Genomic DNA, 55,917 nt, shown 5'->3' with positions numbered 1-55,917 from the left:
GCACCAGATCCATGCCGCCCTGCACCATCGGGTGTTCCCAGGTGATGAACTGCATGTCTTCGCGCGACAGCGCCTGGTTGCGGTCGTAAGTGATGGTCACGCCTTCGTCGTCGCCCAGCGGGAAACTGGCGTCGAGCATCTTCTCGCTTGGCTTGAGGATCAGGGCGTTTTCCGAATGGTCTTCGCTGTCGATGCCAAACGCATCGAACAGGGTTTCCATGTAGATCGGCAGGGCGAACTGATCGTCTTGCTCAAGGATGTCCTCGACCAGTTGATCGCCTTCGCCCGAACCGCCGGAGTTGAGCTCGAGCAGGCGGTCGCGACCGGTGTGCAGCTCCTGTTCCAGACGCTCGCGCTCGGTGCGCGCCTCGTCGATCAGCGCTTGCCACTCGCTGTCGTCGGCTTCTTCGAGCAGCGGCAGCAGGCGCGGGCCGAACTGATGCTGCAGGGCGTTGCCGGTCGGGCACGTGTTGAGGAACGCATTCAGCGCTTCGTGATACCACTGGAACAGACGCTCTTGCGGGCTGGTTTCCAGGTACGGCACGTGCAGTTCGATGATGTGCTTCTGACCGATCCGGTCGAGACGACCGATACGCTGTTCCAGCAAGTCCGGGTGTGCCGGCAGATCGAACAGCACCAAATGGTGAGCGAACTGGAAGTTGCGACCTTCACTGCCGATTTCCGAACAGATCAGTACCTGCGCGCCAAACTCTTCGTCGGCGAAGTAGGCGGCGGCGCGGTCGCGCTCAAGGATGTTCATGCCTTCATGAAACACCGTGGCCGGGATGCCGGAACGCACGCGCAGGGCGTCTTCCAGGTCCATCGCGGTTTCGGCGTGGGCGCAGATCACCAGCACTTTGGTGCGCTTGAGCATTTTCAGCTGATCGATCAGCCACTCGACGCGTGGGTCGAATTTCCACCAGCGCTCTTCTTCATTCGCATCCGGCTGCGCCTGGAAGCTGACTTCCGGATACAGCTCGGCGTGCTCGCCCAGCGGCAGTTCGAGGTATTCGTCCGGGCACGGCAGCGGGTACGGGTGCAGATTGCGTTCCGGGAAACCCTGCACGGCGGCGCGGGTGTTACGGAACAGCACGCGGCCGGTGCCATGGCGGTCGAGCAGTTCACGCACGAGGCGGGCGCTGGCTTCGGTGTCGCCATCGTTGACCGCGGTCAGCAGGGCTTCGCCTTCGTTGCCGAGGAAACCGTGGATAGTCTTGTGTGCTTCAGGCGACAGGCGCCCTTTGTCCAGCAGCTCCTGAACGGCTTCGGCCACCGGGCGATAGTTTTCGCTCTCGGCGCGGAAGGCGGCCAGGTCATGGAAACGGTTCGGATCGAGCAGGCGCAGACGGGCGAAGTGGCTGTCCTGACCCAGTTGTTCCGGGGTCGCGGTGAGCAGCAACACGCCAGGAATCACTTCGGCCAGTTGCTCAACCAGCGAATACTCGGGGCTGGCCTTTTCTTCGTGCCAGACCAGGTGGTGCGCTTCGTCGACCACCAGCAAGTCCCAACCGGCGGCGAACAGCGCGTCTTGGGCTTTCTCGTCTTCGACCAGCCACTCCAGCGCAACCAGCGCCAGTTGGGTGTCTTCGAACGGGTTGGCGGCATCGCTTTCGATGAAGCGTTCTTCGTCGAACAGCGCAACTTGCAGGTTGAAGCGGCGGCGCATCTCCACCAGCCACTGGTGCTGAAGGTTTTCCGGCACCAGGATCAGCACGCGATTGGCACGGCCCGAGAGCAGTTGGCGATGGATCACCAGACCGGCTTCGATGGTTTTACCCAGGCCCACTTCATCCGCCAGCAATACGCGTGGCGCGATGCGGTCGGCGACTTCACGGGCAATGTGCAACTGGTGCGCGATCGGTTGCGCGCGCACGCCCCCCAGTCCCCAGAGCGAGGATTGCAACTGGCGGCTGGTGTGTTCGAGGGTGTTGTAACGCAGGGAGAACCACGCCAGCGGGTCGATCTGCCCGGCGAACAGACGGTCGCTGGCCAGACGGAACTGAATGAAGTTCGACAGCTGGGTTTCCGGCAGGGTGACGGCTTCGTTCTGCGCGTTGAGGCCGTGATAGACCATCAAGCCATCGACATCGTCGACTTGCTGGACAGTCATCTTCCAGCCTTCGAAGTGGGTAATGCTGTCACCGGGCGAGAACCGCACGCGGGTGAGGGGCGCATTCCGTAGCGCGTACTGGCGGGTTTCGCCAGTGGCCGGGTAAAGCACGGTCAACAAGCGGCCATCCTGTGCCAGAACGGTGCCTAAACCAAGCTCTGCTTCGCTGTCACTGATCCAGCGTTGCCCCGGTTGATACTGCTGCGCCATGCTGCCTGACTCCCACCTTGAAAAAGCGGGCTATCTTAACGGAATGCAGGCTTCAGGGCCAAAGTATTAGGCGCAGCGGCAAGTTTTTAGCCACAAGCTGTGGCACGAACCGACGCGGTCATCTGTCAGTTTGCGAAGGTTGTTGGGCACCCGTGAGTGCCAACCTTGTCACAAGTTTGCGACCAGTGGCTCAAGGCACCTTCGCCGCAGCCGATAGCCTGCTGACAGGAGACCTCTTATATGTTGCCACCGATGCTCCCCTTGAGCGTTGTGCCAGTTACTTCCCAGCAGGATCCGATTCGTCAGCGACCGGACATTCCTCCTGTAGTGCCGGTGCAGGAAAGCTCGAACGAAAGCACGATCGATCTGCAAAAGCGTGATCCTGAAGAGGACGGTTTGCTGCTGCGCGAAGAACAGCGTCGCCAGCAGGAGCGCGATCGCCGTCGCCGCGAAGCCGATGAAGACCCTGAAGAACACCTCGCCGTGCCCGGCGACGAACTCAATGCCGACAACACCGTGCCCGTCGTGCCGCTGATGGAAGATCAGCCGCGTCAGGGTTTGTGGGTCGATATCGAGATCTGAGATTCGTCGTTTACATGAATGTTTTAGAGCGTTGGTGCTGGTGACTGGTCAGCGCTGGCGTCAGGCTGCATTATTGGCGCAGTCCTGCCGTTGTCGCGGCAGTTGTGATTATTTTTAGCGATGTATGTTGCCATGAGCCAAGACGACAAACTGATCGACCTCAATTCTGAGCGCGCCAAGCGCGTACATGACATCAAAGAGAAGCGCTTGAACGAAGTGCGCAATGCCTTCGAACAGGCAATGCCTTTGGGGAAGGCGAAGAAAAAATCGAAGAACAAGCCGAAAAAGCGTTGATCTCCTCCTGCATCCGTTGATGCATGTCAGTTATTTCCCCTCCTTTGCGTTCTGTGGTGGCCGAACTTGATCCTGGTCAATTATTGCCCCTGCGTGTTTGGTTAACTTAGTTCCATCGCAGCAGAGCAGGTTCAGGAGGCCAGTCATGTTTTTCGATAACGTGGTTTTTGCCGGAGTGCTGACCGTTGGCCTCATGGTTCTGTTTTTTGCAGGGTTTGGATTTTTTATCTGGAAGGACGCGAATAAGCGCAAGAAGTGATTCTTCTGGATTGATGAGCACGCAAGGCATTTTGGGCGACTTCGGTTGCCCTTTTTTTTGCCTTGGCGGCCTGTGGGCCGACCAGGTTGTTGGGGGGGCTGTGTGAATATCCGTTTTTTGGGTGATGGCTGAGTAGGGTTCCGCCCTTACGGCGGGTCACCTTTTCCAAGCGCCGAAAAGGTAACCCAAAAGGCTTTGCCCTGACGTTCGGCCCACTCGCTGGGGCTCGGGGTTCCTTCGCTCCGGGATCCATCCGGGGCATCGATTCCGGTTTGCTTCGCTGCACCTCCTTTCGATGTCCTCCCCGGATGAATCCCTCCACTCAGCCTGCCGACGGGCCTGAAGATCAAAAGCTCAGCCGAGCTAACGCTCATCCTGTTGAGTGGGGGAAGAGCGTGCGGTCGACTCTTGTTTTGTGGTGGGTTTTCCCTCGCGCCAGCCCTCTCCCTAGGGTGAGGGGCTCTTGATTTGCTGCCCCTTCGGCAGGCCGTACGCCGGGGCAAAGCCTTTTAGGTTAAGGGCGAAACCCTAAGCAGCCCTCACCGCAGCCAAGGATATGGCCCCAAATCCCAAACCAAAAAAAGGCGCGATCCTCTCGAATCGCGCCTTTTTCATTTCCAGCTATCTGTCAGCTACCCAACGCCTTGGACGCCAGCCAGAACAACCCGGCGGACAGTGCCACGGTCGCTGGCAGGGTCAGTACCCAGGCCAGCAGGATGGTGCGAACCGTCCCGCCTTGCAGGCCGCTCTTGTTGGCGACCATGGTACCGGCCACACCGGAGGAGAGGACGTGGGTGGTGGACACCGGCAGGCTGAAGATGTTGGCCATACCGATCAGGGTCGCGGTAGTGATCTGCGCCGACATGCCTTGCGAGTAGGTCATGCCTTGCTTGCCGATCTTCTCGCCGATGGTCAGTACTACGCGTTTCCAGCCGACCATGGTGCCCAGGCCCAAGGCCAGAGCGACCGCCAGAATCACCCAGAACGGGGCGTATTCGGTGGTGGTGGTCAGGTCCTTGCGCAGTTTGTCGAGGTCAGCCTTTTCACGTGGTTCCAGGCCAGGCAACTTGCCGACTTTCTTCGCAGTGTCGTCCAGGCACAGCAGGTAGCGACGGACTTCAATACGGCTTTCGGAAGACAGCGAGCGATAGTCCGCCACACCTTTAAGGGTGTGCAGCAGGGCGGAAATGGTTGGTTCGGTCTGCTGCGGGTTGCAGCGGAATTTCTCCGGCAGGTCGCCTTCCACGCTCTTGCCCAAGGCCAGGAATTCACCCAGCGAATCGCTGTTGCGCTGGTAGAACTGGCTCAGGTGAAGCGTCGCGTCGCGGGTGCGTTCGATCTGGTAGGTGGTGCTGTTCAGGTCGAGGACGAACTGGGCCGGTACGATACCGATCAGCACCAGCATGATCAGGCCGATGCCTTTCTGACCATCGTTGGAGCCGTGCACGAAGCTTACGGCCATGGCCGAGATCACCAGAACCAGGCGGTTCCAGAACGGTGGGTGCTTCTTGTCGTCGAGCTTGCGGCGTTGTTCCGGCGTCTTGTGCATCTTCGACAGCGGGCGCCACCATTTCAGACCGATCAGCACCAGCGCCGCGATCAGGAAGCCGGCCATTGGCGAGAACACCAAAGAGGCGCCGATGTCGATCGCCTTCTGCCAGTTCACACCATCGGCCAACGGAATGTCGTTGATCAAAGCGTTGGCCAGGCCGACACCGAGGATCGAACCGATCAGGGTGTGCGAGCTGGAGGCCGGGATACCGAAGTACCAGGTGCCAAGGTTCCAGGCGATTGCCGCGGCGAGCAACGAGAACACCATCGCCAGCCCGTGGCCGGTGTTCACGTTGATCAGCAGCTCAACCGGCAGCAAGTGGACAATGGCATACGCCACGCCAACGCCACCCAGCAGAACGCCGAGGAAGTTGAACACGCCGGAAAAGAACACCGCCAGGTGAGGCGGCATGGCTTTGGTGTAGATAACAGTGGCTACCGCGTTAGCGGTGTCATGAAATCCATTGATGAACTCGAAGGCGAGGACGAATGTCAGGGCGAGCAGGAGGCTCACAAGCACCCAAGCATCCAGTCCGCTGAATAAATCGATCATGAAGGTTTTCTGACCCGGTCGTAAGGGGGCGCGATTATGCCAGAAAAGTCTCGAAATCGATGCCCTACCTGCTAATCAGTAACACTCTTATTCGAATTAATTTGTTGCAGCGCATTAAAACCAAGCGGCGCGCAGGGTTTTTCAACTTGCTGATTTTATTGGGAAAAGCCAGTGATGGCAGGGCTTTTGACCCATAAAAAACGGGCTCATACGCTTGTCTGAAATATAAATGAAACCTGTAAGAAGCTCCCCATCACCCTGTAGGACGGGGCAATGGCTGCTGCCCGCGGATAGCGGGCGCACAGGGCATCGTCGTCACACCGCGCTTGTAAACGGTGCGCACTGACCCTCGAATATCAAAACCGGTTGGCTCATGGCTCTTCGGCTTTGAGTTCCTTTTCGATCTTTTCGATTTCCTGCTTGAAGACCTGATCCTGAACGGTGGGGCGCTTGCGCCACGCCTTGCGTTCGGGTTCTGGCTGAGCGGCGTAGGTGGTGACTTCCCCGCCGTAAACTTCCTTGTAACGTTGTTCCTGGCGCTCAAGTTCCGCGCGCAGTTCGTCTTTCGTCACAGTGCTACCTGTATGAGTTGAGTTAAATGTCTGGTGAAACGCACTGCAACGAATCGATTGAGCAATTTACCGAAGGCCAACACCTGAACAGGCGTTGCTGGGATCGGCAAGACGATCAAGACTTGCGTATAGCAGGCGGCTACGGCACCAGATTAAAACTGACGCAGCATCAGTTTCCAGTTTCAGCGAGCGTTGGCGTTACATTGACAATAAGTGCCAGGCGCTGGCCGGGGCCGACAGCGATGGACATCGCGTCAGCGGGTGGCGACCCCGGTATTTGAGAACGGGGTCCCACTGAGGTGCATTATAGCGGTCGATTCGGGAATGACTATCTTTGCCAAGTTAAAAACGGTTCCGGATGTGTGATCGTTTTGTTACTCGCAACTTTATATCGCTAGTTGAACTGCGCACAGACCGTTATTGGCGAAGTGATCTGTTTTTGACGTCATTTAGTCGGGCAACTCAGATGAAAATTCAACGGGCCGACAAAGTCAGCAAACGTCACATGAGGTCACGCAAACGCTGCCTGATCAATTGCGATAATCGGTCGGCGGTTCGATAATCGCCCAATCTTCGCGTGGCAACCCTTGTGCATCCCGCCGCGAGCCGCTTGTATAGCCATCGATCCGTGCCGGATAAGGACCTGAAATGAACGATCAAATGCGCAATTCCTTCACTTCCGTGGCGCCGCCGATCGTCGCCTCGCCGGCCAAGCGCATTCAGGCGCTGACGGGGGATCCGGATTTCATGACCTCGCTGGCCCGTGGCCTGGCGGTGGTTCAGGCATTTCAGGAGCGCAAACGGCACCTGACCATCGCCCAGATCAGTCATCGCACGGAAATCCCCCGCGCTGCCGTGCGCCGTTGCCTGCACACCTTGATCAAACTCGGCTACGCCACCACGGACGGTCGCACCTACTCGTTGCTGCCCAAAGTGCTGACCCTCGGCCACGCTTATCTGTCATCGACGCCGCTGGCCGTGTCCGCCCAGCCGTACCTCGACCGCATGAGCGAGCAACTGCATGAAGCCTGCAACATGGCCACGCTGGAGGGCGATGACATTCTGTACATCGCCCGTTCGGCGACCACCCAGCGTTTGATCTCGGTGGATCTGTCGGTGGGCGGGCGCCTGCCGGCGTATTGCACGTCGATGGGGCGGATTCTGCTGGCGGCGCTGGACGACACGTCGTTAGGTGAATACCTCGACCACGCCGAACTCGTTGCCAAGACCAGCCGCACGATCCACACCCCGGACGCCTTGCTCGAATGCTTGCAGCAAGTGCGGCAGCAGGGCTGGTGCATTGTCGATCAGGAACTGGAACAAGGCCTGCGCTCGATTGCCGTACCGGTCTACGACGCCTCCGGCCAGGTGGTGGCGGCGCTCAACGTCAGCACCCACGCCGGTCGTGTCAGTCGCACCGAGTTGGAGCAGCGCTTTCTGCCGGGCCTGCTCAGCGCCAGTCGCGACCTCAGTGCGCAGCTGTTTGCCTGATGAAGCTGTTCGATAAACGCACAGTGTTGCGTTTATCGAATTGACGCTAAAACCCCTGGATCATTAATGTCGCGGCAGCGTCATCCGGCGCTGATGTGAATGAGCTCGCCGGACTGCCGACTCCCATAATAATGACAAGAGGCAACTCACCATGCGCATGCTCCCCGACTGTCTCCGCACTGATCGCTGTTGCCGGATTCAACGCAACGCCTGATCCCGACCTTCTATTCTTGTGCCTGTGCCGCTCTCTGGCCGGCCGCCGTTCGACTGCGTTTTTTGCGTGGAATAAAAATAATGAACCAGCCTCAGTCCGCTGTGGGTAACTGCCTCGATGTGCAGACCTTCATCAATGCTCAACCAATCTCGCGCTATCAATGGCGGGTGGTAATCCTGTGTTTCCTGATTGTTTTTCTCGATGGCCTCGACACTGCGGCAATGGGCTTTATTGCCCCGGCGTTGTCGCAGGATTGGGGCATCGACCGCGCCAGCCTCGGCCCCGTGATGAGCGCCGCGTTGATCGGCATGGTCTTCGGCGCACTCGGTTCCGGGCCTCTGGCAGACCGCTTCGGGCGCAAAGTCGTGCTGGTCGGCGCGGTATTTCTGTTCGGCGCGTTTAGCCTGGCGTCGGCCTACGCCACCAACATCGAAGAGCTTCTGGTCCTGCGTTTCCTCACCGGGTTGGGCCTGGGCGCCGGTATGCCCAACGCCACGACGCTGCTCTCGGAATACACCCCGGAGCGCAAGAAGTCGTTGTTGGTGACCAGCATGTTCTGCGGCTTCAACCTCGGCATGGCCGGTGGCGGGTTCATTTCGGCGAAGCTGATCCCGGCGTTCGGCTGGCACAGCCTGTTGCTGATCGGCGGAATTCTGCCGCTGATTCTCACCGTGGTGCTGGTGTTCTGGCTGCCGGAATCGGCGCGCTATCTGGTGGTGCGCAACCGTGGCACTGACAAAGTGCGCAAGACGTTGGCGCCAATCGATCCGGTTACCGTCGCCCAGGCCTCAAGCTTCAGCGTGCCGGAACAGAAAACCGTCAAGGCACGCAATGTGTTCGCGGTGATCTTCTCCGGCACCTACAGCACCGGCACCTTGTTGTTATGGCTGACCTATTTCATGGGCCTGGTGATCGTCTATCTGCTGACCAGTTGGCTGCCGACGCTAATGCGTGACAGCGGCGCGAGCATGGAGCAGGCAGCGTTCATCGGTGCGTTGTTCCAGTTCGGCGGGGTGTTGAGCGCGGTCGGCGTAGGCTGGGCGATGGACCGGTTCAATCCGCACAAGGTCATTGGCACTTTCTACCTGCTGGCCGGGGTGTTTGCCTACGCGGTGGGGCAGAGCCTGGGCAACATCACGCTGCTGGCGACGCTGGTGCTGGTGGCGGGGATGTGCGTCAACGGCGCGCAATCGGCAATGCCGTCGCTGGCAGCGCGGTTCTATCCAACCCAGGGCCGGGCGACCGGTGTGTCGTGGATGCTCGGGATCGGCCGTTTTGGCGCGATTCTCGGGGCGTGGATGGGCGCGACGTTGCTCGGATTGGGCTGGAATTTTGAGCAGGTGTTGACGGCATTGGTGATTCCGGCGGCGTTGGCGACTGCCGCTGTCGTGATCAAGGGCATAGTCAGTCATGCGGATGCCACCTGACAGGTTGGTGTGAAGCGAAAAGATCGCAGCTCCTGCATTGGGAATGCGTACCCCTGTAGGAGCTGCCGAAGGCTGCGATCTTGTGCAGGCAACACAGAACGATAGGCTGGCAACAATCCGTTCGATAAACGAACACTCAGTCGATTATCGGATTGTTTGGTGATTTTCACAGGCTTAATCTTCAGTGACTCCGGCGCTGAACCTCGCGCCTTTTTATCACTGGCGATCCACTACAAAAACGGGAGCCCGCTCCATGGCTGAGATCCTTTCGCTGCACGACGCGGTGAAGCAATTCGTCAACGACGGCGACACCGTTGCGCTCGAAGGCTTCACTCACCTGATCCCTACGGCGGCGGGTCATGAAATCATTCGTCAGGGCAAGAAAGATCTGACGCTGGTGCGGATGACGCCTGACCTGATCTACGACCAACTGATCGGTGCCGGCTGTGCGCGTAAACTGATTTTCTCCTGGGGCGGAAATCCGGGTGTGGGTTCGCTGCACCGTCTGCGCGACGCGGTCGAGAAGCAATGGCCGCAGCCGCTGGAAATCGAAGAACACAGCCACGCCGACCTGGCCAATGCCTACGTCGCTGGCGCTTCCGGCCTACCGTTCGCGGTGCTGCGAGCCTATGCCGGTTCTGACCTGCCGAAGGTCAATCCACTGATCAAGTCCGTCACTTGCCCGTTCACCGGTGAAGTATTGGCGGCGGTGCCATCGGTGCGCCCGGACGTCACGGTGATCCACGCGCAGAAAGCCGACCGCAAAGGCAACGTGCTGCTGTGGGGCATTCTCGGCGTGCAGAAGGAAGCCGCACTGGCCGCCAAGCGCTGCATTGTCACCGTCGAAGAAATAGTCGATGACCTCAATGCGCCAATGAACTCCTGTGTTCTGCCGACCTGGGCCCTGAGTGCGGTGTGCCATGTGCCCGGTGGCGCGCACCCGTCCTACGCCCACGGTTACAACGAGCGCGATAACCGTTTCTATCAGGCGTGGGATCCGATCGCCCGTGACCGTGAGACGTTTACTGCGTGGATCAACGAATACATCCATGGCAGCGCTGATTTCAGCGAATTCCAGGCCAAGTTGGCCGCTGCTTCGGAGGCCAAGTAATGACTTACACCACCAATGAAATGATGACCGTCGCCGCGGCCCGTCGTCTGAAAAACGGCTCGGTGTGCTTCGTCGGTATCGGCCTGCCCTCCAAGGCTGCCAACCTCGCACGCCTGACCTCGTCGCCAGACGTGGTGCTGATCTACGAATCGGGCCCGATTGGCGCCAAGCCAAGCGTGTTGCCGCTGTCCATCGGTGACGGCGAACTGGCGGAAACCGCTGACACCGTGGTGCCGACCGGTGAGATTTTTCGCTATTGGTTGCAGGGCGGACGCATCGACGTCGGTTTTCTCGGCGCGGCGCAGGTCGACCGCTTCGGCAATATCAATACCACCGTGGTGGGCGACTACCACGCGCCGAAAGTGCGTCTGCCGGGTGCCGGTGGCGCGCCGGAGATTGCCGGTTCGGCGAAAAGCGTGCTGATCATCCTTAAACAGTCGGCGCGTTCGTTTGTCGACAAGCTCGATTTCATCACCTCGGTCGGTCATGGCGAGGGCGGTGATTCCCGCAAACGTCTGGGCCTGCCGGGCGCTGGCCCGGTCGGCATCATCACCGACCTGTGCACCATGGAGCCGGAAGAGGGCACCCATGAGTTCGTGGTCACCGCGCTGCATCCTGGCGTGACACGCGAGCAAGTGATCGCCGCCACCGGTTGGGCCATCCGTTTTGCCGACAACGTCGCCACCACTGCCGAACCGAGCGAAGTCGAACTGACCGCGCTACGCGATCTCGAAGCGCGCACCGCGGCGGCCCACGGTCAGGCACCAGGAGAAGCATGATGCGTGAGGTTTATATCTGCGACGCGATTCGCACCCCCATTGGCCGTTTCGGCGGTGGTCTGGCCGCCGTGCGCGCCGACGATCTGGCTGCCGTGCCGATCAAGGCGTTGATGGAGCGCAATCCATCGGTGGACTGGACCGCAATCGACGAGGTGTTCCTCGGTTGCGCCAACCAGGCCGGCGAAGACAACCGCAACGTCGCGCGCATGGCGTTGCTGCTGGCGGGCCTGCCGGAAACCGTGCCGGGCGTGACCCTCAATCGCCTCTGCGCTTCGGGCATGGATGCGATTGGTACCGCGTTCCGTGCGATCGCCAGCGGCGAAATGGAGCTGGCGATTGCCGGCGGCGTCGAGTCGATGTCCCGCGCGCCGTTTGTGATGGGCAAGGCTGACGCGGCGTTTTCGCGCAACATGAAACTGGAAGACACCACCATCGGTTGGCGTTTTATCAACCCGTTGATGAAGGCGCAGTACGGCGTCGATGCGATGCCGCAGACTGCCGACAACGTCGCTGATGACTATGAAATTTCCCGAGAGGATCAGGACGCTTTCGCCCTGCGCAGTCAGCAACGTACTGCGGCCGCGCAGGCAGCCGGCTACTTCGCCGAAGAAATCATCGAGGTGCGGATCGCGCACAAGAAGGGCGAAACCGTGGTCAGCCAGGATGAACATCCGCGTGCCGACACCACGATTGAAGCGCTGAGCAAACTGAAACCGGTCAACGGCCCGGACAAAACCGTCACCGCCGGCAATGCCTCCGGGGTCAACGACGGCGCGGCCGCGCTGATTCTGGCCTCGGCTGACGCGGTGAAAAAACACGGCCTGACTGCCCGCGCCAGAGTGCTGGGCATGGCCAGTGCCGGGGTAGCGCCACGGGTGATGGGCATCGGCCCGGTGCCGGCGGTGCGCAAACTCATCGAGCGCCTTGGTCTGGCGGTCGGTGATTTTGATGTGATCGAACTCAACGAAGCCTTCGCCAGCCAAGGCCTGGCAGTGCTGCGTGAATTAGGGCTGGCGGACGATGCCGCGCAGGTCAACCCGAACGGCGGCGCGATTGCCCTGGGGCACCCGTTGGGCATGAGCGGTGCACGGCTGGTGCTGACTGCCCTGCATCAGCTGGAAAAAACCGGTGGCAAGAAAGGTCTGGCGACCATGTGCGTCGGAGTCGGTCAAGGTCTGGCCCTGGCCATCGAACGCGTCTGACGCCGCCGTGACGAAGAAGAACAGAGGAAAGCGAAATGTCTGACAAGCCTGGTTACCGTCGCCCGCAGGAAGGCACCCAGCCTGAGTACCTGCACCCGGCGTATCAATCCACCAATCTGCGCTCGCCATCGAAGCCGTTGGTGTTTCTGCCGCATTCGCTGTCGGAAATCACCGGTCCGACCATCGGCGCCGAGCGTGTTGCCGAGAAGGACAACGACCTGACCGCCCAACACGACGGCGAGCCGCAGGGCGAGCGCATCATCATCCATGGCCGTGTGCTCGACGAAAACGGCTTGCCGGTGCCGGGGATTCTGGTGGAGATCTGGCAGGCCAACGCCGCCGGCCGCTACAACCACAAGCGCGATCTGCACGACGCGCCGCTGGACCCGAACTTCACCGGCACCGGCCGCACCGTGACCGATGCCGACGGCTGGTATCAGTTCCAGACCATCAAGCCTGGCGCCTATCCGTGGGGTAATCACCACAATGCCTGGCGCCCGGCGCACATCCACTTTTCGTTGTTCGGGCCGAGCATCCTCACCCGACTGGTCACGCAGATGTATTTCCCCGGCGATCCGCTGCTGGCCTACGACCCGATCTACAACTGCGTGCCAGACACGTCGGCCAAGGAACGTCTGATCGCCAGTTTCGATCTGGAGAAAACCATTCCGTCCTACGCCCTCGGTTATCGCTGGGACATCGTGCTGCGCGGGCGTGAAGCCACGCCGATGGAGAAATAAGATGACGCTGACTGCGACCACGTCCCACACCGTCGGGCCGTATTACCACATCGGCCTGACCTGGCTGAACCGCGAAAACCTCGCCAATGAACAAACCCTCGGCGAGCGCGTGGCGATCACCGGTCAAGTGGTGGACGGCAACGGCGATGTCGTCAACGACGCCATGCTTGAAGTGTGGCAGGCGAATGCCGCTGGCAAGTACGACCACCCGGAAGACGAGCAGGACAAACCCCTCGATCCGCATTTCGAAGGATTTGGCCGGGTGCCGGTGGATGCGCAAGGGCGCTTCCGTTTCACCACGATCAAACCGGGTACGGTTGAGGGCCTGAAGGGCTCGACCCAGGCGCCGCATCTGGTGGTGCTGGTGTTTGCACGCGGGCTGGTGAAGCACTTGCTGACGCGGATCTACTTTGAGGGTGAACCGGCCAACGTGGCTGATCCGCTGCTCGAATGCGTGCCGGCCGAACGTCGTGCGACGTTGCTGGCCAGGCCGGATGCGTCGGGGGTTTATCAGTGGAATGTGATTTTGCAGGGCACTGAGGCCGAGACGGTGTTCTTCGATTATTGAGATCAAGAGCAAAAGATCGCAGCCTTCGGCAGCTCCTACCTTTGGAATGTACTTTCTGTAGGCGCCGCCGAAGGCTGCGATCTTTTGATGTTCCAGCGTGTGGAACGGGACTGTTGCAAAGTGTGTCTAGACTCTGACTGTCCCTATTGAGTGAAAAATAATGACAACCCAGACCTCCCATTACACCGGTGAAGAGCGCAGCAAGCGCATCTTCGCGATTGTCGGCGCTTCGTCGGGCAACCTCGTCGAATGGTTCGACTTCTACGTCTACGCCTTCTGCGCGATTTATTTCGCCCCGGCGTTTTTCCCCTCCGACAATCCCACTGTACAACTGGTCAACACCGCTGGCGTGTTCGCCGCAGGCTTCCTGATGCGCCCGATTGGCGGCTGGATTTTTGGCCGGGTGGCGGACAAGCACGGCCGCAAGAACTCGATGCTGATCTCGATTCTGATGATGTGCTTCGGTTCGTTGCTCATCGCCTGCCTGCCGACTTACAAGGACATCGGCGTCTGGGCGCCGGTGCTGTTGCTGTTCGCACGTCTGCTGCAAGGCCTCTCGGTCGGCGGCGAGTACGGCACCACCGCGACCTACATGAGCGAAGTGGCGCTCAAGGGCCAGCGCGGTTTTTTTGCCTCGTTCCAGTACGTGACGCTGATCGGCGGACAATTGCTGGCGGTGTCGCTGGTGGTGGTGCTGCAACAGTTCCTCACTGAAGACGACCTGCGTGCCTACGGCTGGCGGATTCCGTTTGTGGTCGGTGCGGTGGCGGCGCTGATTTCGCTGTTCCTGCGCCGTTCGCTGAAAGAAACCACCAGCAAGGAAATGCGCGAGAACAAGGACGCCGGCAGCATCCGCGCGTTGTTCCGCGATCACAAAGCCGCGTTCATCACCGTGCTCGGTTACACCGCCGGTGGTTCGTTGATTTTCTACACGTTCACCACGTACATGCAGAAATACCTGGTGAACACCGCGGGCATGCACGCCAAGACCGCGAGTTACATCATGACCGGCGCGCTGTTCCTTTATATGTGCATGCAGCCGCTGTTCGGCATGCTCGCCGACAAGATCGGCCGACGCAGTTCGATGCTCTGGTTCGGCGCCCTCGGTACGTTGTTCACGGTGCCGATCCTGCTTAGCCTAAAGGTTGTCAGCAGTCCGTTTCTGGCGTTTGTGCTGATCACCGTGGCGCTGGCCATCGTCAGTTTCTACACCTCGATCAGTGGTCTGGTGAAAGCCGAAATGTTCCCGCCGGAAGTCCGCGCCCTCGGCGTCGGCCTGGCGTATGCGGTGGCGAACGCGATCTTCGGGGGTTCGGCGGAATTCGTTGCGCTGAGCCTCAAGGCTGGCGGCATGGAAAACGTCTTCTACTGGTACGTCACGGCGATGATGGCGGTGGCCTTCCTGTTCAGCCTGCGGTTACCGAAGCAGGCGAAATATTTGCACCACGATCTGTAACCCCATGTGCCCGGGCCGCGATGGCCCGCGCCGGCAAGGACTGTTTATGACTCAGCGACCGGGCAATCAATTGTTCGATGCCTACTTCACCGCCCGCGATATGCGCGAGGTGTTCTGCGATCAGGGACGCGTGCAGGCGATGCTTGACGTCGAAGCGGCGCTGGCTCGGGCTGAGGCGCGGGTAGGATTGATCCCGGCGAGCGCTGTTGCGCCCATCGAGAAGGCCTGTCGCGCCGACCTCTATGACTTCGCCGCGTTGGGCGAGGCGATTGCCACGGCGGGCAATTCGGCGATTCCACTGGTCAAGGCGTTGGGCAAGCAGATTGCCGCAACCGACACCGAGGCCGAGCGGTATGTGCATCTGGGCGCGACCAGTCAGGACGTGATGGATACCGGGTTGGTCCTGCAATTGCGTCAGGCGCTGGATCTGATCGAAAGTGATCTGGCGCAACTGGCCGATGCGCTTGCTGCGCAGGCTCCGCGCCACGCGGCAACGCCAATGGCCGGGCGCACGTGGTTGCAACACGCGACACCGGTGACTCTGGGCATGAAAATCGCCGGATGGCTCGGCGCCGTGACCCGCAGCCGCCAGCGTTTGCGCGAGCTGAAACCCCGTCTGCTGGTGCTGCAATTCGGCGGAGCGTCGGGCACCCTCGCGGCATTGGGCGAACAGGCATTGCCGATTGCTCAAGCCTTGGCCGAAGAACTGCAATTGACCTTGCCGGAACAGCCGTGGCACACCCAGCGTGATCGCGTGGTGGAGTTCGGTGCGGTACTGGGTTTGATCGCCGGAAGCCTCGGCAAACTTGGCCGCGACATCAGTCTGTTGATGCAGACCGAAGCGGCGGAGGTTTTCGAGCCATCGGCACCGGGCAAGGGCGGTTCGTCAACCATGCCGCACAAGCGCAATCCGGTCGGCGCCGCCGTGTTGATCGGCGCCGCCACGCGAGTGCCGGGGCTGGTGTCGACGCTGTTCAGTGCGATGCCGCAGGAGCACGAGCGCAGCCTCGGTCTGTGGCATGCCGAATGGGAAACCTTGCCGGAAATCTGCTGCCTCGTCTCGGGCTCACTGCAACAGGCGCGCCTGTTGGCGGATGGCTTGGAGGTAGACGCCGCACGCATGGCGCGCAACCTCGACCTGACCCAAGGGCTGGTGCTGGCCGAAGCGGTGAGCATCGTGCTCGCACAACGGGTTGGCCGCGACACGGCGCATTACTTGCTCGAACAATGCTGCAAACGTGCCGTGGCCGAACAGCGCCACTTGCGCGCCGTGCTCGGTGACGAACCGCAGGTCACTGCGCAATTGAGCAGCGCTGAACTGGACAATCTTTTGAACCCCGCCCACTACCTCGGTCAGGCGCAGGTCTGGGTCGAGCGTGCGGTGGCCGAACACAACGCTTTGACTGTCTGAAGGAGAGGGCTGTGGCTTTCGTTCAACTCGCCGATGGCGAACTGCACTATCAAATTGAAGGCCCGGTCGATGCGCCGGTGCTGGTGCTGTCCAACTCACTGGGCACCGACCTGCACATGTGGGACGTGCAGATGCCGGCATTCACCGAGCACTTTCGCGTGCTGCGTTTCGACACACGCGGGCACGGCAAGTCGTTGGTGACGCCGGGGCCGTACAGCATCGAGCAACTGGGCCACGACGTGCTCGGGCTGCTGGATGCGCTGCACATCGAGCGCGCGCATTTCTGCGGGTTATCGATGGGCGGGTTGATCGGTCAGTGGTTGGGGATCAATGCCGGGCATCGGCTGCACAAACTGATCGTGTGCAACACGGCAGCGAAAATCGGCGATCCGTCAGTGTGGAACCCGCGCATTGAAACCGTCATGCGTGACGGTGCGCCAGCAATGGTTGCGCTGCGCGATGCGTCGATTGCCCGTTGGTTTACGCCGGATTTCTCAGCGGCGCAACCGGCGGCGGCCAAGCAGATTACCGACATGCTCGCGGCGACTTCGCCAGAAGGTTATGCGGCCAATTGCGCGGCGGTGCGTGATGCCGATTTCCGGGAACAACTGGCCTCGATCATCGTGCCGTTGCTGGTGATCGCCGGCACTGAAGACGCGGTGACGCCACCGTCCGGTGGCCACTTCATCCAAGAGCATGTGCGCGGTGCCGACTACGCCGAGTTCTACGCGGCGCACCTTTCAAACGTGCAGGCGGGTGCCGCTTTCAGCGATCGCGTGCTGGCTTTTTTAAAGGATCAGTGAGGAAGTTTTTGTGGACGAGAAACAACGTTACGACGAAGGCATGCAGGTTCGCCGCGCGGTGTTGGGCGACGCGCATGTCGATCGCAGCCTGACCACACTGACCGAGTTCAATTCGGAATTTCAGGAGATGATCACCCGCCACGCTTGGGGCGACATCTGGACCCGCCCAGGTTTGCCTCGGCATACCCGCAGCCTGATCACCATCGCCATGCTGATCGGCATGAACCGCGAGGGCGAACTGAAACTGCACCTGCGCGCCGCGGCCAATAACGGCGTGAGCCGTGGCGAGATCAAGGAAGTGATCATGCAGAGCGCGATCTACTGCGGGATTCCGGCAGCGAACGCGACGTTTCATCTGGCTGAGTCGGTGTGGGATGAGCTGGGTGTTGAATCCCGGGAGTGATTGTCGGGTTTGAAAGATCGCAGCCTTCGGCGGCTCCTAGAGGGGACTGCATTGCATATTGTAGGAGTTGCCGAAGGCTGCGATTTTTTGATCTTCAGACGGTGGCCACAATGAAAATGCGCTTGAACGGAAACAGCGTGTGCCCGTTTTCTTCCTGCGGATAATGCGCATGCACGCGCATCAGAAAGTGATAGATGAAGCGCGCCTGTTCCTCCGACGTCAGCGCCTGCATCACCGGCCTTAGCGCCGACACTTTTATCCAGTCATACACCGGCGACTTGCCGTCCACCACTTGCAATTGCTCGGTCTCCCAGATGTCCAGCGACGCGGTCAGCGGTGCAAGCAAACGGTAGTAATCCTCAAGTGACAACAACGGCCGCGCGGCCATGCGCTGGCGCAGTTGCGGTGTGCCCAATGGCGTGTTGCCGGGGCCGGCCTCGTCGAGGGTGTCGAGCATCAGTCGATACCACAATGCATCGCGCCAGTCCGGCATGTGCGCTGCCAGGCAGCCTCCATCATTGAGCAGACCCAGCAGGTTCGGCAGTAACGTTTCATGACCGTTGATGAAATGCAGGACCGCCGCGGCGAACAGCAGGTCAGCCGGTTGTTCGGGTCGCCAGTCGAGCAAGTCGCAGTGCTGCCACGATGCGTTGATCGGCAGGCAGCGGGCTTGTTCAAGCATTTGCTGTGAGCTGTCGATTCCCTGCAGTTGCGCGTTTGGCCAGCGCTCGGCTAACAACTGAGTGGCAATGCCCGTGCCGCAACCAAGGTCGTAAATACGCTGTGGGGTTTGCAGGTCGACACGGTCGAGCAGTTCGTTGACCGGGCGTTGCCTGAGACGGGAAAACTGCTGGTAAGCCTTGGCATCCCAGTCGGGTGCCGCTTTGAGTCGAGCGATCATGAGGCGGTCCTCCAGTGATCAGCAGTGTCTTCCGTGACAACCTGGCTCAAGTCTTGGGGACCAACTACAACAGATAACGGAAGTGGGTAGGGTCGTACACCTGAGTCCTTCAGGTTTTTCAACTCTACTCGCCAGCAAAAAAAGCTCCAGCCGACCTGACGGGTGGCGTCTTGATGCGGTTTTTTTTGTAGGAACTGCGGCCCGCTGCGATCGTTTGATTTTGTTTTCAGGATCAGAAGGTCGCAGCGGGCCGCGGCGCCTGCAGAGGCGAGGTTAGAGCAAACTGATCGGATAGCTGACGATCAACCGGTTCTCATCAAACTCGTTATTGCTGAAATCCCGACGCATGGTCGAGTTGCGCCACCTAACGTTCAAATCCTTGAGTGTGCCGCTCTGCACGGTGTAGCCCAGTTCCGATTCGCGGCCCCACTCCTTGCCGTCGGTGATAGTTCCGGTGTGTACGTTATCGCCGCTGATGTAGCGGTTCATCAAGGTCAGTCCGGGAACGCCGAGGGCTACGAAGTTGTAGTCGTGGCGGACCTGCCAGGAACGTTCCTGCGCATTGTCGTAGCTGGCGTTGTAGCTGTCGTTGGCCAGGGTGCCGCCGCTGGTGCCGTTGACGCGCATCCACGCGCTGTCACCGGTGAGTTTTTGCAGGCCGACATAGAAGGTGCTGCCGCCATATTTAGCCGAGAACAATGCGGACCAGGTCTTGTTGTCGAGATCCCCGGCGCGCGCGCTGCCGTCGTCTTTGCCGTAGAAAAAACCGAGGTTGGCGCCCAGCGTCCATTCGCCCAGTGGCTGGCTGTGAATCAGGTTGATGTATTGCTGGCTGTAGATGTCCTTGAGTTCGGCATTCCACAGACCGATCTGCGTGCGTTTTTCGTTGAAAGCGTATTCACCCCCCTGGAAGTTGAAGCGATCAGAGGTGAACGCCGCTTTGCCGGTCATCGACATGTCGCTCATGCTGCTGTCGTCGCGTGGGCTGTTGGCGCGGAACTGACCGCCGTAAAGCGTCAGGCCATCGATTTCTTTCGATGTGATCTGGCCGCCGCGGAAGGTTTGCGGCAGCGAGCGACCGTCGTCCGAACGCAGGATCGGCAGTACCGGCATCCATTCGCCGACCTTCACTTCGGTCTGCGACAGCTTCGCCTTGAATGCGACGTTGGTGCGGCCGAAATTGTCCGCCGGGCGACCGTCATGATCCAGCGGCAACAGTTGCGTGCCGCCAGTGCCTTTGCCGCCATCGAGCTTCAGCGAATACAGCCCGAGCACGTCCATGCCGAAGCCGACGGTGCCTTGGGTGAAGCCGGATTTGGCGTCGAGTATGAAGCTTTGCGTCCACTCTTCGGCCTTGCCCTGAGCCTTGGTCGGGTTGGTGAAGTTGCGGTTGATGTAGAAGTTGCGCAGGTTCAGGTTGACCTTGGCCCCTTCGACAAAACCGGCCTCTTCAGCCGCAACGGGCAATGCCGCGCAAGCCAGTGCCAAGGCGATCAGGCCGGGGAATGCGTACGGCGCAGTTGGGTAGGTCATTGCAGTTTCTCTTGTTGTTTTTTGGGGCGAACGGCGTCCGGTGCCGGCGCTTTTCGCGGCGGGCATTGGCTTGCAGATTTCAGAATAAGCGGCGGTGATCAGCCGGACAGGGCAGGGCGCGGGGGCATGGTGTCGAACCTGATGTTATTGGTTTTGTGGGACGAATGGTGCGGGGGGCGGAGGCGGGGTTTCAACCGGGGAAAGCGGTTTTGGGGCGATTATCGAACGCAAGAGTGAGCCGGCGTTTGCGTGGAGGTGATGGCCTTATCGCTGGCAAGCCAGCTCCCACAGGTTTCTGGTTTGTTCACCGACCCTGGGTACACCCGAGAATCCTGTGGGAGCTGGCTTGCCAGCGAGAGCACCCGCCCAGACAACACAACTTTCTGGCAGGCAACAAAAAGCCCACCAATAAGGTGGGCTCTTTGTGTTCAGCCGATGATCAGAACAACTTCATCTTCGGTGCTTCTTCTTTCTGTGGTTCGTTTTGCGCCGTCTGCGCATTCCAGCCACCACCCAATGCCTTGTACAGGTTGACCGCACTGGTCAGCTGCGCGAGGCGGTCGGTGATCAGCGCTTGTTGGGCGCTGAACAGCTGACGCTGGGCATCGAGGAAGGTCAGGTTGCTGTCGACACCAATGCGGTAACGACGCTCGGCCAGGCGGTAGTAATCCTGGTTGGCCTGCACGAAATCACGCTGCGCTTGCAACTGTTCGGTGTAGGTCTGGCGTGCGGCCAGGCCGTCGGCGACTTCCTGGAAGGCCGTTTGAATGGACTTCTCGTAGTTCGCCACGCCAATGTCTTTCTGGATCTTGGCGTAGTCGAGGCTGGCGCGCAGGCTGCCGGCGTTGAAGATCGGCAGGTTGATCTGCGGCTGGAACAGCCACGTCCCCGACCCCCCCTTGAACAGACCGGACAGGTCCGGGCTCAGGGTACCCGCGTTGGCGGTCAGGCTGATGCTCGGGAAGAACGCTGCACGGGCGGCGCCGATGTTGGCGTTGGCAGCCTTCAGGTTGTACTCGGCCTGAAGGATGTCCGGACGACGTTGCAGCAGGTCCGAAGGCAGGCCCGGCGGTACGTCGCTGAGCAGGTCATCGGCCAGCGGTTTGGCCGCTTGCAGATTGGCCGGGATGCCGGTGCCGAGCAGCAGGGTCAGGCTGTTTTCGTCCTGAGCCACCTGGCGGGTGTAACGCGCCAGTTGCGCCCGGGCGTTTTCCACCGAGGTGCGCGACTGCGCCAGGTCCAGCGCCGAAGCCACACCGACTTCATTGCTGCGACTGGTCAGCTTGAAGCTTTCTTCGAAGGCACCGAGGGTGTCCTGAGTCAGCTTGAGCAGCTCCTTGTCGGCCTGCCAGGTCAGGTAGGCGTTGGCGACGCTGGCGACCAGACTGATCTGGGTGCTGCGACGCGCTTCTTCCGTGGCGAAGTATTGTTGCAACGCTTGTTCGCTCAGGCTGCGCACCCGACCGAACAGGTCGAGTTCGTAGGCGCTGATGCCGACGGTCGCGGAGTACGAACTGCTGATCATCGAATCGCCGGTCTGCGACGCGCGCGCCGGCAGACGCTGCCGGCTGCCGGCGCCATTGGCCGACACCGCCGGGAACAGGTCGGCACGTTGAATGCGGTACTGAGCCGCATAAGCGTCGATGTTCAGTGCCGCGACACGCAGGTCGCGGTTGTTTTCCAGCGAGACCTGGATCAGCTGTTGCAGGGCCGGGTCATGGAAAAACTGCTTCCAGCCCTGCTCGGCAGCGGCTTGCGCCGGTGCCTGGGCCGGCGAGTACGCCGGCCCCTGCGGGTATTGGCCTGCGACCGGCGCCTCAGGCTGCTGATAGTCAGGTATCAGCGAGCAACCGCTCAGCACGAAGGCGGCGACTGCGAGGGAGAGTAGCGACTTGCTCATTGGCCAGCCTCTTTAGGAGTTTCAGTAGTCTCATCCTGGTCGGCTTTTTTACGCTGACCGATGGACGACACAGTAACGAAGAACAGTGGGACCCAGAAGATCGCCAGGATCGTGGCCGTCAGCATACCGCCAATCACGCCAGTACCGATTGCATGCTGGCTGCCCGAACCGGCACCGGTCGAGATTGCCAACGGTACAACACCGAGCACGAAGGCCAGCGAAGTCATGATGATCGGTCGCAGACGCATGCGGCAGGCTTCAATCGCCGCTTCGCGCAGACTGCGCCCTTGCTCATGCAGCTCCTTGGCGAACTCGACAATCAGAATGGCGTTTTTCGCTGCCAGACCAATGGTTGTCAACAGACCCACCTGGAAGTACACGTCGTTGGACAGACCGCGCAGGCTGGTGGCCATCAACGCACCGATGATCCCCAGTGGAACCACGAGCATGACCGCGATCGGAATCGACCAGCTTTCATACAGGGCCGCCAGACACAGGAACACCATCAGCAGCGACAAGGCGTACAACGCTGGTGCTTGTGAACCGGACAGACGTTCTTCATAGGACAGACCGGTCCAGGAGATACCGACACCCGACGGAAGTTTCTTGGCAATCGCTTCGACTTCCGCCATGGCCTCACCGGTGGAGTAACCCGGCGCCGGAGCACCCAGCACTTCTACCGCTTCCACACCGTTGTAGCGTGCCAGCTTCGGCGAGCCGTAGATCCACTCGCCTTTGGCGAATGCGGAGAACGGAACCATGGTGCCGGAGGCGTTGCGCACATACCACTTCTTCAAGTCTTCCGGGCTCATGCGCGAGTCCGGCTGGCCTTGCACGTACACCTTCTTCACGCGGCCGCGGTCGATGAAGTCGTTGACGTAGCTACTACCCAACGCAATCGACAAGGTGTTGTTGATGTCGTTGATGGTAACGCCCAGGGCGCTGGCCTTCTCGTCATCGATTTCCAGCTGGAACTGCGGTTCGTCGTTCAAGCCGTTAGGACGCACCTGGGTCAGGACTTTGCTCTGCGCCGCCATACCAAGGAACTGGTTGCGTGCTTCCATCAGTTTTTCGTGACCGATACCGGCACGGTCTTGCAGGAACACGTCGAAACCTGTGGCGTTACCCAACTCCAGTACTGCGGGTGGTGCGAAGGCAAACACCATCGCATCGCGGAAACTGAAGAAGTGCTGTTGAGCGCGGGCGGCCAGTTTGAACACGCTGTTATCAGCGTCTCGGTCGCCCCACGGCTTGAGCATGATGAACGCCATGCCCGAACTCTGGCCACGACCGGCGAAGTTGAAGCCGGTTACAGTGAACACCGAAGCCACCGCGTCAGCCTCACCGCCATCCTTGTTCGGACGCAGCAGGTATTCACGCATTTCATCCACGACCACCTGAGTGCGCTCTGCACTGGAGCCGGCAGGCGTCTGCACCTGGGCGAACAGAACGCCTTGGTCTTCTTCCGGCAAGAACGCGGTTGGAATGCGAGTGAATAGCCAGATCATGCCAACGACGATCAGCAGGTAAGCCAGCAAGTACGGCGCCTTGCGGGTCAGCATGTTGCCGACACCGCGTTCGTAGCTCCGCACGCCGCGGTCGAAGTTGCGGTTGAACCAGCCAAAGAAACCTTTCTTCGGCGTACCGTGCTCGCCTTTCGGAATCGGCTTGAGCATGGTCGCGCAGAGCGCTGGGGTGAAGATCAGGGCAACCAGTACCGACAGGGCCATGGCCGAAACGATTGTGATCGAGAACTGCTTGTAGATCACACCCGTTGAACCGCTGAAGAACGCCATCGGCAGCAGTACCGCCGACAGTACGAGCGCGATACCGACCAGTGCGCCCTGGATCTGTCCCATGGACTTTTTGGTCGCTTCCTTAGGCGACAAGCCTTCCTCGCTCATCACCCGCTCGACGTTTTCCACCACAACGATGGCGTCGTCCACAAGCAAGCCGATGGCCAGCACCATACCGAACATGGTCAGGGTGTTGATGCTGAAACCGGCGGCGGCGAGGATGCCGAACGTGCCGAGCAAGACCACTGGCACGGTCATCGTTGTGATGACTGTGGCGCGGAAGTTTTGCAGGAACAGGAACATCACCAGGAACACCAGCACCACTGCTTCGATCAGCGTGTGAACCACACCCTTGATCGATTCAGTCACCACCGGAGTGGTGTCGTACGGGAATACCACTTCCATGCCTTGCGGGAAGAATGGTTTCAGTCCGTCGATGGTGGTGCGCAAGGCCTTGGCCGTGTCGAGGGCGTTGGCACCGTTGGCCAGTTTTACCGCCAGACCGGATGCCGGACTGCCGTTGAACTGGGCGCTGATCGCATAGTTCTCACCACCCAGGCCCACACTGGCGACGTCTTTGAGGCGGACCTGCGAGCCGTCTTTGTTGACCTTGAGCAGAATCTCTTTGAACTGCTCGGCGGTCTGCAGACGGGTCTTGCCGATGATGGTCGCATTAAGCTGCTGGCCCTGAACGGCCGGCAAGCCGCCGAGCTGACCCGACGAGACCTGGACGTTCTGCGCCGCAATCGCGGTTTTGACGTCGACCGGAGTCAAGTTGAAGTTGTTCAACTTGGCCGGGTCGAGCCAGATGCGCATCGCGTACTGGGCACCGAAGACCTGGAAGTCGCCGACACCCGCCGTACGGGAGATCGGGTCCTGCATGTTCGATACGATGTAGTTGGACAGGTCGTCCTTGCTCATGCTGCCGTCACGCGACACCACGCCGATCACCAGCAGGAAGTTCTTCACTGCCTTGGTCACGCGGATACCTTGTTGCTGCACTTCCTGCGGCAACAGCGGGGTAGCGAGGTTCAGCTTGTTCTGAACCTGCACCTGCGCGGTGTCGGAGTTGGTGCCTTGCTCGAAGGTCGCAGTGATGGTCATGCTGCCGTCGGAGTTACTTTCCGAGGACACATAACGCAAGTTGTCGATACCGTTGAGCTGTTGCTCGATCACCTGGACCACGGTGTCCTGCACGGTTTGCGCCGAGGCGCCCGGGTAGGTCACGGAGATCGCAATGGCCGGTGGCGCAATGCTCGGGTATTGGTTGATCGGCAATTTCAGGATCGAAAGTGCCCCGACCAACATGATCACCAGGGCAATTACCCAGGCGAAAATCGGACGGTCGATGAAGAATTTTGACATGGGTTACTCCCCTTTGCCGCCGGCGGCTTTATCAGCTGCCTGTGCGGGGGCCGGGTTCTTTGCGCCGACATTGGTCGCTTCGGTCGGTTTGACCTCGGCACCGGGTTTGACGTATTGCAGGCCTTCGGTGATCAGGCGATCGCCAGCCTTCAGGCCGTCTTCAATCAGCCACTGGCTGCCGACGGTGCGGCTGGCCTTGAGCTGACGCAGTTCAACCTTGTTGTCCGGGCCGACGACCAGTGCAGTTGGGGTGCCTTTGAGGTCGCGGGTCACGCCTTGCTGTGGCGCGAGGATCGCGGCGCTGTTCACACCGGCCTGCAGTTGGGCGTGGACGAACATGCCCGGCAACAGGGTGTGGTCAGGGTTCGGGAACACGGCACGCAGGGTTACGGAACCGGTAGTCGGGTCGACCGACACTTCGGAGAATTCCAGCTTGCCGTCGAGCTTGTACTGGCTGCCGTCTTCCAGGGTCAGTTTGACCGCTGCCGCGTTGTCACCGGACTTTTGCAGGCGACCACTTTCCAGTTCGCGGCGCAGTTCCAGCAATTCAACCGAAGACTGGGTCACGTCGACGTAGATCGGGTCCAGCTGCTGGATCGTTGCCATCGCGTCGGTCTGGCCGTTGCTGACCAGCGCACCTTCGGTAACCGCAGAGCGACCGATGCGACCGGAAATCGGCGCGTAAACCTTGGTGTAGCGCACATTGATCTGTGCGCTCTGCAAGGACGCTTCCGATTCCATGCGCTTGGCCACGGCAGTGTCGTATTCCTGACGGCTCACGGCTTGCTCATCGACCAATTGCTTGTAGCGGTCGGAGATCGATTTGGTCGAACGCAGGTTGGCTTCGGCGCTTTTCAGGGTCGCTTCATAAACCGACGGATCGATCTGATACAGCTGCTGGCCGGCTTTGACATCGCCGCCTTCCTTGAACAGACGCTTGAGAATGATGCCGTTGACCTGTGGTCGCACTTCAGCGATGCGGAACGCACTGGTGCGGCCCGGCAGTTCGGAGGTGAGGGTAAACGCTTGTGGTTGCAGGGTGACGACGCCGACCTGAGGAGGCGGAGCGGCCGGTGCCGCTTCTTCCTTTTTACATCCGCTGAGCAGCGATGCCAGGGCGACGGCAGTGACCAGAGCGGTAACAGCTGGCTTGAATTGCATGAAGATCCTCGGGTCAGGCGCGCAAAAAACGCACAAGAAGTGTGGAAGGGTAAAAAAATACTATCGAGTGGATAAGTAGCTTGCTAAGTAATATACTTACGTTCATGGTTGTTTGTAAACACCTTGGCCACGTACCCACCCTGTTACAAAAGTCGTTGCAAGGTTTGAAATTGTAGGCTGGGGAGCCGATTCATGAGAGATCGACCCCCTCTTTGTTCAGTGGATCTTCAATCCATCCCTGAAATATCCTGTTTGAGGTTTTACTGCCATGGTCCGTCGTACCAAAGAAGAAGCTCAGGAAACGCGAAGCCAGATTCTCGAAGCGGCAGAGAAAGCGTTCTATGAACGGGGCGTGGCCCGCACGACTTTGGCGGATATCGCGACAATGGCCGGCGTCACGCGCGGCGCCATTTATTGGCATTTCAGCAACAAGGCCGATCTGGTGCAGGCCATGCTCGACAGCTTGCATGAGCCGCTGGATGAACTGGCCAAAGCCAGTGAAAGCGAAGATGAACTCGACCCGTTGGGCTGTATGCGCAAATTGTTGATTCATTTGTTTCATCAAGTTGCGCTGGACCCGAAGACCCGTCGCATCAACGAAATTCTGTTTCATAAGTGCGAGTTCACCGATGAAATGTGCGATCTGCGCCAGCAGCGCCGGACGGCCAGTCTCGATTGCAATCTGCGTATCGGGTTGACCCTGCGTAATGCGGTGAATCGCGGCCAGTTGCCGGAGGATCTCGACACTGCCCGTGCGGCCATCAGCATTCATGCCTATATTGATGGCCTCCTCTATGGGTGGCTTTTGGCGCCGGACAGCTTCGAATTGCACGCCGAAGCCGAGCGCTGGGTCGATACAGGGCTGGACATGCTGCGCCTGAGCCCCAGCCTGCGCAAATGAACAATGTGTAATTGGCACAGCTTATGTCAATTGGCCTGCTTTTATATACGTTTGCGGCGCGAAGTTTATACGTAGTGAATGACGGATTTTGTAGGGGAATTGTGTCGCTCTTGTGAAACTGTGTAGGCCGCTAGCCCCTCACCCTAGCCCTCTCCCAAGGGAGAGGGAACGGCTCGGGTTGTTGATCCAAACTACGCCGACCTGAAATATCCCGCCGAACACAGAATCTGAAGCCCACACCAATCGGCTCCCTCTCCCTCGGGAGAGGGCTGGGGTGAGGGGCCAGGTCTCACGCCACGCAATCAATCTCCAGGCGAACACAAAAAAGCCCCCGACTCTCACAAGTCGGGGGCTTTCGCGTTTCTGCGTGAAGGCTTACAGCGTTGGATAGTCGATGTAGCCAACCGGGCCTTTAGCGTAGAACGTTTCCGGGTGTGGCTCGTTCAGCGGCGCATCGGCTTTCAGGCGCGCCGGCAGATCCGGGTTGGCAATGAACGGTACACCGAACGCCACGGCGTCAGCCTTGCCGCTGGCCAGCCATGCGTTGGCGCTGTCCTTGGTGAAGCGTTCGTTGGCGATGTACGGGCCGCCGAAGGCTTCTTTGAGTTGCGGGCCGAGGCTGTCGGCGCCTTCTTTCTCGCGGGAGCAGATGAAGGCGATGCCACGCTTGCCCAGCTCACGTGCCACGTAGGTGAAGGTTTCAGCCAGATTATCGTCGCCCATGTCGTGGGAATCGGCGCGTGGCGCCAGGTGCACGCCGACACGACCAGCGCCCCAGACTTCGATTGCCGCGTCAGTCACTTCCAGCAGCAAGCGGGCACGGTTTTCCAGGGAGCCGCCGTAATTGTCGGTGCGCTGGTTGGTGCTGCTTTGCAGGAACTGGTCGAGCAGGTAACCGTTGGCGCCGTGGATTTCCACGCCATCAAAACCGGCCGCCTTGGCGTTCTCGGCACCGGTGCGGTAAGCGTCGACAATCTCGGCGATTTCAGCGGTTTCCAGTGCGCGCGGGGTTGGGTAGTCGGCCATTGGGCGCACCAGGCTGACGTGACCTTTGGGCTGGATAGCGCTCGGTGCGACTGGCGCTTCACCGTTCAAATACGAAGGGTGAGAGATCCGGCCCACGTGCCACAGTTGCAGGAAGATCTTGCCGCCGGCGGCGTGAATGGCTTTGGTCACGTTGGTCCAGCCACGCACCTGATCGTTCGACCAGATGCCCGGGGTGTCCGGATAGCCGACGCCCATCGGGGTCACCGAAGTGGCTTCGCTGAGAATCAGGCCGGCGGAGGCGCGTTGTACGTAGTACTCGGCCATCAGCGCGTTTGGCACACGGCCTTCGTCAGCGCGGCAGCGGGTCAGCGGGGCCATGATGATGCGGTTGGCCAGCTCGATGTCGCCCAGTTTGATCGGATCGAAAATAGTTGCCATGAAATACAACCCTCTTGGTTTAAGTGGTTAATCAGTGAGTCGCGGGGGCCAGTTCGGCATTGCCGTTCTGACGGAAAGTAATCAGGGTCACCAGCAGGGCGAGCACTGCCAGGGCAGCGGCGGCCAGAGGCACGCTGGTCAGGCCGAAACCGTGGGCGATGACGCTGCCGCCGACCCAGGCTCCAAGGGCGTTACCGACGTTGAACGCGCCGATGTTCAGGGTCGAGACCAGGTTTGGTGCAGCTTTGCCGAAGGTCACCACGTTGATTTGCAGTGCCGGTACGGCTGCAAATGAAGCAGTGGCCCAGAGGAACAAGGTGATTTCAGTCGGGATCAGCGCGACGCTGGTCCAGCTCAACACCGTGGAAATCACCGCCATCGCCACGAACACGCCAATCAGGGTGGCAGCGAGGCGTTTGTCTGCGAGCTTGCCGCCGATGATGTTGCCGACGGTAAGACCGAGACCGATCAACAGCAGCGTCCAGGTCACGCCCTTTGGCGAGACGCCAGTGACATCGCCGAGCAGCGGGGCGACGTAGGTAAAGAGGGTGAACATCGAGGCGGCGAACAGAGCGGTCATGCTCAGCGACAGCCAGATACCGGCGCCTTTGAGGGCGGCGAGTTCGGCGCGCATATCGAGCTTTTCTTCGTCACGTTTGGCCGGCAGGAAGCGGATCAGGCCGATCAGCGCGATCACACCGATCACGGTCACTGCCCAGAAGGTCGAACGCCAGCCGGCCTCCTGACCCAGTGCGGTGCCCAGCGGCACGCCGAGGACGTTGGCCAGGGTCAAACCGGTGAACATCAGGGCGACGGCCGAAGCGCGTTTGTTCGGCGCCACCAGACCTGCCGCCACCACCGAACCGATACCGAAGAACGCACCGTGGCACAGCGCCGTGACGACACGGGCGAACATCAGCACGTTGTAGTCACTGGCCATTGCACAGAGCAGGTTGCCGACAATAAAGATGCCCATCAGCGCGACCAGTGCAGCCTTGCGCGGCAGTTTGGCGGTGGCCAGTGCCATGAACGGCGCACCGATGGCCACGCCCAGGGCGTAACCGGTCACCAGCCAGCCGGCGCCGGGAATCGACACGCCGAGGTCGGCCGCCACATCGGGCAGCAGGCCCATGATGACGAATTCGGTGGTGCCGATGGCGAAGGCGCTCAAGGCGAGTATGAGTAGCGAGAGGGGCATCATTGTTTCCTTGTGGGCTGGCTGACGTTAAGGGTCAGAGCTCTTTACTGAGTGTGCTGAGGAACGCCTGAATCACGTCCTCGTTGCGTTTGAAAAAGTGCCATTGACCGGCCTTCTGGCTGCTGATCAGTCCGGCGCGTTGCAGAGTCGCCAAATGGGCCGACACGGTTGATTGCGACAGGCCGCAGCGTTGATCGATCTGCCCGGCGCAAATGCCGTACTCGTGGTTGTGCAACTGTTCCGGGAATTCGCCTTTGGGGTCTTTCAGCCAGTTGAGGATGTCTCGCCGTACTGGGTGTGCCAGGGCTTTTATTATTTCGTCGAGGTCAAGGTTCATGGCAGGGGACTCGGTGTGTAAAACGCTATATCGCGATGAGGCGAACTTTAAATCGCTAGTTCGCGATATACCAATATGATTTTGATCTGACGACCGTACAAATCGGTATATCGGGTTATAACGATACGTTGGGTGTATTGGAACGAGGGCGCGGTGCTAAGCTGCGCCCATGAACTATCTCGCACATTTGCATCTCGGTGGCCAGCGCCCCGACCAATTACTCGGCAGCCTGTATGGCGATTTCGTCAAAGGCCGGCTGCAAGGGCAGTTTGCCCCGGAGGTCGAGGCGGGGATTCAACTGCATCGACGGATTGACGTGTTCACGGATCGCCATCCGCTGGTGGACATCGCGCTGGGGCGGTTTTCCGATACCCGTCGGCGTTATGCCGGGATCGTCCTTGATGTCTTTTTCGACCACTGTCTGGCGCGGGACTGGCGGTTGTACGCGGATCAACCGCTGGCGCAGTTCACCGCTGACGTTTATCGAGTGTTGTCCCGTGAACCGCAATTGCCCGAACGCCTGGCGAAGATTGCGCCGCACATGGTCGCCCATGACTGGTTGGGCTCGTATCAGGAGTTTGAAGTGCTTGATCAGGTGCTGCGCGGGATCTCCCGGCGATTGAGCCGGCCAGAGGAACTGGCGGGGGCGATGCAGGAATTGCGGCGGTTGTATGAGCCGCTGAGTGAAGACTTCCGACTTTTCTACCCGCAACTCCAGGATTTCGCCCAGTCTCAACCAATACCCTGAATCCCTGAGGGAGCTGGCTTGCCAGCGATGGCGTCAGCCCATTCCACATTGGTGTCGGCTAATTTACCGCTATCGCTGGCAAGCCAGCTCCCACAGGGGCCGAGGGTGATTTCTGGATTTGTAATTCAGGCGGCGATTGCCGGGCGCATTGGCGATTGTCGGGTTTCCGGAATCGATCCAAACAACACCTTCTGCACCGCCTGCTGCGCTTCAAACGCCAGCGCCGCACGTTCCCGACCCTCGCAGGCGATCGGCTTGAGCAGATGCACTTCGACATCGCCGCAATCATTGCTGAACAGACGCATCAGGTGCGACAACAGATCATCGTCACCAATGAACGGTGCCAGCGTATCGACTTCGCCGTCGCGCAGATAACGGATCGCCACCGGTTGCAACATCACCTGCGAATCAATCGCCGCCGACAGCAAGCGACCGTGAAAGGTGCGCAGTGAACGGCCATCGGTGGTCGTGCCTTCCGGGAACATCAGCAGTGAATGATCGGTTTGCAGGTGCCGGGTCATCTGTTTGCGGATCAACTGGCTGTCGCCCGAGCCACGGCGGATAAACAGGCTGCCAGCCTTGGCCGCGAGCCAACCCGCGACCGGCCAGGTGCGCACTTCGGCCTTGGACAGAAACGACAGCGGTGTGAGCATGCCCAGCAGCGGAATATCGGTCCACGACACATGATTGCTGACCCACAGCATCGGCTGCTTCGGCAGTTCACCGTGAACGGTCATGCGAAAGGGCAGGGCATTGCTCAGGCGCGCCATGAAAAAGCGCGACCAGCGCTGGCGACGTTCCATCGAGTGCGCCAGGCCGATCCTTTCAAACACGCCGAACAGACTGGCCATCGTCAACCCCAGTGACACTACCAACAGCACTCGCGCGATCCGCGCGTAAACCCGCAACCGGCTCATCACACGGCCGCCTTGAAGTGCTTGGCGTAGCGCGGGCAGAGTTCGTCGCGCTTGAGCAGGATGAACACGTCGGCGACCTGGAAGTCTTCGTCCCAGCACGGCTCGCCGCAGATCTTCGCGCCCAGGCGCATATAAGCCTTGAGCAGCGGCGGCATTTCAGCGATCACGTTGGACGGAATGTCGAGGGTTGGCAGCGGTTTTTTTGGCTCGGCACGCAAGTTTTCAGTGCACAGATAACGTTCGCGCAGGCGCTGCATGATCGCGTGGGCCTGTACGCCACCGTCCTGCATCGGGATGCTCGCGCAACCCATCAAATAGCTGTAGCCGCCCTCGTTCAACACTTCGGCCAATTCACCCCACAAAACTGCAATCGTCCCGCCGTTGCGGTAGGCCGGGTCGACGCAGGTGCGGCCGATTTCCAGGATCGGGCCTTGCAGATGAGCGAGGCCATGCAGGCTGAATTCTTCTTCGCTGTAGAACTTGCCAAGGCTGCTGGCGGCGGTGTGATCGAGCAGCCGCGTGGTCGCGACCAGGCGACCCGTGTTCAGGTCACGCACGCCGATGTGGCTGCAGTGAACATCATAATCATCCATGTCCAGGCCCAGTTCCGCGCCTTTCAGCTTGGCGTTGAACTCGCCGCTGAAGACGCTGAATCGCAGGGCCTGGGCTTGCTGCAAGGCCTCGGCGCCGATCAGGCGTTCGGCTTGCAGACGGCGTTCATTGCCGGTGTCGCTGATGCGGGCGATCTGAGTCATTTGAATCTCCGTACGGGCCTTGAACCCGTCATGGGTTGCAGCCGATCGACTTTCTTTATGCAGCCGTGTTGTGCAAAGTCAGGCTATGTAGCCCCGGTGTCATCGCCATGAACCTTTGGTGATGCTTATATGACAGCCCACAAGGAGCCTCTTATGCCCTGGCCAGATCTGTTGCAAAGCCGTGAACGATTGCCCGCCGTTGCTGACCTGGCCGAGGGTTTTGCGACGTTGTTGCAGACGTTGGGCTACGTCACGCCGTTTGAATTGGCGGTGGCGGGCGGGCGGCGGATGGCGACGCCGGGGCTGGCGTTTCTGGTCGGTTATCAAGCGGCATTGCGCATGTTGTGGCCGAGCGCACCGCTGAGCCTCGGCGCGTTGTGTGCGACCGAACAGCGCAGCCTGCGTCCGGCCGACATGCACACGCGGCTGACGGATTTACGCTTGAGTGGCGCCAAGGATTTCGTCACGGCCGGCGATGCGGCGGACTGGTTGCTGATCGCCGCACGCAGTGAAGAAGCCGGCGCAACGCCGCGCCTGAGTCTGGCAGTGGTGTATCCCGGCGAGCCAGGTGTGACGGTGGAAACACTGCCGGCTCTGCCGTTGATGCCCGACATCAGCCATGGCCGGCTGCATCTCGATGGGGCTCTGTGTGAGTTGCTCGCGGGGGACGGCTGGGATGCTTACGTCAAACCGTTTCGCACGCTGGAAGATGTCTATGTGCTGAGCGCGATGACCGCCTGGGTGTACGGCGTCGGGCAGGACAGCGACTGGCCACAGACGCTGCAACTGCGCTTGCTGGCGCTGCTGGCCGGGTGTGCGGAGATGAGTCGACAGCCGCCGAACAATCCGGCGGGGCATGTGTTGCTCGGTGGGTTGTTTGCGCAGTTTGATGCGCTCAAGACCGAGATTGACCAAGCGTTAAGTGAAGGTGATCCGCAATGGGCGCAGATGTGGCAGCGTGATCAGGCGGTGATGCAGTTGGCTTCGGGTGCCAGAGCAAAGCGCCTGGCCAAGGCTTTTGCGGTGATCTGACGGGCCCCATCGCTGGCAAGCCAGGTCCACAGAATTGTGTGATTGCCACAGAGTGTCTGTACACCATTCACTCTGGCGCAGCTGGCTTGCCAGCGATGACGGCCTGATGAACAGTCAGGATCGCCAATTTGTCATGAGCCCCGACTACGCTCAGCAGGTTCTCCCCAAGAGCCCTCACCATGTTCAAAGGCCTGTCGCTGTTTCTGCTGCTGATCAGCTTCACCGTTCAGGCCGAATCATGGCCCGGCGAACAGTGGCCGGTTGGTCCGCAGATCACAGCGGTTGAGGATCTTCAGGCCTACGCCTTCCCACCCCGCGACGATGCCACCCGCCAGGGCATTCGCACCGATGCCTTGTTGATCATCCGCGACGGCCAGATCATCTACGAGCGCTACGCGGGCCCGACTAATGCGCAAACCCCACACCTGACCTGGTCGATCAGCAAAAGTCTGATGGCTGCGGTGCTTGGCGTTGCCTACGGTGAAGGCCTGTTCAAGCTCGATGATCCAGCCGTGAAGTTCTACCCGGCGCTGGAAAAACACCCGGCGATCACTATTGCCGATCTGCTGCATTGGGCCTCGGGCATCGACTGGCAGGAAGACTATGAATACGCCCCGCTGAAATCCTCGGTGGTGGCGATGCTCTACACCCGTGGTCACCAGGACATGGCGCGATTCACCGCCGATCACCACAGCTACGCCGTACCGGGGGAGGCGTTCCGTTACTCCAGCGGCGACAGCAATCTGCTGGCGGCCGCGTTGAAATCCATCGTCGGCCCACAGCGCTATCCAGACTATCCGTGGACAGCACTGTTCGAACCGTTGGGCATTCGCCACGCCGTTTGGGAGACCGATGCCAACGGTACGTTCGTCGCGTCGTCCTATGCCTACTTGACCGCGCGGGATCTGGCGCGTGTCGGTGTGTTGATGGCCCGCGACGGGCGCTGGAATGATCGTCAATTGCTGCCCAAGGAATGGCTCGCCTTCAACCTGCAGCCCTTCGCCGGTTACAAGGCCGATCAGGATGAAGCCGTGCCCGGCGGCCACTGGTGGCTTAATCGCCCGGCGCAAGGGGCATCGTCACCGTGGGCCGATGCACCGCCCGATACCTTCGCCGCGCTGGGTCATTGGGGCCAGGCGCTGTACGTCATCCCCAGCGAAAAACTGGTGATCGTGCGCTACGCCGATGATCGCGACGGCAGCTACCGCCACAACGAACTGCTCAAGCGTGTGCTTGCGGCGGTGCGGCCATGAAGCGGTTCTTGCTGGTGTTGCTTGTCGTGCTGCTCGGCTGGATCGTCTATGAGCGCGAGAACCTCTGGGCTTTTCCGGACATCATTAGCGCCTACACGGCAAAGGAATATTGTTCGTGCCGCTACGTCATGAACAACGACGCCGAATATTGCCGTGGCTATGTGAAACAGTGGCTGCCGACCAGCGGCTTCAGCGATGACGTCGATAGCAAAACCCTCACCGTCAGCGGCATGGGCCGCAGCAACAGCGCGCAGTGGTTGAGTGAGCGCCAGGGCTGCCGCCTCAACCCCTGAAACACACCATTGCCCTGCAAACGGAAAACCCTGTGGGGGCTGGCTTGCCAGCGAATGGCGGCGTGTCATTGAGCAAAAATTTCACCTGTGCCGGCCCAATCGCCGGCAAGCCAGCTCTCACAGGTGAAGCGTCAACAGTGCAACCCTGTAGCTGTCGAAGGCTGGGGCCGCGATCGGACAATCTTTTGATCTTCGATTTGCAATAACGCCCCAGCCAGTTAATGTTCGGCTCAGGTTTATCGCCCCCACGAGTCCGCAATGTTCAACCGCTCCCTCTACAAAACCCTGTCCTGCCTGCTGCTGGCGGCCGCTGCGTTGCCGGCGCAGGCCAATTGGTACCTGGACGGCGAGTCGTCACGGCTGTCGTTTGTCAGCACAAAAAACGCCCACATCTCCGAAGTGCAGCGCTTTCTGGTGCTGCATGGCAAGGTCGATCCGAACGGTCGCGCCGAGGTCGAGGTCGAGATGGATTCGATCAACAGTGGCATCCCGCTGCGTGACGAGCGCATGCGCAAGGAGCTGTTCCAGATCGAGCAATTCCCCGACGCGACCATTACCACTCAGATCGACCTGCGCCCGATCAATGATCTGGCTCCCGGTGCGCAACTGGAATTGCGTCTGCCGCTGACCGTCACTCTGCATGGCAAGCAACACGAGTACCCGGCCGAGCTGCTGGCAACGCGTCTTGATGATCGACGCTTCCAGGTGGTGACACTGGAGCCAGTGGTGATCAACGCCGAGGATTTCGATCTTGCCCCAGGGCTGGAAAGCCTGCGCAAACTGGCCGATTTGTCGGCCATCAGTTTGTCGGTGCCGGTGGGTGCGGTACTGATTTTCACGGCGCGCTGACATGCGCGGTGCGATCTTCCCTTGGCGTGACGGCAACCGTTTCGAGCTGTTGATCGACGGCCCGCAATTCTTCCCGCGCATGCTTGAGCAAATTGCCGGCGCCCAGGAACAGATCGAACTTGAGCTGTACCTCGTCGAGGCTGGCGCCTGTGCCGAAACCATTGTGCAAGCGCTGGTGCTGGCCGCCGAACGCGGTGTGCGCGTGCGCTGCCTGTTCGACGACTACGGCAGCCTCGCGTTTACCCTGAACCTGCGTAAACGCTTGACCGACGCCGGGGTTGAGCTGCGCTTTTACAATCGCCTGCACTGGCGGCGCTGGGTCGGCAATTTCTATCGTGACCACCGCAAACTGCTGCTGGTGGATCAGCGGCTGGCGGTGGTCGGCGGCACGGGTGTCACCGATGAGTTCTGGACCCCGGGGCACGACACCAGCGAGTGGCACGAAGTGATGGTGCAAATCAGCGGCCCACTGGTGATCGACTGGCAGCTATTGTTCGACCGCCAGTGGATCGCCAACCGCCATCGCCGTGCCTGGAAGCCATCCGCGCATGTCGGCTTGCCGCGTCTGCCCAAGGTGCCGGACATGGGCGAGGGCATGGGCCGCGTGGCTTACGCCGACGCCCGCCAGCACCGCGACATTCTGCAGTCACTGTTTCGCGCGCTGAACAGCGGGCAAAAACGTATCTGGATGGCCACGCCGTACTTCCTGCCGACGTGGAAAATCCGCCGCTCGCTGCGCAAGGCCGCCGACCGAGGTGTCGACGTGCGCCTGCTGTTGACCGGGCCGCGCACCGATCACCCGTCAGTGCGTTATGCCGGACATCGCTACTACCCGCGACTGCTCAAGGCCGGTGTGCAGATCTACGAATACCAGCCGTGCTTCCTGCACCTGAAAATGGTGCTGGTGGACGATTGGGTGAGCATCGGTTCGTGCAACTTCGATCACTGGAATTTGCGCTTCAATCTGGAGGCGAATCTTGAGGCGCTCGATCCGTCGTTGACGGCAGCGGTGGTGGCGAGTTTCGACAAGGATTTCGGCTTGAGTCAGCGGGTGAGCCTGGAGGAGTGGCAGAGGCGGCCGTTGTGGCGGCGGGTGAAACAGAGAATGTGGGGGTGGGTGGATCGGTTGGTGGTCAATCTGCTCGACAGACGCGGCTAGCCGCCATACCCAAAAACACTGTGGGAGCGAGCTTGCTCGCGAAGGCGGCTTAACAGTCAACATCGTTGTTGAATGTAATGGCCTCTTCGCGAGCAAGCGCGCTCCCACACGTTTTATGTGTTGCCTGAAAAGTTACAGCAACTCAAAGCTCTGCTGCGTCACATCCTGGGAGTTCAGACCGATCTGCACGTTGAACTTGCCGGGCTCGGCGGCGTACTTGAGTTGGGCGTTGTAGAACTTCAGCTCCTCCTCGGTGATGGTGAAGTGCACGACTTTCTGTTCGCCAGCCTTAAGCATGATTTTCTGGAAGTTCTTCAGTTCTTTCACCGGGCGAATCATCGAACCGGTCACGTCCTGAATGTACAGCTGCACCACGGTTTCGCCGTCACGCTTGCCGGTGTTCTTCACCATGACGCTGGCGTCGAGCTTGCCGCTGGCGTTCAGGGTGGTCGAGGACAGCGCCATATCGCTCAGGCTGAAATCGGTGTAGCTCAAACCGTAGCCGAAGGGGAACAGTGGCCCCGTCGTGTCATCGAAATACTGCGAGGTGTAGTTGCCCGGTTTGCCCGGTGTGAACGGCCGGCCAATGCTGAGGTGGTTGTAGTAGGTCGGAATCTGCCCAACGGAGCGTGGGAAGGTCACCGGCAGTTTGCCCGACGGGTTGTAGTCGCCGAACAGTACGTCAGCGATGGCGTTGCCGCCCTCGGTGCCGCTGAACCAGGTTTCCAGAATCGCATCGGCCGACTGGTTCTCTTCGAGAATGGTCAGTGGGCGGCCGTTCATCAAGACCAGCACCAACGGCTTGCCGGTGGCTTTCAGCGCGCGGATCAGCTCGCGCTGTGTTTGCGGGATGTTCAGGTCGGTGCGGCTGGAAGACTCGTGGGACATGCCACGGGACTCGCCTACGGCTGCGACGATCACGTCGGCATCCTTGGCGGCTTTTACCGCTTCGTCGATAAGCACATTGGCCGGGCGCGGATCATCAACCACTTCCGGCGCATCGAAGTTGAGGAAGTTCAGGTAATCGAGCACCTTCTTGTCGCTGGTGATGTTCGCGCCACGGGCGTAGATCAGGTTCGATTTGTCGCCGACCAGTGCGTTCATGCCGTCGAACAGGGTCACCGATTGCGCCGGACGACCGGCGGCAGCCCAACTGCCCATCATGTCGATCGGCGCCTTGGCCAGCGGGCCGACCAGCGCGATTTTTGCACTCTTCTTCAGTGGCAGGGTTTCGTTCTGGTTCTTCAGCAGCACCAGGCTGCGACGCGCGACGTCACGGGCCTCGGCGCGGTGCAGGCGGCTTTCGGCGTAGGTGTCGGCCGGATCATCTTCAGCCTTGCCGATGCGCAGGTACGGGTCCTTGAACAGGCCCATGTCGTACTTGGCCGCAAGGACTTCACGCACAGCGTTGTCGATGTGTTTCTGTTCGATCTCGCCGGATTTGAGCAGCCCTGGCAGCTCTTTTCCGTACAGGGTGTCGTTCATGCTCATGTCGATGCCGGCCTTGATCGCCAGTTTCGCCGCTTCGCGACCGTCGCGAGCCACACCGTGCTTGATCAGTTCAAAGATCGCGCCATGGTCGCTGACCGCCAGGCCCTTGAAGCCCCAGTCCCTGCGCAACAGGTCGTTCATCAGCCACGTGTCAGCGGTGGCCGGAATGCCGTTGATCGAATTCAACGCCACCATCACGCCGCCGGCGCCGGCATCGATCGCGGCGCGGTACGGCGGCAGGTAATCCTGGTACATCTTCACCGGGCTCATGTCGACGGTGTTGTAGTCGCGACCGCCCTCGACCGCGCCGTACAAGGCAAAGTGCTTGACGCTGGCCATGATGCTGTCGGCCGTGTTCGGGGCATCGCCCTGATAGGCCTTGACCATGACTTTGGCGATGCGCGAAGTGAGGTAGGTGTCTTCACCGAAACCTTCGGAACTACGGCCCCAGCGCGGGTCGCGGGAGATGTCGACCATCGGCGCGAAGGTGAGATCGAGACTGTCGGCAGCGGCCTCTTTGGCAGCAACGCGCCCGGAGCGACCGATGGCGTCCATGTCCCAGCTCGAAGCCAGGGCCAGCGGAATCGGGAAAATCGTCCGGTGACCGTGGATCACGTCATACGCGAAAAACATCGGAATCTTCAGGCGACTGCGCATGGCAGCGTCCTGCATCGGACGGTTTTCCGCGCGGGTGATCGAGTTGAACGTGCCGCCGATGTTGCCGCTGGCGATCTCCTTGCGGATCAGCTCGCGGGGCATTTCCGGGCCGATGCTGATCAGGCGCAACTGGCCGATCTTTTCGTCGAGGGTCATTTGCTTCATCAGGTTGCTGATGAAGGCGTCCTTGTTTTCCAGAGGTACCGAGGTCTCAGCGGCCAATACTTGATGACTGGCCAGACTGATGAACAGGCCCAGCAAACACAGCTTCTTCATGAATATTTTTCTCAAGGGCGCAAACGGCAATGCAATGCCGGCCAGCCAAAATTTAGGGAGCGACTATTGTTGTTCGGGTGCGGGCTCAAAAACGCCAAGCCAAAAAAAACACCGTTGACCGCAGGCAACTCGACCGCGCAGGCACTTTTTAGCCCATTGACCGGTCGCAATCCAGTGGCGCGGCCGATTATGCCCCAACCACCGGCTGAGAAGGTTTCGCGCTCGGCTTTTTAATGAAATGTGTCAGGGAGCATCACTGCAATGAATGTAAGTCCAACCTATCGCTCGCGTTTGCAGGTCGCCACGTTGTTGATGCTGGCGACGTTGCTGACCGCGTGTGGCATCAACAACATCCCGACCCTCGACGAACAGGCCAAGGCCGCGTGGGGGCAGGTGCAGAACCAGTACCAGCGCCGCGCTGACCTGATCCCCAATCTGGTCGAAACGGTGAAGGGCTACGCCGCCCACGAAAAGGAAACCCTGACCGCAGTGATCGAAGCCCGGGCGAAAGCCACGTCGATTCAGGTTGATGCCAGTACCCTCGACAATCCCGAGAAGCTCAAGCAGTACCAGCAGGCGCAGGATCAGTTGAGCGGCGCATTGAGCCGTTTGATGGTGGTGTCCGAGCGTTATCCGGATCTGAAGGCCAATCAGAACTTCCTCGCCCTGCAATCGCAGCTCGAAGGCACGGAAAACCGCATCGCCGTGGCGCGACGCGATTTCATTCTGGCGGTGCAGAAGTACAACACCGAGATCCGCACCTTTCCCGGTCGCCTCTGGCACAGCGTGATGTACAGCGATCTGCCGATGCGCGAAACCTTCGAAGCCACCACGCCTGGTGCGGAAAAGGCCCCGGAAGTGAAGTTCTGATTCGAGGTTGCCCATGCGTGTGTTGAAAATAGGCCTGGTGCTGATGCTGTGGATGTTCGCCGTCAGCGCCCGGGCCGAGTTGACGTTCCCGGCGCTGAGCGGGCGCGTGGTGGACGAGGCGCAGATGATCGAGCCATCGGTGCGCGCGCAATTGAGCCAACAGTTGCAGGCCCACGAACAGGCGAGCGGTGAGCAATTGGTCGTGGTCACGCTGCCCGATCTGCAAGGCACCACCATCGAGGATTTTGGCGTCCAGCTCGGCCGCCATTGGGCCATTGGGCAGAAGGACAAGAACAACGGCGCGCTGCTGATCGTTGCCCGTGACGAGCGCAAGTTGCGCATCGAAGTCGGTTATGGCCTGGAAGACCGGCTGACCGATGCGCAAACCTCGGTGATCATCCATCAAGTCATCACGCCGGCGTTCAAGTCCGGCAATTTCAGCAAGGGCATCAGCGATGGTGTGGCGGCGATGCTGGTCGTGCTCGGCGGCAATCCGCTGGACGAACCGTCGACGGTGTATGAGTCCAGCGGGGACCCGCAGAGCGATTTCATCTCGCGCCACCCGACGTTGTTCGTTTTTCTGGTGATGTTGTTCATCCTGACGGTGTTTGTCTGCCAGATGCTCGGTATCCTGCCCACCGGCCGTGGCGGCTCCGGTGGCGGGGGAGGTTTTGGCGGAGGCGGCGGATTCGGAGGCGGCGGTGGCGGTGGAGGCTTCAGCGGCGGCGGGGGCAGTTTCGGCGGCGGTGGTTCGTCCGGCGGCTGGTGACATTAAAAGAATAATGAGCAGGCACTTTTTGACATGGCATTACTGACTGAACACGAACAACGCAAAGTCGCCGAGGCGATCGCACGGGTCGAGCGCGACACCGACGCCGAACTGGTGACAGTGCTGGCGGCTCGCGCCGATGACTACGCGTACATCCCGCTGCTATGGGCCAGCCTGCTGGCGCTGGTGGTGCCGGGCGTCGTGCATTACCTGACCGGCTGGCTGACCCTGCGCAGCCTGTTGCTGGTGCAGTGGGGCCTGTTCATTGTGCTGTGCCTGCTGTTTCGCCTGCCGAAGATCACTACACATCTGGTGCCACGCCGTGTACGCCACTGGCGCGCATCGAACCTGGCGCGGCGACAGTTTCTCGAACAGAACCTGCATCACACCGTGGGCAGCACCGGCATGCTGATTTTCGTCTGTGAGGCCGAGCGCTATGTGGAGATTCTGGTGGATGAGGGGATCTCGAAGCGGTTGGGCAATGACAGCTGGGATGTGATTGTCGCGGCGTTTACCGAGCAGGTACGGCAGGGGCGCACGCTGGAGGGGTTTGTCACTTGTATCGAGGCGTGTGGGGAATTGCTCAAGGTGCATGTGCCGGTGACGCAGGTGCGCAATGAGTTGCCGAACCGGTTGGTGGTGTTGGGCTGACAAGTTTGATGACTTGAGATCCAAACCCTCACCCCAGCCCTCTCCCGGAGGGAGAGGGGGCCGACCGAGGTGTCTGTCGCTGTGCATCGACCTGAAAGATCGGGTCGATTGTGGATTCAGATCCGAGGAAAAACCGGGTCGATTGTGGATTCACTGCCAAGCAAGAATCGGGTCGATTGTGGATTCAGCGCCAGTCTTTCAGCTCGGTGAATTTCTCAAATATCCCCCAATCGGTTCCCTCTACCTCTGGGAGAGGGCTTAGGTGAGGGCCTCATTTGAAACCGTTCGGTAAATAAGAGCGTGTCCCCAACCCCCATCCCCCCTAAAATACCCGCCATTCCCGATTCGCCCGTCCGAGGCCGCTTGTTCATGTCCGTTACCGCCCCCTCCGCGCCATCAGCCAATCCCGCGCCGGACCACCACGCCCAGTTCATCGAGTTGCTGCAAACCAGCCTCGAGCAGAACGGTTTCATCAAACTGGTGCTGGCCAAATACGTCGGTGAAGAAGCGGACTTGCAGCGCGTCATCATCAAACCGGTGACCGTTAAAGCTCAGCCTTGCCTGTCGTTCGTGTATCGCTACAAAACCCGCGACATCACCAAGAACCTGCCATTGAACGAAGCCGTTGCGAGCATTGCCGCGCTGCTGCCGGCCTCGTTCAAAAATGCGCACTTGCTGACGCTGACTGACGAAGCTCAGCTCGAATACAGCAAAAAGGGCAAGAGTTCGCTGTTCAAGAGCCAACCTCAGCAATTGCGTGAGGCACCGTCGGCCGAGCACAACCGCGAGAAAAACCGTTTTCTGGACCTGAACCGACCGTTTCTCAGGGACCTGGGCGTGACCAACGCCCAGCACGAGCTGATCCCGGCGATGTCGCGCAAGTGGAAGCAGATCAACAAGTTCATCGAAGTCTTCAGCCATGCCCTGACATCGTCACCGCTGGCGCTGGACAAACCGGTGCGGGTCGCGGATTTCGGTTCGGGCAAGGGCTACCTGACGTTCGCCATCCACGACTACCTGCGCAATACCTTGAACGCCGAGGGCGAAGTCACGGGCGTCGAGTTGCGTGAAGAAATGGTCAGCCTGTGCAACGCCGCGGCGGCCAAACTGGATCACCCGGGGCTGGTGTTCAAATGCGGTGACGTGCGCAGCGTGGCACCGAGCGAACTGGACGTGATGATCGCCCTGCATGCCTGCGACATCGCTACTGACTACGCGATCCACACCGGCATCCGTTCGGGCGCGTCGATCATCATGTGCTCGCCGTGCTGCCACAAACAGATCCGCCTGCAGATCCAGAGCCCGGCCCTGCTCAAGCCGATGCTGCAATACGGTTTGCACCTCGGTCAGCAGGCGGAAATGGTCACTGACAGCCTGCGCGCGCTGTTCCTTGAAGCCTGTGGTTACGAGACCAAAGTGTTCGAGTTCATCTCGCTGGATCACACCAACAAGAACAAGATGATTCTGGCGGTCAAACGCGCCGAGCCGGTGGACCCGGCTCAGCTGCTGGTGAAAATCCAGGAGTTGAAGGCGTTCTACCACATCAGCGAGCACTGCCTGGAAACGCTCCTGAAGGCTGACGGCTTTCTCTGATTCTGTGGGAGCGAGCCTGCTCGCGAAGCACGATCACGCGGTCTTGCAGGTAGTAGCCGGTTGTTACCTCAGCCTTCGGATAAGGTCTACCCTGAGTACTCCCAAGCATTGCCCAGAGGAGTCCTCACCATGGCCGCGAAAAAAATCCTGATGCTGGTCGGCGATTACGTCGAAGACTACGAAGTGATGGTGCCGTTCCAGGCCCTCCAAATGGTCGGGCACACCGTCCATGCGGTCTGCCCGGACAAGGCTGCGGGCCAGACCGTGCGCACCGCGATCCATGACTTCGAAGGTGACCAGACCTACAGCGAAAAACCCGGTCACCTGTTCGCGCTGAATTTCGATTTCGCCAGTGCCAGTGAGGTCGATTACGACGCGCTGGTGATCCCTGGCGGTCGGGCTCCGGAATACCTGCGTCTGAACGAAAAAGTCCTGGATCTGGTCCGTGCCTTCGACCAGTCCGGCAAACCGATTGCAGCGGTGTGCCATGGCGCGCAGCTGCTGGCAGCGGCGGGCATTCTTGAGGGCCGCGAGTGCAGCGCCTATCCGGCCTGCGCGCCGGAAGTGCGACTGGCGGGCGGCACGTACATCGACATCCCGGTGACGGACGGCCACGTGCAAGGCAACCTGGCGACTGCTCCGGCGTGGCCGGCGCATCCGAACTGGCTGGCCGGTTTCCTCGGTTTGCTGGGCACCCAAATCACCCTGTAACGAGGTTTCGTCCATGTGCGAGCTCTACGTCAAGGCCGACCCGATCCTCTATGAATCGCGCTCTCGCTCGCTGCGCATCCGCGGGGTGGTGACGACGTTGCGCCTGGAGAATCAGTTCTGGGACATCCTCGGCGACATCGCCGAGATCGACGGCATGACCACCAACCAACTGATCGCCAAGCTGTATGAAGAGGTGATGGATTACCGCGGTGAGGTGGTCAATTTTGCTTCGTTCTTGCGGGTGAGTTGTACGCGGTATCTGAGTCAGCGGCGGCTGGATTCGCCGCCATTGTCGGTGGTGCGGGCGGTGGTGAAATAACTCATAGCGAGTCGCTGCCATCGCTCGCAAGCCAGCTCCCACAGAGTCCGGGTCGTACTCAGAATCTTTGTACAGCACACAGAACCTGTGGGAGCTGGCTTGCCAGCGATGGCGCCAGTACAGGCGACAGACGTCCGAGGTTGGTCTTTACTCTGAAGCGCGAAACCTCTCAACCGCCAAGGAGAAACGAGCATGTCCGGATGGTACGAAGTGAGTAAAAGCAGCAACGGCCAGTTCAGGTTTGTACTCAAGGCTGCCAACGCCGAAACCATTCTCACCAGCGAGCTCTACACCACCCGCGCAGCAGCCGACGGCGGCATTGCGTCAGTGCAGACCAACAGTACGCTGGATGAACGCTACGAGAAAAAGTCCACCAAGGATGGTCATCCGTATTTCAATCTAAAAGCGGCCAATCATCAGGTCATCGGCAGCAGCGAGGCCTACTCCTCGGATGCGGCCTGTGACAAAGGCATTGCCAGCGTCAAGGCCAATGGCCCGACGAAGACCATTAAGGACAAGACCCTGCCGGTCCTCTGATTACACTTTCCAATCCAATACAAATCACTGTGGGGGGCTGGCAAGCCTACTCCCACAGTGTCATGGGTCAAACCACACGATCAGATCCAACCATAATCCCTGTGAGAGCGATCCTGCTCGCGAAGGCGTCAGTCCTGCTACATCAGACCTCGACGGGCACCGACAGCTTCGGACTGCCCAATGCATGGGTCTTCGCATCAAAAAAGCGCAACTGCGCGCCCGTCCCCTCAAACACTTTCGCGTAGTGGCGCTTCTGATGCTGAACGAACGCCGCGCTGCGCGGATAAATCGAGATCGCCACGACCGCAGGCTTCGCCAGACGCAGGGCCCGGACGATGTGGCTGTCCTGCTCGCCCAAGGCATGGCCGAAGATGCACAGGCTGTCGCTGTGGCCCAATAACTGCTCGTAACAGAACGACAGGTAATCCGAGCTGCGAATGGTCTTGAGCTTGTCGGCGCTCGGCCCTTCGGTGACGAACAGCGGCACGTCATCCAGCGTCTTGATCGTGTTGTTGATCGCAAAACTGCCGAGCAGCGTGCCCTCGGTCGAGGTCAGCTTGCGCGCGGTGCCATCCTGATTGCGCACCAGGTGCAGACCGCCGTGCAGGTACAGCAAACGCGGTTTGGACGTAGCGGTTTCGCTGATATCGAAACTGGCGTTGGCGCCTTTGAACAGATCGTCGATGGCCTCGCTGCGATGCTGAATCGCCCAGTAGTTGAGCAAATCGTAATTGGTGGTGAACACCGTGCGATAGCGCGCCAGTTCTTCATTCAGCGTGGTGAGCGTTGAGGTCTTTACCAGCCGCCACGGAATGTGAATGGCGTGCACGGTGTTGATCAACGCTTCCTTGATCGCGTAGTAGCGGTTGCGCGGTGCGGCCGAGCTGACGGCCAGCGCCTTGTTCACCCGGCTGGTGGTTTTGAGGGCGCTGAGGACCTGCTCGAAGCTGTGCGTCTGCATCGCGTCGAACACCGCCAGTTCCGACGCGCTCAGGGGTTTTTCTTCCACGGTACGGGCGTTTTCGAACAGCGAGTCGTAGCCGAAGTCATCCCAAACGGCCCGGCTGGCGCCGTTGCCCACCAGCAAACCGTTGAAGCCGGTTGCAGCGCGCAGGGTATTCCAGTCTTCGAGGGTGGCGTCGACATCCAGAAAATCGCTCATTACTTGGCACATCTCAAAACAAAGGGGCTGATGGGCGGTGACTTTATCACGAGCGGACATTGAGCCAGATCAACATACGCCGTGACCGATCGGTCGATCCTGTGCCTACCCGTCGGATCGCAGCTGTCGATTCGGCCCCAGTCAGGAGTCACACGATGAGCAGCACCTTTTTCATTCCGGCGGTCAACATCATGGGCAATGGGTGCCTCGACGAAGCCATGGTCGCGATCCGCAACTACGGTTTTCGCAAGGCGCTGATTGTCACCGATGTGGGGCTGGCCAAGGCTGGCGTGGCGGCCATGGTGGCCGAGAAACTGGCGATGCAGGACATCGATTCAGTGATTTTCGACGGCGCCAAACCGAACCCGAGCATCGCCAATGTCGAGTGCGGTTTGGGCCTGCTCAAGGAAAGTCGTTGTGATTTCGTGGTGTCGCTGGGCGGTGGATCGCCGCACGACTGCGCCAAGGGCATCGCGCTGTGTGCGACCAATGGCGGGCAGATTCGCGATTACGAAGGCGTTGATCAATCGAGCAAGCCGCAATTGCCGTTGATCGCCATCAACACCACCGCCGGCACCGCCAGCGAGATGACCCGGTTCTGCATCATCACCGACGAATCGCGTCACGTGAAAATGGCCATCGTCGACCGTAACGTCACGCCGCTGCTGTCGGTCAACGACCCGGCGCTGATGGTCGCGATGCCGAAAAGCCTGACCGCTGCCACTGGCATGGACGCCCTGACTCACGCGATTGAAGCCTACGTCTCGACCGCCGCGAACCCGATCACTGACACCTGCGCCCTGAAGGCCATGACCCTGATCAGCAACAACCTGCGTCTGGCCGTGCGCGACGGCAGCGACCTCGCCGCACGGGAGAACATGGCCTACGCGCAGTTCCTCGCCGGCATGGCGTTCAACAATGCGTCGCTGGGCTACGTGCACGCGATGGCGCACCAGTTGGGCGGTTACTACGACTTGCCTCATGGTGTTTGCAACGCCGTGCTGCTGCCGCATGTGCAGACGTTCAATGCGCTGGTGTGTGCCGACCGGCTCACCGATGTCGCCCACGCCATGGGTGCCGATGTGCACGGTTTGAGCCCGGAAGAGGGGGCTCAGGCGGCGATCACGGCGATCCGTTGTCTGGCCAGGGACGTGGAAATTCCGGGCGGCCTGCGGGACCTGGGCGCGAAACTCTCGGACATTCCGGTACTCGCCACCAACGCCCTGAAAGACGCTTGCGGGCTGACCAATCCACGTGCGGCGGATCAGCGGCAGATTGAGGAGATTTTCCGCAACGCGTTTTGAGGTCAGTGCTTTCCTGATAATTTCGACCCAGTCAAACCGGCCGCTTCGCGAGCAGGCTCGCTCCCACAGTGAATCGCCTTTCAATTGTGGGAGCGAGCCTGCTCGCGAAGACTGATTTGCAGGCACTGCAAATCTATTGGGTTCTCAGGCTACCCAACAATCGCTACATTCCTCTCGAAAACCCCACCACACTGAATCAACACCACCCCCGCAATCAGCAACAACGCGCCAGATACTCGCGGCAATGTCAGTTGCTTTTCCATCAAGCCAAACAGCCCGAAGTGATCCAGCACCATCGAGGCAATGACCTGTCCGGCCAACGCCAGGGCGACAAATCCCGACGCGCCGAGTTTGGGCAACAGCATCACCGCCAGCGCCACAAAGCACACGCCGAACGCGCCACCGGCCCATATCCACAATGGCGCCTTGCTGATGAACGCCATTGACGGCAACGGCAAGCGCAACGCCAGAATCACAGGCAACAACACCAGCACACTCACCAGCAGCGACGCCAATGTCGCCCACAGCGGATGCCCCAGCCCTCGCGCCAGATTGCTGTTGATCGCACTTTGAAACGGCACCACGGCGCCGGCGAAAGCGGCCAAGGCGAGCAGGCCGGCCCACTGCAACGTACTCATGATCATCCTCCAACAGGTTTTGCTGGACTCTAGGCTATTCGTCACGCAAATTTAAATTCCGTTTTGTCATCAAGTACATGCACCAGATGAATGATCTGCGCCGTATCGACCTTAATCTGCTGGTGATCCTCGACGCCTTGCTCAGCGAGCAACACGTCACCCGCGCCGCCGAGCGCCTGCACCTAAGCCAGCCGGCGGTCAGCCATGCGCTGGCGCGATTGCGTGACGTGCTGGGTGACCCATTGCTGGTGCGCGCAGGTTCTGGCCTTGTTCCTACCGCGCGGGCGCTGGAGCTGGTCGCGCCGTTGGCCGAAGCGCTGGCCCAGGTGCAGTCGCTGTTGGCCCCCAACACCTTCGATCCGGCGAGTGCGCGCCGGACCTTTCGCGTGGCGATGTCCGACTACGGCGCGGCGATCATCCTGCCCACGCTGATCCGCACCCTGCGCCGCGAAGCGCCGGGCATCGACTTGCAAATCAGCCACGCCAGTCGCGAAGGCATGCTGGAAGGGGTGCTCAACGGCGATATCGACGTGGCCGCTGGCGTGTTTCCGGAAATGCCCAACGAATTGCGCAGCACGCTGCTGTTTGAAGAACGCTACGTGTGCCTGCTGGATCGCGCCAGTTTGCCTGCCGACGGCGTTCTGGATCTGCCGACCTATCTGTCCCGCCCGCATGTGTTGCTGGAAATGCGGGGCAGCGGCACGCCGGAAATTGAACGCGCGTTAACGTCCCTGCGTGAGCGCCGCCGCGTCGCCATCAGCCTGCCACACTGGAACGTCGCGCCACAGTTCATCAGCGGTACGGATCTGATTCTTACGGTGTCGTCACGGGGCTTGCGGGACATCGACCCGCGCGAACTTGTCGTCGTGCCGCCACCGTTCGAGATACCGCCGTTCACGTTTGTGCTCGCGTGGCATAAGCGCCGGGGCGGCGATCAGGCGTTGAATTGGTTGAATCGCAGGATTGAGCAGGGGATAGTGCGCGGCTGAAACGTAAGCAAGGAGCGGGAAGTGACAGTGAAGTCTGGATTGATCGGGTGTGTGGTGTTGAGCGGGTGGTTGAGCGCGGGCCAGGTGTTTGCCGCTTGCACGCCGCCAGCGGTTGCGGGGGAGGATGTCTCTGCCTGCAAGGAGTGGCCGGCCTACCCGGGGCTCACCCTCAGCGCCAAGACTCGGTTTGCGCCCGGTACCAGCGAAGCGCTGGGTACCCACGATCTGGACGTGTCCGTGTTGCAGGATGGCCAACCGACTCCGATTGCGACCTATCACCAGGCCGCCGCTTTCGTAATGGATGGCGTCTACTTGAAGGATCTGACGCTCGACACGGCACGCTACAAACTCGCTCCCGAACTTCGAGCCTTTGGTGTTCGCGCAACGCTCGCTAACGGCTCTCGTCTCAACCCCGTGGAGGAACATCAACTGTCGCTCTACGTGAAGGAGGGCGCGACGTTGCGTCCTGTCCTGCGTCAGTTGGTGGTTTATGAGTATGGAGGCGAGTGGGATGACAACTGCGCTGGACAGCGTTTTGAAATTTCAAGAACCGTCGATATCGCTAAAACAAGCGCCTACGGCTATGCAGATTTAATCGTCAAAACCCAGGAAAAAGGCACGACAAGTGTGGTTGAAGGCGACACTTGTGAAGACAAGACGACTGTACGCCAACCGGTTTTGACAACATTGCATTACGACGGAAAGAATTACGTCCTGCCACCAGGTCTCAAGGGGCTCTGATTCACCCGCTGAAACACGACTTTTATCAAGGAAGAACCATGCTCACCCCTACCAGACTCCTTATCGCCCTCGGTATTCTGGCCATCACCGCCCAAGCCCAGGCCGCCTGCACCACCAAGGCCTTCGACGGCCAATCAATGTCACGCTGCGTCGTCTGGCCGGCCTTCCCGAGTCAGGCGATCGCGGTCAAGTCCACGTACCTGGCTGACTCGGGCGGCGACGATGCCGGGGTGTTCGATCTGGATCTGTCGATCGTCAACGCCAGCAATGCCAACCCTATCGCCACTTTCCGCAAGCCAGGTGCTTACAACTCTGATGCCGTGCGCTTCGATGACCTGCGCATTGATACCGGGCGCTATCAACTCGCGCCGAATGTTCGCGCGTTTGGTCTGCGCTCGAAGTTCGTGCACAGCTCCCATGCCATTCCCTACGAAAAAACCGATCTGGCGTTGTACGTCCGCGAAGGCAACAACCTGCGCCCGGTTCTGGAAGGCTTGGTGGTCTACAAAAACAACGGTGAATTCATGAGCGACTGCGAGGGCTATACCAATGAGGTCCGCAGGAGTGTCGAGATCGGTTCATCGAGTCATCATGGTTTCGCCGATTTGATCATCACCACCCGCGCCAGCAAAATGAACGACGCCAAGTCGGGCAACGAGTGCGTTTCCAAAACCACTCACCTGAAGAAAACCCGGATCACGTTGACCTACGACGGCCAACAATACGGTGTCCCTGAAGATCTCAGAGGTTACTGAACCGATGCTCACCGGCCTCAACCACCTGACCCTTGCCGTCAGCGACCTGAATCGCAGCCTGGCGTTTTACCGCGATGTGCTGCAGTTGCGCGTCGAAGCGACGTGGGACAACGGCGCCTATCTGTCGCTGCCGGGGCTGTGGTTGTGCCTTTCGCTTGATTCGAAACGCAGTGCCCAGGCGTGCGGCGATTACACCCACTACGCCTTCAGCCTCAGCGCGGCGGATTTCCCGGTTTTGGTACAGAGACTAAAAGCGGCAGACGTTCAGGAATGGCGGGATAACCGTAGCGAAGGTGCCTCTTTTTACTTTCTCGATCCTGACGGCCATCAGCTCGAAATTCACGTCGGCGATCTCGCTTCGCGGCTGGCGGCGTGCCGGCAAAAACCGTACGCCGGCATGCGCTTTTACGACGTCCCGTGATCAGACCGTTTTCGCTGATATAGACTGGCCGCCACGTATTCACGCGTTTGCAGGTAACCCATGACTCCATCGTTGCTAATGGCCGTGCTGGCCTCGGGTTTCATTTACGGCATCACGCCCGGGCCCGGTGTGCTGGCGGTGTTCGGCATCGGCGCAGCGCATGGGCGGCGTGCTGGCGCGGGGTTTCTCTGCGGGCATTTGCTGGGCGATGTGATGTGGTGCAGCACTGCATTGATCGCGATTGTCGGCGCGCGGGAAATCGGCAGCACCGCGTTTGATGTACTTGGCGTACTGAGTGGCTTGTACCTGTTCTGGCTCGGTTGGCGTGCAGTGCGTGCGCAACGGCGCAGTGATGATCAACCGCAGGGCGCGGCGCGCAATCCCTTCTGGCACGGCATTTTGTTCGGCCTGACCAATCCCAAAGCCTATCCGGTGGCGGTGGCGACGTTTACCGCGCTGCTGTCGAGCCGCGCCGAGCTGCTCAACTGGTCGATGTTGCCCGCGCTGATCGCCCTGAGCTTCCTTGGTGGAGTGCTCGCCTACGCGATTCTGATCGGTGTGGTGGGCGCGCAGCGAGTGCGCACGGTGTATCAGCGTCATGAACTGCTCATCACTCGGTTGTGCGGCGTAATGTTCATCGGTTTCGCCATCAATGCGCTACTGCATGCGTTGCCGGGATTGATGCCGAACAAGGCTTGATCTACGCGCCGCGGATTCACCGTTCGTCGCAGCGATGGCAATTTTTCTAAACCTTTGCCGGTCAGAAAATTCTCAATCTAGGCGGGCACCTGCTCGCCACGATCAATACCAAGAGGTAGAGAATCATGCCTAATTCAAGAAACTCGAACTCGGGAAACTTCGCCAACGATCGAACGAAGGCTTCTGAAGCCGGTCGCAAAGGTGGGAAAACCACCACAACGACGGTCGATAAAGAGCCTGCGAAAACAGAAACGGGCCGCAAGCCTGCTCAGAAATCGAAGTAGTCGGTGAAGGTAGTTTTGATTGAGAGGCGGGGGCGAAAGCTCCCGCTTGAATTCAGCAAGAAGGAGGGCGCGACCATGAGCCGGATGGCCACCCAGGTACGTCGTGTAAGTTTTGTCACACTGTTGGGGTTATTCGCCAGCAGTGCTTTTGCCCAGTCGCCTGCCGAATTCATCAACGATGCTTCGGCCAAAGGCATGGCCGACATCGAAGCCAGCCGTTTGGCGCATCAGAAGACCGAATCCAAAGAGGTCAAGGATTTCACCATCGTCGTCATCAACGACCGCACTACGGCCAATCAGCATTTGGCGAAGATTGCGAAAAAACTCGACCTGCCCGTCGCGCCGCGTGAAGAAATGGCCGACAAGGCCAAAGAATTGATTCCTGAAGTGAAAGACGGCGCAACGTTTGATCAGGCGTACGCCGCCAGTCAGGTCAAAGCCACGGAAGAGGCGATCCAGCAGATTCAGCAGGAGGCGCAAAACACCACCGTGCCGGAGATCAAGGCTTTCGCCGATGAGACGTTGCCCAAGTTGCAGAATCATCTGCAGATGGCTCGGTCGCTTCAAGCCAGCCGCTGATTTGAGTTAATGATCAAAAGATCGCAGCCTTCGGCAATGCTTTGTGTAGGCGCTGCCGAAGGCTGCGATCTTGTGCTTTTAGATCAGCATTCATTCAAATCCTGCTTCGCCTTACCCGTGTCGCCCATTCCCTCAAGATCGAAAACCTCGCCCTCGCCTAAACTGCGGTAGTGCTTGCGCAGCGCTTCCAGCTGCTTCAAGTCCAGCGCCTCCAGCCCGAGCATCGCGTTTTGTGCTTCCTTGTTTACCCGCAGCAATTCATCAAGTTTCAAATGCAGGATGTCGGTGTCGCGGTTCTGCGTGTTCTGGATCAGGAACACCATCAGGAACGTGATGATCGTCGTCGAGGTATTGATGATCAGCTGCCACGTGTCGTTGTAACCAAAAATTGGCCCACTCATTCCCCACAGCCCAATCAGGATCAACGCCCCCATAAACGTCTTGGGACTGCCGGCCCACAGGGCAAGCTTCTGGGAAATCTTCGCGAATTTCATAGCCGTGTTCCTTGTTGTTGGGTGCCTGAAATTCAGACACTGACGGCTTGATGAAAATTCTACTTACAACTACCCACTCATTAAATAAACGAAAGTCCCGAGCTTTGATAACGAGTTTCAAGCGGCGAACTTTCATTGTGCTGGTTTGTGTCTAGTATCAAGTGGCAATCAAATCGCCAGCAGGTCAGGACAGGGATTGAAATCACGCGAGGGGCCGTTCATGGATTTTTTCGAAAAGTTAGCCAGTTTAGCCGCGAAAGTCAGATTGCAGAGTGCTGCAATCCAGACCGAGGAAGCAACAAAGAACGCGTTCGTGATGCCATTTATCAGCACCGTTTTGGGGTACGACGTCTTCGATCCGACAGAGGTAACTCCCGAATTTGTCTGCGACATAGGTACGAAAAAGGGAGAGAAAATCGACTACGCCATTATGAAAGATGGCGAAGTACAAATTCTCATCGAATGCAAGAAAATAGGCGAGCCGCTTCACATCAACCATGCATCTCAGCTATTTCGCTACTTTCACGTCACAAGCGCACGCATCTCGATCCTGACTAACGGGCAGGTCTACAAGTTTTTTACCGATCTGGATGCGCCGAACAAGATGGATGAAAAACCATTCTTGGAGCTGGATCTGCTGGATATCGATGAGTACTCGGTTCCCGAGTTGGTGAAGTTGACTAAATCCGCTTTTGACGTCGACTCGATAATCAGCGCTGCCGGCGAACTCAAGTATGTAAGCCAGATAAAAAAGGTGATCGCAGCTCAGGTAAGCAAGCCGGACGATGATTTCGTCAAGGTTTTCGCCTCTCGTGTTTACGATGGTGTAATCGCGCAAAAAGTACGTGAGCAGTTTCATGAGCTGACACGAAAAGCTGTTGTGCAGTTTCTCAACGATCAAATCAATGACCGGCTCAAATCTGCAATGAGCGGAGCAATGCAGCCTACGTTAGCTTCGTTACCCTCATCTTCTGTCGGCACAGATCCAGTAGATCCACGTGACGAGTCGGATGACAAGGTTTTAACAACGCTCGAAGAGTTAGAGGGGTATCACATTGTTCGGGCGTTAGTTCGATCAGTGGTCGATGCCAAGCGAATCGTTCAGCGTGACACGCAGAGCTACTTCGGCATTCTGCTGGATGACAATAATCGGAAGCCGATCTGTCGCTTACATTTCAATCGCTCGCAGAAGTATCTAGGTATCTTCGATGAGGACAAAAACGAAACACGTCATCCGATCAACACTGTCGATGACATCTATGAGTATTCGGACCATTTGAAAAAGACGGTTGGATTTTACGAGTGAAAAGAACCGGCCTCATTGGCCGGTTCTTTTTTCTTTTGATTAATCTGAGATCTCACCAACCAGCCATTCGGAATACCCCACAGCCTTACATTGCTGATCAACTCGCACTGGGTGGTGCCGGAAGTCCTGGCTTTGCGAACACGATAATTATCGTCTGTCTTGTGGCTGCCAGGTTTCCTCGGGTGGGTGGGATCAGGGGGCGTGGGAGATGAGCGGGCGGTGCTCCTCGCACGAATTGTTTGAGTCGCACTCATCCCGACTGGAACCGGCGAATTGGCAATAGCGGTAAACAAGCTGGCACCGTTTTCCAATTGTCGGTCTGGAACTGCCTGCGGGGCTGCCTGTATCGTAATGCACCGCTTAAATTTCCCGTCAGGAGAACGCAATGAGTTGGTCCGCCAAACAATACGTCGCTTTCGAAGATGAACGCACCCGCCCGGCCCGTGATCTGCTGGCGGCGATTCCTACGGCTGAAGCGCGATCGGTGGTCGATATCGGTTGCGGTCCGGGTAACTCGACGGAGCTGCTGGTGCAGCGTTTTCCTGGGGCGACAGTCAGTGGACTGGACAGCTCGGCAGACATGATCGCGGCCGCGCGCAAGCGCTTGCCGCAGCTGCAGTTCGATGTCGCCGAGATTGATCGATGGGCCGATGAAGGGCCTTTCGATGTGATCTTTGCCAATGCGGTATTGCAATGGGTACCCAATCACGCGGCGTTGCTGCCGGCGCTGGCGGGCAAGCTCGCGGAGGGCGGCAGTCTGGCAATTCAGATGCCGGATAATCTCAATGAACCCTCCCACCGCTTGATGCGTGAAGTCGCGGCGAATGGCCCGTGGGCAAGCAAACTCGCTGACGCTGCCGGGCAGCGTACGGACATGGCGAGCGCCAGCGAGTACTTCTCGATGCTGCGACCGCACTGCGCGCGGGTCGATGTGTGGCGCACCACGTATCACCATCAGCTGTCGGATGGCGCTGCCGGGGTGGTCGATTGGTTCAAGGGCAGTGGGCTGATTCCGTTTCTGAGTCCGTTGACTGAAAGTGAGCGGGCACAGTATCTGCAGCGGTATCTGGCTGAGGTTGAGAAGGCTTATCCGGCGTTGGCGGATGGCTCGGTGCTGTTGCCGTTTCCACGGTTGTTTATGGTGACGACGCGCTGAAGGCTCGTTCAAAGCCTGTGGCGAGGGAGCAAAGTCCCTCGCCACATTTACTTTGTCTCTCCAGACTTAGCGCTGTACCGCCACCAGCATCATCATCGGCCGTTCGCGCTCTTCAGCCAGCGCCGGTTGCGCCGCCACTTCTTCATCGCTCGGGCCCCACTCGTTGATGTGGCGAATGGTGAAACCGGCAGCGATCAGTGAGTTGAGCAATGTCCCCATCGTACGGTGCTGCTTGATCACCCCGTCGGCCAGCCAA

Annotated in this window: 56 protein-coding genes (2 of these 56 cut by a window edge); 38 read left to right on the top strand and 18 right to left on the bottom strand. The window is 59.7% G+C overall.

The features are described from left to right. On the bottom strand, positions 1–2,320 hold the 5' portion of the coding sequence (gene rapA / locus AB4P91_RS26190) for an RNA polymerase-associated protein RapA (protein ID WP_150597347.1). 527 nt of this gene lie to the left of the window's left edge; 2,320 of the gene's 2,847 nt are visible here — the first part of the coding sequence; its start codon is at positions 2,318–2,320; its stop codon lies off the left edge, out of view. Positions 2,321–2,560: 240 nt separating this feature from the next. Between rapA and AB4P91_RS26185 the strand changes: the two genes are divergently transcribed. The 3 genes from AB4P91_RS26185 (at position 2,561) to ccoM (ending at position 3,455) form a co-directional block, all read left to right on the top strand. Continuing rightward, entirely contained in the window at positions 2,561–2,902 is a 342-nt protein-coding gene (locus AB4P91_RS26185) for a hypothetical protein (protein ID WP_042558000.1), read from the top strand. 132 nt (positions 2,903–3,034) lie between these two features. Next, on the top strand, positions 3,035–3,196 hold the full coding sequence (locus tag AB4P91_RS26180; protein WP_191624051.1) for a hypothetical protein: 162 nt from the start codon (positions 3,035–3,037) through the stop codon (positions 3,194–3,196). 145 nt (positions 3,197–3,341) lie between these two features. Further along, positions 3,342–3,455 carry a cytochrome c oxidase subunit CcoM gene (ccoM, locus tag AB4P91_RS26175; protein ID WP_003222396.1) on the top strand — a complete coding sequence of 38 codons (114 nt, stop codon included), beginning with the start codon at positions 3,342–3,344 and terminating at the stop codon, positions 3,453–3,455. A 628-nt stretch (positions 3,456–4,083) separates the two neighbouring features. Here the strand turns inward: ccoM and AB4P91_RS26170 are convergent. Continuing rightward, positions 4,084–5,559, bottom strand: coding sequence for an inorganic phosphate transporter (locus AB4P91_RS26170; RefSeq protein ID WP_042558001.1), 1,476 nt, complete (start codon positions 5,557–5,559; stop codon positions 4,084–4,086). A gap of 371 nt (positions 5,560–5,930) precedes the next feature. Continuing rightward, positions 5,931–6,131 (bottom strand): hypothetical protein, encoded by a 201-nt coding sequence (locus AB4P91_RS26165; protein ID WP_008080067.1) that lies wholly within the window; start codon positions 6,129–6,131, stop codon positions 5,931–5,933. 648 nt (positions 6,132–6,779) lie between these two features. On the opposite strand from AB4P91_RS26165, the gene pcaR reads away from it, so the two are divergent. The 11 genes from pcaR (at position 6,780) to pcaC (ending at position 17,736) form a co-directional block, all read left to right on the top strand. Beyond that, positions 6,780–7,622, top strand: coding sequence for a pca regulon transcriptional regulator PcaR (gene pcaR / locus AB4P91_RS26160; RefSeq protein ID WP_042558002.1), 843 nt, complete (start codon positions 6,780–6,782; stop codon positions 7,620–7,622). Between the two features lie 294 nt (positions 7,623–7,916). Further along, on the top strand, positions 7,917–9,263 hold the full coding sequence (locus AB4P91_RS26155; protein ID WP_150594431.1) for an MFS transporter: 1,347 nt from the start codon (positions 7,917–7,919) through the stop codon (positions 9,261–9,263). Between the two features lie 253 nt (positions 9,264–9,516). Further along, complete coding sequence (locus AB4P91_RS26150; protein ID WP_047300031.1) at positions 9,517–10,374, top strand: CoA transferase subunit A; 858 nt, start codon at positions 9,517–9,519, stop codon at positions 10,372–10,374. Next, positions 10,374–11,153, top strand: a complete 780-nt coding sequence (locus AB4P91_RS26145) for a CoA-transferase subunit beta (RefSeq protein WP_047300032.1) — start codon at positions 10,374–10,376, stop codon at positions 11,151–11,153. Before AB4P91_RS26150 ends, AB4P91_RS26145 begins: the two co-directional genes overlap by 1 nt. Beyond that, entirely contained in the window at positions 11,150–12,355 is a 1,206-nt protein-coding gene (pcaF, locus tag AB4P91_RS26140; RefSeq protein ID WP_191624050.1) for a 3-oxoadipyl-CoA thiolase, read from the top strand. The genes AB4P91_RS26145 and pcaF overlap by 4 nt, the downstream gene beginning before the upstream one ends. Before the next feature lie 35 nt (positions 12,356–12,390). Continuing rightward, positions 12,391–13,095, top strand: coding sequence for a protocatechuate 3,4-dioxygenase subunit beta (pcaH, locus tag AB4P91_RS26135; RefSeq protein WP_150594429.1), 705 nt, complete (start codon positions 12,391–12,393; stop codon positions 13,093–13,095). Position 13,096: 1 nt separating this feature from the next. Then, entirely contained in the window at positions 13,097–13,663 is a 567-nt protein-coding gene (gene pcaG, locus AB4P91_RS26130) for a protocatechuate 3,4-dioxygenase subunit alpha (RefSeq protein ID WP_395603995.1), read from the top strand. Between the two features lie 160 nt (positions 13,664–13,823). Beyond that, a complete protein-coding gene (locus tag AB4P91_RS26125; protein ID WP_150594427.1) occupies positions 13,824–15,119 on the top strand; it encodes an MFS family transporter in 1,296 nt (431 codons plus the stop codon). Between the two features lie 46 nt (positions 15,120–15,165). Beyond that, on the top strand, positions 15,166–16,530 hold the full coding sequence (locus AB4P91_RS26120; protein ID WP_395603994.1) for a 3-carboxy-cis,cis-muconate cycloisomerase: 1,365 nt from the start codon (positions 15,166–15,168) through the stop codon (positions 16,528–16,530). An 11-nt stretch (positions 16,531–16,541) separates the two neighbouring features. Beyond that, positions 16,542–17,333, top strand: coding sequence for a 3-oxoadipate enol-lactonase (gene pcaD, locus AB4P91_RS26115; protein WP_395603993.1), 792 nt, complete (start codon positions 16,542–16,544; stop codon positions 17,331–17,333). A 10-nt stretch (positions 17,334–17,343) separates the two neighbouring features. Then, positions 17,344–17,736 carry a 4-carboxymuconolactone decarboxylase gene (gene pcaC / locus AB4P91_RS26110; RefSeq protein ID WP_007917093.1) on the top strand — a complete coding sequence of 131 codons (393 nt, stop codon included), beginning with the start codon at positions 17,344–17,346 and terminating at the stop codon, positions 17,734–17,736. A gap of 94 nt (positions 17,737–17,830) precedes the next feature. Here the strand turns inward: pcaC and AB4P91_RS26105 are convergent, their stop codons facing one another. The 5 genes from AB4P91_RS26105 to emhA form a co-directional block, all read right to left on the bottom strand. Next, on the bottom strand, positions 17,831–18,637 hold the full coding sequence (locus AB4P91_RS26105; RefSeq protein WP_395603992.1) for a methyltransferase domain-containing protein: 807 nt from the start codon (positions 18,635–18,637) through the stop codon (positions 17,831–17,833). A gap of 273 nt (positions 18,638–18,910) precedes the next feature. Beyond that, complete coding sequence (locus AB4P91_RS26100; protein ID WP_395603991.1) at positions 18,911–20,170, bottom strand: OprD family porin; 1,260 nt, start codon at positions 20,168–20,170, stop codon at positions 18,911–18,913. A 439-nt stretch (positions 20,171–20,609) separates the two neighbouring features. Beyond that, the gene (emhC, locus tag AB4P91_RS26095) at positions 20,610–22,070 is read right to left on the bottom strand and encodes an efflux RND transporter outer membrane subunit EmhC (protein ID WP_150594422.1); all 1,461 of its coding nucleotides are present in this window, start codon (positions 22,068–22,070) and stop codon (positions 20,610–20,612) included. Then, the gene (emhB, locus tag AB4P91_RS26090) at positions 22,067–25,231 is read right to left on the bottom strand and encodes an efflux RND transporter permease subunit EmhB (protein WP_150687791.1); all 3,165 of its coding nucleotides are present in this window, start codon (positions 25,229–25,231) and stop codon (positions 22,067–22,069) included. The genes emhC and emhB overlap by 4 nt, the downstream gene beginning before the upstream one ends. A gap of 3 nt (positions 25,232–25,234) precedes the next feature. Beyond that, positions 25,235–26,392 (bottom strand): efflux RND transporter periplasmic adaptor subunit EmhA, encoded by a 1,158-nt coding sequence (emhA, locus tag AB4P91_RS26085; RefSeq protein ID WP_150594420.1) that lies wholly within the window; start codon positions 26,390–26,392, stop codon positions 25,235–25,237. A 268-nt stretch (positions 26,393–26,660) separates the two neighbouring features. Between emhA and emhR the strand changes: the two genes are divergently transcribed. Further along, entirely contained in the window at positions 26,661–27,293 is a 633-nt protein-coding gene (emhR, locus tag AB4P91_RS26080) for an efflux system transcriptional repressor EmhR (RefSeq protein WP_008080104.1), read from the top strand. A 375-nt stretch (positions 27,294–27,668) separates the two neighbouring features. On the opposite strand, the gene AB4P91_RS26075 is transcribed toward emhR, so the two are convergent. The 3 genes from AB4P91_RS26075 to AB4P91_RS26065 are packed head-to-tail and all read right to left on the bottom strand — an operon-like array spanning position 27,669 to position 30,253. Continuing rightward, positions 27,669–28,718 carry an alkene reductase gene (locus tag AB4P91_RS26075; RefSeq protein ID WP_042558019.1) on the bottom strand — a complete coding sequence of 350 codons (1,050 nt, stop codon included), beginning with the start codon at positions 28,716–28,718 and terminating at the stop codon, positions 27,669–27,671. Positions 28,719–28,749: 31 nt separating this feature from the next. Then, on the bottom strand, positions 28,750–29,916 hold the full coding sequence (locus AB4P91_RS26070) for an MFS transporter (protein WP_047300040.1): 1,167 nt from the start codon (positions 29,914–29,916) through the stop codon (positions 28,750–28,752). A gap of 34 nt (positions 29,917–29,950) precedes the next feature. After that, positions 29,951–30,253: a helix-turn-helix transcriptional regulator gene (locus tag AB4P91_RS26065; protein ID WP_016771327.1), complete on the bottom strand. Its 303-nt coding sequence runs from the start codon at positions 30,251–30,253 to the stop codon at positions 29,951–29,953. A 169-nt stretch (positions 30,254–30,422) separates the two neighbouring features. On the opposite strand from AB4P91_RS26065, the gene AB4P91_RS26060 reads away from it, so the two are divergent. Further along, on the top strand, positions 30,423–31,001 hold the full coding sequence (locus tag AB4P91_RS26060; RefSeq protein ID WP_150597339.1) for an ACP phosphodiesterase: 579 nt from the start codon (positions 30,423–30,425) through the stop codon (positions 30,999–31,001). Between the two features lie 125 nt (positions 31,002–31,126). Here AB4P91_RS26060 and AB4P91_RS26055 read toward each other — a convergent pair whose 3' ends face one another. Together AB4P91_RS26055 and olsB are read right to left on the bottom strand one after the other, a co-directional pair. Beyond that, positions 31,127–31,918 (bottom strand): 1-acyl-sn-glycerol-3-phosphate acyltransferase, encoded by a 792-nt coding sequence (locus AB4P91_RS26055; RefSeq protein ID WP_150594417.1) that lies wholly within the window; start codon positions 31,916–31,918, stop codon positions 31,127–31,129. Beyond that, complete coding sequence (gene olsB, locus AB4P91_RS26050) at positions 31,918–32,673, bottom strand: L-ornithine N(alpha)-acyltransferase (RefSeq protein ID WP_042558023.1); 756 nt, start codon at positions 32,671–32,673, stop codon at positions 31,918–31,920. Before olsB ends, AB4P91_RS26055 begins: the two co-directional genes overlap by 1 nt. Positions 32,674–32,826: 153 nt before the next feature. Here olsB and AB4P91_RS26045 point away from each other — a divergent pair, with 153 nt between their 5' ends. The 5 genes from AB4P91_RS26045 (at position 32,827) to AB4P91_RS26025 (ending at position 37,259) form a co-directional block, all read left to right on the top strand. After that, complete coding sequence (locus AB4P91_RS26045; RefSeq protein WP_395603990.1) at positions 32,827–33,705, top strand: acyl-CoA dehydrogenase; 879 nt, start codon at positions 32,827–32,829, stop codon at positions 33,703–33,705. A 179-nt stretch (positions 33,706–33,884) separates the two neighbouring features. Continuing rightward, the gene (locus AB4P91_RS26040; RefSeq protein ID WP_395603989.1) at positions 33,885–34,958 is read left to right on the top strand and encodes a serine hydrolase domain-containing protein; all 1,074 of its coding nucleotides are present in this window, start codon (positions 33,885–33,887) and stop codon (positions 34,956–34,958) included. After that, positions 34,955–35,251 carry an amidase gene (locus AB4P91_RS26035; RefSeq protein WP_395603988.1) on the top strand — a complete coding sequence of 99 codons (297 nt, stop codon included), beginning with the start codon at positions 34,955–34,957 and terminating at the stop codon, positions 35,249–35,251. The genes AB4P91_RS26040 and AB4P91_RS26035 overlap by 4 nt, the downstream gene beginning before the upstream one ends. A 258-nt stretch (positions 35,252–35,509) precedes the next feature. Then, positions 35,510–36,100, top strand: a complete 591-nt coding sequence (locus AB4P91_RS26030) for a YceI family protein (protein WP_042558027.1) — start codon at positions 35,510–35,512, stop codon at positions 36,098–36,100. Position 36,101: 1 nt separating this feature from the next. After that, positions 36,102–37,259 carry a phosphatidylserine/phosphatidylglycerophosphate/cardiolipin synthase family protein gene (locus tag AB4P91_RS26025; RefSeq protein ID WP_395603987.1) on the top strand — a complete coding sequence of 386 codons (1,158 nt, stop codon included), beginning with the start codon at positions 36,102–36,104 and terminating at the stop codon, positions 37,257–37,259. Between the two features lie 132 nt (positions 37,260–37,391). Here the strand turns inward: AB4P91_RS26025 and bglX are convergent, their stop codons facing one another. Beyond that, positions 37,392–39,683 (bottom strand): beta-glucosidase BglX, encoded by a 2,292-nt coding sequence (gene bglX, locus AB4P91_RS26020; protein ID WP_395603986.1) that lies wholly within the window; start codon positions 39,681–39,683, stop codon positions 37,392–37,394. 261 nt (positions 39,684–39,944) lie between these two features. Between bglX and AB4P91_RS26015 the strand changes: the two genes are divergently transcribed. The 7 genes from AB4P91_RS26015 (at position 39,945) to AB4P91_RS25985 (ending at position 45,133) form a co-directional block, all read left to right on the top strand. Then, complete coding sequence (locus tag AB4P91_RS26015; protein ID WP_115147656.1) at positions 39,945–40,553, top strand: LemA family protein; 609 nt, start codon at positions 39,945–39,947, stop codon at positions 40,551–40,553. 13 nt (positions 40,554–40,566) lie between these two features. Then, positions 40,567–41,322 (top strand): YgcG family protein, encoded by a 756-nt coding sequence (locus tag AB4P91_RS26010; protein ID WP_150687797.1) that lies wholly within the window; start codon positions 40,567–40,569, stop codon positions 41,320–41,322. Positions 41,323–41,355: 33 nt separating this feature from the next. Further along, positions 41,356–41,973: a TPM domain-containing protein gene (locus tag AB4P91_RS26005; protein ID WP_150594409.1), complete on the top strand. Its 618-nt coding sequence runs from the start codon at positions 41,356–41,358 to the stop codon at positions 41,971–41,973. Positions 41,974–42,342: 369 nt separating this feature from the next. Next, on the top strand, positions 42,343–43,566 hold the full coding sequence (locus AB4P91_RS26000; RefSeq protein ID WP_395603985.1) for a class I SAM-dependent methyltransferase: 1,224 nt from the start codon (positions 42,343–42,345) through the stop codon (positions 43,564–43,566). Between the two features lie 129 nt (positions 43,567–43,695). Beyond that, positions 43,696–44,277 carry a DJ-1/PfpI family protein gene (locus tag AB4P91_RS25995; RefSeq protein ID WP_395603984.1) on the top strand — a complete coding sequence of 194 codons (582 nt, stop codon included), beginning with the start codon at positions 43,696–43,698 and terminating at the stop codon, positions 44,275–44,277. A 13-nt stretch (positions 44,278–44,290) separates the two neighbouring features. Then, positions 44,291–44,596 (top strand): ribbon-helix-helix domain-containing protein, encoded by a 306-nt coding sequence (locus AB4P91_RS25990; RefSeq protein ID WP_395603983.1) that lies wholly within the window; start codon positions 44,291–44,293, stop codon positions 44,594–44,596. A gap of 192 nt (positions 44,597–44,788) precedes the next feature. Continuing rightward, positions 44,789–45,133, top strand: coding sequence for a YegP family protein (locus AB4P91_RS25985; RefSeq protein WP_150594405.1), 345 nt, complete (start codon positions 44,789–44,791; stop codon positions 45,131–45,133). A 142-nt stretch (positions 45,134–45,275) separates the two neighbouring features. On the opposite strand, the gene AB4P91_RS25980 is transcribed toward AB4P91_RS25985, so the two are convergent. Then, the gene (locus AB4P91_RS25980; protein WP_150687799.1) at positions 45,276–46,295 is read right to left on the bottom strand and encodes a DUF4917 family protein; all 1,020 of its coding nucleotides are present in this window, start codon (positions 46,293–46,295) and stop codon (positions 45,276–45,278) included. Between the two features lie 155 nt (positions 46,296–46,450). On the opposite strand from AB4P91_RS25980, the gene yiaY reads away from it, so the two are divergent. Beyond that, positions 46,451–47,599, top strand: a complete 1,149-nt coding sequence (gene yiaY, locus AB4P91_RS25975) for an L-threonine dehydrogenase (RefSeq protein ID WP_150594403.1) — start codon at positions 46,451–46,453, stop codon at positions 47,597–47,599. A 149-nt stretch (positions 47,600–47,748) separates the two neighbouring features. Here the strand turns inward: yiaY and AB4P91_RS25970 are convergent, their stop codons facing one another. Next, complete coding sequence (locus AB4P91_RS25970) at positions 47,749–48,237, bottom strand: DMT family transporter (protein WP_150594402.1); 489 nt, start codon at positions 48,235–48,237, stop codon at positions 47,749–47,751. Between the two features lie 77 nt (positions 48,238–48,314). Here AB4P91_RS25970 and AB4P91_RS25965 point away from each other — a divergent pair, with 77 nt between their 5' ends. The 7 genes from AB4P91_RS25965 to AB4P91_RS25935 all read left to right on the top strand — a co-directional run bounded on the left by AB4P91_RS25965 (position 48,315) and on the right by AB4P91_RS25935 (position 52,705). Next, the gene (locus AB4P91_RS25965; RefSeq protein WP_395603982.1) at positions 48,315–49,226 is read left to right on the top strand and encodes a LysR substrate-binding domain-containing protein; all 912 of its coding nucleotides are present in this window, start codon (positions 48,315–48,317) and stop codon (positions 49,224–49,226) included. Positions 49,227–49,247: 21 nt separating this feature from the next. Beyond that, positions 49,248–49,967, top strand: a complete 720-nt coding sequence (locus AB4P91_RS25960) for a hypothetical protein (RefSeq protein WP_395603981.1) — start codon at positions 49,248–49,250, stop codon at positions 49,965–49,967. A gap of 38 nt (positions 49,968–50,005) precedes the next feature. Beyond that, entirely contained in the window at positions 50,006–50,722 is a 717-nt protein-coding gene (locus AB4P91_RS25955; protein WP_395603980.1) for a hypothetical protein, read from the top strand. A gap of 4 nt (positions 50,723–50,726) precedes the next feature. Then, the gene (fos, locus tag AB4P91_RS25950) at positions 50,727–51,143 is read left to right on the top strand and encodes a fosfomycin resistance glutathione transferase (protein WP_150687803.1); all 417 of its coding nucleotides are present in this window, start codon (positions 50,727–50,729) and stop codon (positions 51,141–51,143) included. Positions 51,144–51,203: 60 nt separating this feature from the next. Continuing rightward, entirely contained in the window at positions 51,204–51,842 is a 639-nt protein-coding gene (locus tag AB4P91_RS25945) for a LysE family translocator (RefSeq protein WP_395603979.1), read from the top strand. Between the two features lie 125 nt (positions 51,843–51,967). Beyond that, positions 51,968–52,126 (top strand): KGG domain-containing protein, encoded by a 159-nt coding sequence (locus AB4P91_RS25940; protein ID WP_080762009.1) that lies wholly within the window; start codon positions 51,968–51,970, stop codon positions 52,124–52,126. Between the two features lie 75 nt (positions 52,127–52,201). After that, entirely contained in the window at positions 52,202–52,705 is a 504-nt protein-coding gene (locus AB4P91_RS25935) for a DUF4142 domain-containing protein (RefSeq protein WP_150687804.1), read from the top strand. An 83-nt stretch (positions 52,706–52,788) separates the two neighbouring features. On the opposite strand, the gene AB4P91_RS25930 is transcribed toward AB4P91_RS25935, so the two are convergent. Further along, positions 52,789–53,199 carry a low affinity iron permease family protein gene (locus tag AB4P91_RS25930; protein WP_395603978.1) on the bottom strand — a complete coding sequence of 137 codons (411 nt, stop codon included), beginning with the start codon at positions 53,197–53,199 and terminating at the stop codon, positions 52,789–52,791. A 220-nt stretch (positions 53,200–53,419) separates the two neighbouring features. Here AB4P91_RS25930 and AB4P91_RS25925 point away from each other — a divergent pair, with 220 nt between their 5' ends. Continuing rightward, a complete protein-coding gene (locus tag AB4P91_RS25925) occupies positions 53,420–54,505 on the top strand; it encodes a type I restriction endonuclease (protein ID WP_395603977.1) in 1,086 nt (361 codons plus the stop codon). Positions 54,506–54,890: 385 nt separating this feature from the next. Further along, on the top strand, positions 54,891–55,661 hold the full coding sequence (tam, locus tag AB4P91_RS25920; RefSeq protein ID WP_395603976.1) for a trans-aconitate 2-methyltransferase: 771 nt from the start codon (positions 54,891–54,893) through the stop codon (positions 55,659–55,661). 66 nt (positions 55,662–55,727) lie between these two features. On the opposite strand, the gene AB4P91_RS25915 is transcribed toward tam, so the two are convergent. Beyond that, positions 55,728–55,917 carry the 3' end of a class I SAM-dependent methyltransferase gene (locus AB4P91_RS25915; RefSeq protein WP_395603975.1) on the bottom strand. The gene runs 539 nt beyond the window's last position, so 190 of the gene's 729 nt are visible here — the last part of the coding sequence; its start codon lies off the right edge, out of view; it ends in the stop codon at positions 55,728–55,730.

The sequence above is a fragment of the Pseudomonas sp. B21128 genome, assembly GCF_044218865.1.
Taxonomy (GTDB): Bacteria; Pseudomonadota; Gammaproteobacteria; order Pseudomonadales; family Pseudomonadaceae; genus Aquipseudomonas; species Aquipseudomonas iridis.
The sequence above is the reverse complement of the archived record's forward strand: the minus strand, read 5'-3'. Positions and strand labels throughout refer to the sequence as shown.

Excerpts from the sequence above, each read along its gene's own strand:
- AB4P91_RS26185 (WP_042558000.1), top strand. The coding sequence starts at position 2,561 with ATGTTGCCACCGATGCTCCCCTTGAGCGTTGTGCCAGTTACTTCCCAG.
- AB4P91_RS26180 (WP_191624051.1), top strand. The coding sequence starts at position 3,035 with ATGAGCCAAGACGACAAACTGATCGACCTCAATTCTGAGCGCGCCAAG.
- ccoM (WP_003222396.1), top strand. The coding sequence starts at position 3,342 with ATGTTTTTCGATAACGTGGTTTTTGCCGGAGTGCTGACCGTTGGCCTC.
- AB4P91_RS26170 (WP_042558001.1), bottom strand. The coding sequence starts at position 5,559 with ATGATCGATTTATTCAGCGGACTGGATGCTTGGGTGCTTGTGAGCCTC.
- pcaR (WP_042558002.1), top strand. The coding sequence starts at position 6,780 with ATGAACGATCAAATGCGCAATTCCTTCACTTCCGTGGCGCCGCCGATC.
- AB4P91_RS26155 (WP_150594431.1), top strand. The coding sequence starts at position 7,917 with ATGAACCAGCCTCAGTCCGCTGTGGGTAACTGCCTCGATGTGCAGACC.
- AB4P91_RS26150 (WP_047300031.1), top strand. The coding sequence starts at position 9,517 with ATGGCTGAGATCCTTTCGCTGCACGACGCGGTGAAGCAATTCGTCAAC.
- AB4P91_RS26145 (WP_047300032.1), top strand. The coding sequence starts at position 10,374 with ATGACTTACACCACCAATGAAATGATGACCGTCGCCGCGGCCCGTCGT.
- pcaF (WP_191624050.1), top strand. The coding sequence starts at position 11,150 with ATGATGCGTGAGGTTTATATCTGCGACGCGATTCGCACCCCCATTGGC.
- pcaH (WP_150594429.1), top strand. The coding sequence starts at position 12,391 with ATGTCTGACAAGCCTGGTTACCGTCGCCCGCAGGAAGGCACCCAGCCT.
- pcaG (WP_395603995.1), top strand. The coding sequence starts at position 13,097 with ATGACGCTGACTGCGACCACGTCCCACACCGTCGGGCCGTATTACCAC.
- AB4P91_RS26125 (WP_150594427.1), top strand. The coding sequence starts at position 13,824 with ATGACAACCCAGACCTCCCATTACACCGGTGAAGAGCGCAGCAAGCGC.
- AB4P91_RS26120 (WP_395603994.1), top strand. The coding sequence starts at position 15,166 with ATGACTCAGCGACCGGGCAATCAATTGTTCGATGCCTACTTCACCGCC.
- AB4P91_RS26105 (WP_395603992.1), bottom strand. The coding sequence starts at position 18,637 with ATGATCGCTCGACTCAAAGCGGCACCCGACTGGGATGCCAAGGCTTAC.
- AB4P91_RS26100 (WP_395603991.1), bottom strand. The coding sequence starts at position 20,170 with ATGACCTACCCAACTGCGCCGTACGCATTCCCCGGCCTGATCGCCTTG.
- emhC (WP_150594422.1), bottom strand. The coding sequence starts at position 22,070 with ATGAGCAAGTCGCTACTCTCCCTCGCAGTCGCCGCCTTCGTGCTGAGC.
- emhB (WP_150687791.1), bottom strand. The coding sequence starts at position 25,231 with ATGTCAAAATTCTTCATCGACCGTCCGATTTTCGCCTGGGTAATTGCC.
- emhA (WP_150594420.1), bottom strand. The coding sequence starts at position 26,392 with ATGCAATTCAAGCCAGCTGTTACCGCTCTGGTCACTGCCGTCGCCCTG.
- emhR (WP_008080104.1), top strand. The coding sequence starts at position 26,661 with ATGGTCCGTCGTACCAAAGAAGAAGCTCAGGAAACGCGAAGCCAGATT.
- AB4P91_RS26075 (WP_042558019.1), bottom strand. The coding sequence starts at position 28,718 with ATGGCAACTATTTTCGATCCGATCAAACTGGGCGACATCGAGCTGGCC.
- AB4P91_RS26070 (WP_047300040.1), bottom strand. The coding sequence starts at position 29,916 with ATGCCCCTCTCGCTACTCATACTCGCCTTGAGCGCCTTCGCCATCGGC.
- AB4P91_RS26065 (WP_016771327.1), bottom strand. The coding sequence starts at position 30,253 with ATGAACCTTGACCTCGACGAAATAATAAAAGCCCTGGCACACCCAGTA.
- AB4P91_RS26060 (WP_150597339.1), top strand. The coding sequence starts at position 30,423 with ATGAACTATCTCGCACATTTGCATCTCGGTGGCCAGCGCCCCGACCAA.
- AB4P91_RS26055 (WP_150594417.1), bottom strand. The coding sequence starts at position 31,918 with ATGAGCCGGTTGCGGGTTTACGCGCGGATCGCGCGAGTGCTGTTGGTA.
- olsB (WP_042558023.1), bottom strand. The coding sequence starts at position 32,673 with ATGACTCAGATCGCCCGCATCAGCGACACCGGCAATGAACGCCGTCTG.
- AB4P91_RS26045 (WP_395603990.1), top strand. The coding sequence starts at position 32,827 with ATGCCCTGGCCAGATCTGTTGCAAAGCCGTGAACGATTGCCCGCCGTT.
- AB4P91_RS26040 (WP_395603989.1), top strand. The coding sequence starts at position 33,885 with ATGTTCAAAGGCCTGTCGCTGTTTCTGCTGCTGATCAGCTTCACCGTT.
- AB4P91_RS26035 (WP_395603988.1), top strand. The coding sequence starts at position 34,955 with ATGAAGCGGTTCTTGCTGGTGTTGCTTGTCGTGCTGCTCGGCTGGATC.
- AB4P91_RS26030 (WP_042558027.1), top strand. The coding sequence starts at position 35,510 with ATGTTCAACCGCTCCCTCTACAAAACCCTGTCCTGCCTGCTGCTGGCG.
- AB4P91_RS26025 (WP_395603987.1), top strand. The coding sequence starts at position 36,102 with ATGCGCGGTGCGATCTTCCCTTGGCGTGACGGCAACCGTTTCGAGCTG.
- bglX (WP_395603986.1), bottom strand. The coding sequence starts at position 39,683 with ATGAAGAAGCTGTGTTTGCTGGGCCTGTTCATCAGTCTGGCCAGTCAT.
- AB4P91_RS26015 (WP_115147656.1), top strand. The coding sequence starts at position 39,945 with ATGAATGTAAGTCCAACCTATCGCTCGCGTTTGCAGGTCGCCACGTTG.
- AB4P91_RS26010 (WP_150687797.1), top strand. The coding sequence starts at position 40,567 with ATGCGTGTGTTGAAAATAGGCCTGGTGCTGATGCTGTGGATGTTCGCC.
- AB4P91_RS26005 (WP_150594409.1), top strand. The coding sequence starts at position 41,356 with ATGGCATTACTGACTGAACACGAACAACGCAAAGTCGCCGAGGCGATC.
- AB4P91_RS26000 (WP_395603985.1), top strand. The coding sequence starts at position 42,343 with ATGTCCGTTACCGCCCCCTCCGCGCCATCAGCCAATCCCGCGCCGGAC.
- AB4P91_RS25995 (WP_395603984.1), top strand. The coding sequence starts at position 43,696 with ATGGCCGCGAAAAAAATCCTGATGCTGGTCGGCGATTACGTCGAAGAC.
- AB4P91_RS25990 (WP_395603983.1), top strand. The coding sequence starts at position 44,291 with ATGTGCGAGCTCTACGTCAAGGCCGACCCGATCCTCTATGAATCGCGC.
- AB4P91_RS25985 (WP_150594405.1), top strand. The coding sequence starts at position 44,789 with ATGTCCGGATGGTACGAAGTGAGTAAAAGCAGCAACGGCCAGTTCAGG.
- AB4P91_RS25980 (WP_150687799.1), bottom strand. The coding sequence starts at position 46,295 with ATGAGCGATTTTCTGGATGTCGACGCCACCCTCGAAGACTGGAATACC.
- yiaY (WP_150594403.1), top strand. The coding sequence starts at position 46,451 with ATGAGCAGCACCTTTTTCATTCCGGCGGTCAACATCATGGGCAATGGG.
- AB4P91_RS25970 (WP_150594402.1), bottom strand. The coding sequence starts at position 48,237 with ATGAGTACGTTGCAGTGGGCCGGCCTGCTCGCCTTGGCCGCTTTCGCC.
- AB4P91_RS25965 (WP_395603982.1), top strand. The coding sequence starts at position 48,315 with ATGCACCAGATGAATGATCTGCGCCGTATCGACCTTAATCTGCTGGTG.
- AB4P91_RS25955 (WP_395603980.1), top strand. The coding sequence starts at position 50,006 with ATGCTCACCCCTACCAGACTCCTTATCGCCCTCGGTATTCTGGCCATC.
- fos (WP_150687803.1), top strand. The coding sequence starts at position 50,727 with ATGCTCACCGGCCTCAACCACCTGACCCTTGCCGTCAGCGACCTGAAT.
- AB4P91_RS25945 (WP_395603979.1), top strand. The coding sequence starts at position 51,204 with ATGACTCCATCGTTGCTAATGGCCGTGCTGGCCTCGGGTTTCATTTAC.
- AB4P91_RS25940 (WP_080762009.1), top strand. The coding sequence starts at position 51,968 with ATGCCTAATTCAAGAAACTCGAACTCGGGAAACTTCGCCAACGATCGA.
- AB4P91_RS25935 (WP_150687804.1), top strand. The coding sequence starts at position 52,202 with ATGAGCCGGATGGCCACCCAGGTACGTCGTGTAAGTTTTGTCACACTG.
- AB4P91_RS25930 (WP_395603978.1), bottom strand. The coding sequence starts at position 53,199 with ATGAAATTCGCGAAGATTTCCCAGAAGCTTGCCCTGTGGGCCGGCAGT.
- AB4P91_RS25925 (WP_395603977.1), top strand. The coding sequence starts at position 53,420 with ATGGATTTTTTCGAAAAGTTAGCCAGTTTAGCCGCGAAAGTCAGATTG.
- tam (WP_395603976.1), top strand. The coding sequence starts at position 54,891 with ATGAGTTGGTCCGCCAAACAATACGTCGCTTTCGAAGATGAACGCACC.